Annotated in this window: 48 protein-coding genes and 3 pseudogenes (2 of these 51 running past the window's edge); 28 read left to right on the top strand and 23 right to left on the bottom strand. The window is 65.2% G+C overall.

Annotated elements, in window-relative coordinates:
- The 3 genes from mfd to NMB96_RS21400 all read right to left on the bottom strand — a co-directional run.
- On the bottom strand, nt 1-3,014 hold the 5' portion of the coding sequence (gene mfd, locus NMB96_RS21410; protein WP_255085644.1) for a transcription-repair coupling factor. 457 nt of this gene lie to the left of the window's left edge; only the first 3,014 of its 3,471 coding nucleotides appear in the window; it begins with the start codon at nt 3,012-3,014; the stop codon falls past the left edge of the window.
- Between the two features lie 743 nt (nt 3,015-3,757).
- Nucleotides 3,758-4,300, bottom strand: a complete 543-nt coding sequence (locus NMB96_RS21405; protein WP_006450344.1) for a GNAT family N-acetyltransferase — start codon at nt 4,298-4,300, stop codon at nt 3,758-3,760.
- Nucleotides 4,301-4,492: 192 nt separating this feature from the next.
- Entirely contained in the window at nt 4,493-5,401 is a 909-nt protein-coding gene (locus NMB96_RS21400) for a 23S rRNA (adenine(2030)-N(6))-methyltransferase RlmJ (protein ID WP_043889774.1), read from the bottom strand.
- 34 nt (nt 5,402-5,435) lie between these two features.
- Between NMB96_RS21400 and creB the strand changes: the two genes are divergently transcribed.
- From creB to NMB96_RS21355, 9 genes are all read left to right on the top strand, one after another.
- Nucleotides 5,436-6,140 carry a two-component system response regulator CreB gene (gene creB / locus NMB96_RS21395; protein WP_200935765.1) on the top strand — a complete coding sequence of 235 codons (705 nt, stop codon included), beginning with the start codon at nt 5,436-5,438 and terminating at the stop codon, nt 6,138-6,140.
- Between the two features lie 48 nt (nt 6,141-6,188).
- Complete coding sequence (creC, locus tag NMB96_RS21390) at nt 6,189-7,637, top strand: two-component system sensor histidine kinase CreC (RefSeq protein WP_255085641.1); 1,449 nt, start codon at nt 6,189-6,191, stop codon at nt 7,635-7,637.
- Between the two features lie 873 nt (nt 7,638-8,510).
- Entirely contained in the window at nt 8,511-9,830 is a 1,320-nt protein-coding gene (creD, locus tag NMB96_RS21385) for a cell envelope integrity protein CreD (RefSeq protein WP_255085640.1), read from the top strand.
- Nucleotides 9,831-9,837: 7 nt separating this feature from the next.
- On the top strand, nt 9,838-10,260 hold the full coding sequence (locus tag NMB96_RS21380) for a hypothetical protein (RefSeq protein ID WP_255085638.1): 423 nt from the start codon (nt 9,838-9,840) through the stop codon (nt 10,258-10,260).
- A 43-nt stretch (nt 10,261-10,303) separates the two neighbouring features.
- Nucleotides 10,304-10,906 carry a GNAT family N-acetyltransferase gene (locus NMB96_RS21375; RefSeq protein WP_255085636.1) on the top strand — a complete coding sequence of 201 codons (603 nt, stop codon included), beginning with the start codon at nt 10,304-10,306 and terminating at the stop codon, nt 10,904-10,906.
- Nucleotides 10,907-10,964: 58 nt separating this feature from the next.
- Entirely contained in the window at nt 10,965-11,849 is an 885-nt protein-coding gene (locus NMB96_RS21370) for a carbon-nitrogen hydrolase family protein (RefSeq protein ID WP_255085635.1), read from the top strand.
- A gap of 21 nt (nt 11,850-11,870) precedes the next feature.
- Nucleotides 11,871-12,962: a DUF3616 domain-containing protein gene (locus NMB96_RS21365; RefSeq protein ID WP_255085634.1), complete on the top strand. Its 1,092-nt coding sequence runs from the start codon at nt 11,871-11,873 to the stop codon at nt 12,960-12,962.
- Between the two features lie 67 nt (nt 12,963-13,029).
- A complete protein-coding gene (gene gltX, locus NMB96_RS21360; RefSeq protein ID WP_255085631.1) occupies nt 13,030-14,433 on the top strand; it encodes a glutamate--tRNA ligase in 1,404 nt (467 codons plus the stop codon).
- Between the two features lie 15 nt (nt 14,434-14,448).
- Entirely contained in the window at nt 14,449-14,943 is a 495-nt protein-coding gene (locus tag NMB96_RS21355) for a transcriptional repressor (RefSeq protein WP_023904546.1), read from the top strand.
- A gap of 524 nt (nt 14,944-15,467) precedes the next feature.
- Here the strand turns inward: NMB96_RS21355 and NMB96_RS21350 are convergent.
- Nucleotides 15,468-16,088, bottom strand: a complete 621-nt coding sequence (locus NMB96_RS21350) for a TetR/AcrR family transcriptional regulator (RefSeq protein ID WP_023904545.1) — start codon at nt 16,086-16,088, stop codon at nt 15,468-15,470.
- Nucleotides 16,089-16,220: 132 nt separating this feature from the next.
- Here NMB96_RS21350 and NMB96_RS21345 point away from each other — a divergent pair, with 132 nt between their 5' ends.
- The 6 genes and pseudogenes from NMB96_RS21345 to NMB96_RS21320 all read left to right on the top strand — a co-directional run.
- Entirely contained in the window at nt 16,221-17,444 is a 1,224-nt protein-coding gene (locus NMB96_RS21345; RefSeq protein WP_255085629.1) for an efflux RND transporter periplasmic adaptor subunit, read from the top strand.
- A gap of 16 nt (nt 17,445-17,460) precedes the next feature.
- The gene (locus tag NMB96_RS21340) at nt 17,461-20,604 is read left to right on the top strand and encodes an efflux RND transporter permease subunit (RefSeq protein ID WP_255085628.1); all 3,144 of its coding nucleotides are present in this window, start codon (nt 17,461-17,463) and stop codon (nt 20,602-20,604) included.
- Nucleotide 20,605: 1 nt separating this feature from the next.
- On the top strand, nt 20,606-22,123 hold the full coding sequence (locus NMB96_RS21335) for an efflux transporter outer membrane subunit (protein ID WP_255085627.1): 1,518 nt from the start codon (nt 20,606-20,608) through the stop codon (nt 22,121-22,123).
- Entirely contained in the window at nt 22,116-22,808 is a 693-nt protein-coding gene (locus tag NMB96_RS21330; RefSeq protein WP_255085625.1) for a TetR/AcrR family transcriptional regulator, read from the top strand. Before NMB96_RS21335 ends, NMB96_RS21330 begins: the two co-directional genes overlap by 8 nt.
- A gap of 242 nt (nt 22,809-23,050) precedes the next feature.
- Complete coding sequence (locus tag NMB96_RS21325; protein WP_183086708.1) at nt 23,051-24,034, top strand: aldo/keto reductase; 984 nt, start codon at nt 23,051-23,053, stop codon at nt 24,032-24,034.
- Between the two features lie 109 nt (nt 24,035-24,143).
- A pseudogene (locus NMB96_RS21320) lies at nt 24,144-24,343 on the top strand (hypothetical protein); the annotation flags it as partial.
- Between the two features lie 213 nt (nt 24,344-24,556).
- Here the strand turns inward: NMB96_RS21320 and NMB96_RS21315 are convergent.
- Nucleotides 24,557-25,456, bottom strand: coding sequence for a LysR family transcriptional regulator (locus tag NMB96_RS21315; protein ID WP_162498362.1), 900 nt, complete (start codon nt 25,454-25,456; stop codon nt 24,557-24,559).
- A gap of 188 nt (nt 25,457-25,644) precedes the next feature.
- On the opposite strand from NMB96_RS21315, the gene NMB96_RS21310 reads away from it, so the two are divergent.
- From NMB96_RS21310 to NMB96_RS21300, 3 genes are all read left to right on the top strand, one after another.
- Nucleotides 25,645-26,118 (top strand): (R)-mandelonitrile lyase, encoded by a 474-nt coding sequence (locus NMB96_RS21310; protein ID WP_255085623.1) that lies wholly within the window; start codon nt 25,645-25,647, stop codon nt 26,116-26,118.
- A 1-nt stretch (nt 26,119) separates the two neighbouring features.
- Nucleotides 26,120-26,494: a hypothetical protein gene (locus NMB96_RS21305; RefSeq protein ID WP_255085621.1), complete on the top strand. Its 375-nt coding sequence runs from the start codon at nt 26,120-26,122 to the stop codon at nt 26,492-26,494.
- 267 nt (nt 26,495-26,761) lie between these two features.
- Nucleotides 26,762-26,965 carry a hypothetical protein gene (locus NMB96_RS21300; protein ID WP_006450229.1) on the top strand — a complete coding sequence of 68 codons (204 nt, stop codon included), beginning with the start codon at nt 26,762-26,764 and terminating at the stop codon, nt 26,963-26,965.
- Between the two features lie 153 nt (nt 26,966-27,118).
- Here NMB96_RS21300 and NMB96_RS21295 read toward each other — a convergent pair.
- Both NMB96_RS21295 and NMB96_RS21290 read right to left on the bottom strand, forming a co-directional pair.
- Nucleotides 27,119-27,324 (bottom strand): annotated as a pseudogene (locus NMB96_RS21295) (hypothetical protein); the annotation flags it as partial.
- Nucleotides 27,325-27,749: 425 nt separating this feature from the next.
- Nucleotides 27,750-28,664: a LysR family transcriptional regulator gene (locus NMB96_RS21290; protein ID WP_043889317.1), complete on the bottom strand. Its 915-nt coding sequence runs from the start codon at nt 28,662-28,664 to the stop codon at nt 27,750-27,752.
- Nucleotides 28,665-28,764: 100 nt separating this feature from the next.
- On the opposite strand from NMB96_RS21290, the gene NMB96_RS21285 reads away from it, so the two are divergent.
- On the top strand, nt 28,765-29,976 hold the full coding sequence (locus NMB96_RS21285; protein ID WP_255085619.1) for an MFS transporter: 1,212 nt from the start codon (nt 28,765-28,767) through the stop codon (nt 29,974-29,976).
- Nucleotides 29,977-30,034: 58 nt separating this feature from the next.
- Nucleotides 30,035-31,061: pseudogene (locus NMB96_RS21280) on the top strand (aldo/keto reductase).
- A gap of 97 nt (nt 31,062-31,158) precedes the next feature.
- On the opposite strand, the gene NMB96_RS21275 reads toward NMB96_RS21280, so the two are convergent.
- From NMB96_RS21275 to NMB96_RS21240, 8 genes are all read right to left on the bottom strand, one after another.
- Nucleotides 31,159-31,752, bottom strand: coding sequence for a hypothetical protein (locus NMB96_RS21275; RefSeq protein ID WP_255085618.1), 594 nt, complete (start codon nt 31,750-31,752; stop codon nt 31,159-31,161).
- Between the two features lies 1 nt (nt 31,753).
- Nucleotides 31,754-33,574 (bottom strand): S8 family serine peptidase, encoded by a 1,821-nt coding sequence (locus tag NMB96_RS21270; protein WP_255085617.1) that lies wholly within the window; start codon nt 33,572-33,574, stop codon nt 31,754-31,756.
- A gap of 98 nt (nt 33,575-33,672) precedes the next feature.
- Complete coding sequence (locus NMB96_RS21265; RefSeq protein ID WP_023904528.1) at nt 33,673-34,287, bottom strand: hypothetical protein; 615 nt, start codon at nt 34,285-34,287, stop codon at nt 33,673-33,675.
- A gap of 1 nt (nt 34,288) precedes the next feature.
- On the bottom strand, nt 34,289-36,037 hold the full coding sequence (locus tag NMB96_RS21260) for a S8 family peptidase (RefSeq protein WP_374728745.1): 1,749 nt from the start codon (nt 36,035-36,037) through the stop codon (nt 34,289-34,291).
- Between the two features lie 921 nt (nt 36,038-36,958).
- Nucleotides 36,959-39,334: a TonB-dependent receptor gene (locus NMB96_RS21255; RefSeq protein WP_023904525.1), complete on the bottom strand. Its 2,376-nt coding sequence runs from the start codon at nt 39,332-39,334 to the stop codon at nt 36,959-36,961.
- A gap of 197 nt (nt 39,335-39,531) precedes the next feature.
- Nucleotides 39,532-40,755, bottom strand: a complete 1,224-nt coding sequence (locus NMB96_RS21250) for an MFS transporter (protein ID WP_183086709.1) — start codon at nt 40,753-40,755, stop codon at nt 39,532-39,534.
- On the bottom strand, nt 40,752-41,174 hold the full coding sequence (locus tag NMB96_RS21245; RefSeq protein WP_183086710.1) for a MarR family winged helix-turn-helix transcriptional regulator: 423 nt from the start codon (nt 41,172-41,174) through the stop codon (nt 40,752-40,754). Before NMB96_RS21245 ends, NMB96_RS21250 begins: the two co-directional genes overlap by 4 nt.
- Nucleotides 41,175-41,528: 354 nt before the next feature.
- The gene (locus NMB96_RS21240; protein WP_023904521.1) at nt 41,529-43,595 is read right to left on the bottom strand and encodes a TonB-dependent receptor; all 2,067 of its coding nucleotides are present in this window, start codon (nt 43,593-43,595) and stop codon (nt 41,529-41,531) included.
- Nucleotides 43,596-43,773: 178 nt separating this feature from the next.
- On the opposite strand from NMB96_RS21240, the gene NMB96_RS21235 reads away from it, so the two are divergent.
- Together NMB96_RS21235 and NMB96_RS21230 are read left to right on the top strand one after the other, a co-directional pair.
- On the top strand, nt 43,774-44,190 hold the full coding sequence (locus NMB96_RS21235) for a MerC domain-containing protein (RefSeq protein WP_023904520.1): 417 nt from the start codon (nt 43,774-43,776) through the stop codon (nt 44,188-44,190).
- Nucleotides 44,191-44,326: 136 nt separating this feature from the next.
- Complete coding sequence (locus NMB96_RS21230; protein WP_006450150.1) at nt 44,327-44,509, top strand: 30S ribosomal protein THX; 183 nt, start codon at nt 44,327-44,329, stop codon at nt 44,507-44,509.
- An 89-nt stretch (nt 44,510-44,598) separates the two neighbouring features.
- Here the strand turns inward: NMB96_RS21230 and NMB96_RS21225 are convergent, their stop codons facing one another.
- The 4 genes from NMB96_RS21225 to NMB96_RS21210 are packed head-to-tail and all read right to left on the bottom strand — an operon-like array spanning nt 44,599 to nt 49,326.
- Nucleotides 44,599-45,942 carry a chloride channel protein gene (locus NMB96_RS21225; RefSeq protein ID WP_023904519.1) on the bottom strand — a complete coding sequence of 448 codons (1,344 nt, stop codon included), beginning with the start codon at nt 45,940-45,942 and terminating at the stop codon, nt 44,599-44,601.
- Between the two features lie 43 nt (nt 45,943-45,985).
- Nucleotides 45,986-47,284, bottom strand: coding sequence for an alkaline phosphatase family protein (locus NMB96_RS21220; protein ID WP_255085616.1), 1,299 nt, complete (start codon nt 47,282-47,284; stop codon nt 45,986-45,988).
- A gap of 36 nt (nt 47,285-47,320) precedes the next feature.
- Complete coding sequence (locus NMB96_RS21215; RefSeq protein WP_255085615.1) at nt 47,321-47,866, bottom strand: methylated-DNA--[protein]-cysteine S-methyltransferase; 546 nt, start codon at nt 47,864-47,866, stop codon at nt 47,321-47,323.
- Entirely contained in the window at nt 47,863-49,326 is a 1,464-nt protein-coding gene (locus tag NMB96_RS21210; RefSeq protein ID WP_255085613.1) for a DNA-3-methyladenine glycosylase 2 family protein, read from the bottom strand. The genes NMB96_RS21215 and NMB96_RS21210 overlap by 4 nt, the downstream gene beginning before the upstream one ends.
- Before the next feature lie 147 nt (nt 49,327-49,473).
- On the opposite strand from NMB96_RS21210, the gene NMB96_RS21205 reads away from it, so the two are divergent.
- The 5 genes from NMB96_RS21205 to ubiM all read left to right on the top strand — a co-directional run bounded on the left by NMB96_RS21205 (nt 49,474) and on the right by ubiM (nt 53,463).
- Entirely contained in the window at nt 49,474-50,661 is a 1,188-nt protein-coding gene (locus NMB96_RS21205) for a COG3904 family protein (RefSeq protein ID WP_255085612.1), read from the top strand.
- Nucleotides 50,662-50,725: 64 nt separating this feature from the next.
- The gene (locus tag NMB96_RS21200; protein WP_023904514.1) at nt 50,726-50,974 is read left to right on the top strand and encodes a hypothetical protein; all 249 of its coding nucleotides are present in this window, start codon (nt 50,726-50,728) and stop codon (nt 50,972-50,974) included.
- Between the two features lie 167 nt (nt 50,975-51,141).
- Nucleotides 51,142-51,684, top strand: a complete 543-nt coding sequence (locus tag NMB96_RS21195) for a DUF4019 domain-containing protein (protein WP_043889315.1) — start codon at nt 51,142-51,144, stop codon at nt 51,682-51,684.
- Nucleotides 51,685-51,709: 25 nt separating this feature from the next.
- Nucleotides 51,710-52,111: an MAPEG family protein gene (locus tag NMB96_RS21190; RefSeq protein ID WP_104549685.1), complete on the top strand. Its 402-nt coding sequence runs from the start codon at nt 51,710-51,712 to the stop codon at nt 52,109-52,111.
- Nucleotides 52,112-52,284: 173 nt separating this feature from the next.
- Nucleotides 52,285-53,463 carry a 5-demethoxyubiquinol-8 5-hydroxylase UbiM gene (gene ubiM, locus NMB96_RS21185; protein ID WP_255085596.1) on the top strand — a complete coding sequence of 393 codons (1,179 nt, stop codon included), beginning with the start codon at nt 52,285-52,287 and terminating at the stop codon, nt 53,461-53,463.
- Between the two features lie 279 nt (nt 53,464-53,742).
- Here ubiM and NMB96_RS21180 read toward each other — a convergent pair whose 3' ends face one another.
- From NMB96_RS21180 to NMB96_RS21165, 4 genes are all read right to left on the bottom strand, one after another.
- Entirely contained in the window at nt 53,743-54,063 is a 321-nt protein-coding gene (locus NMB96_RS21180) for a hypothetical protein (protein ID WP_104591567.1), read from the bottom strand.
- On the bottom strand, nt 54,060-54,302 hold the full coding sequence (locus NMB96_RS21175; RefSeq protein ID WP_042598248.1) for an RNA-binding S4 domain-containing protein: 243 nt from the start codon (nt 54,300-54,302) through the stop codon (nt 54,060-54,062). The genes NMB96_RS21180 and NMB96_RS21175 overlap by 4 nt, the downstream gene beginning before the upstream one ends.
- 155 nt (nt 54,303-54,457) lie before the next feature.
- Entirely contained in the window at nt 54,458-55,105 is a 648-nt protein-coding gene (locus tag NMB96_RS21170; protein WP_255085593.1) for a hypothetical protein, read from the bottom strand.
- 28 nt (nt 55,106-55,133) lie between these two features.
- Nucleotides 55,134-55,634, bottom strand: a complete 501-nt coding sequence (locus NMB96_RS21165; RefSeq protein ID WP_183086711.1) for an RNA polymerase sigma factor — start codon at nt 55,632-55,634, stop codon at nt 55,134-55,136.
- A gap of 171 nt (nt 55,635-55,805) precedes the next feature.
- On the opposite strand from NMB96_RS21165, the gene NMB96_RS21160 reads away from it, so the two are divergent.
- On the top strand, nt 55,806-57,542 hold the 5' portion of the coding sequence (locus NMB96_RS21160; RefSeq protein WP_104549681.1) for a DEAD/DEAH box helicase. 204 nt of this gene lie beyond the right edge of the window; only the first 1,737 of its 1,941 coding nucleotides appear in the window; it begins with the start codon at nt 55,806-55,808; the stop codon falls past the right edge of the window.

Raw genomic sequence — 57,542 nt, 5'->3', positions numbered from 1 at the left:
TCCAGATCGGGCAGGTTGCCCAGGCGAATACTGCGCACCGCGCGTTCCAGCAACTCGGTGTAGAGGCTGAAGCCCACCTCGGCCATCTGCCCGCTCTGGTCCTCGCCCAGCAGCTCGCCGGCGCCGCGGATTTCCAGATCGTGCGTCGCCAGGGTGAAGCCGGCGCCGAGCTCGTCCATCGAGGCGATGGCTTCCAGGCGCTTCTCGGCATCGGCGGTGATCGAGCGACGGTCCGGCACCACCAGATACGCGTAAGCGCGGTGATGCGAACGACCGACGCGGCCACGCAACTGATGCAACTGGGCCAGGCCGAAGCGGTCGGCGCGGTTGATGATGATGGTGTTGGCGTTGGGAATGTCGATGCCCGATTCGATGATCGTGGTCGACAGCAACACATTGAAGCGCTGCTTCTGGAAATCCAGCATCACCCGCTCCAGCTCGCGCTCGGGCATCTGCCCATGCGCGATGCCGATGCGCGCCTCCGGTACCAGTTCGGACAAGTCGCGCTGCATGCGCACGATGCTTTCCACATCGTTGTGCAGGAAATACAGCTGTCCGCCGCGACTGAGCTCACGCTGGAAGGCCTCGCGCAACAACGCGTTGTCCCACGCAGTGATGAAGGTCTGCACGGCGAGCCGGTTCGGCGGCGGAGTGGCAATGATCGACAGATCGCGCAAACCGGCCATGGCCATATTGAGCGTGCGCGGAATCGGCGTGGCAGTGAGCGTGAGCAGATGCACGTTGGCGCGCATCGCCTTGAGCGCCTCTTTCTGGCGCACGCCGAAGCGCTGTTCTTCGTCGACGACAACCAGGCCCAGATCCTTGAACTTCACATCCGGCTGCAGCAAACGATGCGTGCCGATGATGACGTCGATATCGCCGCTGGCGACCTTCTCCAGCTCGGCCTTGATTTCCTTGGTGCTCTTGAAGCGCGAGAGTACTTCCACCTTCATCGGGTAATCGGCGAAGCGGTCGCGGAAATTGCGGTAATGCTGCTCGGCCAGCAACGTGGTCGGCACCAAGACGGCAACCTGCTTGCCGGCGCTGGCCGCAGCGAACGCGGCGCGCACCGCAACCTCGGTCTTGCCGAAGCCCACATCGCCGCAGACCACGCGATCCATCGGCTGGCTGCTGCCCAGATCGCGCAACGTGGCATCGATGGCGGCCAACTGATCGGGGGTTTCTTCAAAGGGAAAGCCGGCCGCGAACGGCTCGTACATCGCACGGTCCACCTGCAAGGCCAGACCGGCACGTGCACGGCGGCGGGCCTGGATTTCCAGCAACTCGGCCGCCACGTCGCGCACTTTTTCGGCGGCCTTGCGCTTGGCCTTGGTCCATTGCTCGCCGCCCAGCGAATGCAGCGGCGCGGTCTCGGCCGAGGCACCGGAATAACGGCTGATCAGATGCAGCTGCGCCACCGGCACATACAGCCGGTCGCCCTTGGCGTATTCGATTTCCAGGAACTCGCCGGGCATGCCGCCGGCATCGAGCACGATCAGCCCGCGGTAGCGGCCCACACCGTGGTCTTCGTGCACGATTGGCGCGCCTTCGGACAGCTCGCCCAGATCGCGGATGATCGCTTCCGGCTCGCGGCCCACACGTCGCGTGCGACGCGGCTGGTTGGCCCGCTCTGGAAACAGCTGGCGCTCGGTCAGCACCGCAATCTGCGGGGTGTCCAGCGCAAAGCCGTCTTCCAACGGCGCCACGGTAATACCGAAGCGCAGCTTGGGCGCGGCCAGGAAGGCGGGCAGGTCGGCCACCACCTCCGGCTTCAATTGCGCCGCCGCCAGCACTTCCATCAATGCTTCGCGGCGACCGGCCGAATCCGATGCCACCAGCACGCGGCCCGGATAGTGGCTCAGGAACGAGGCCAGCGCCTGACCGGCAGGTGCGTCTTTTGCCGCCACCGGCAGCGGCGGCAACGGTTGGTCGCCGAGTGCGGCGGCCTCGTCGATGCGCGGGTGATCGCTGGCCCAGACTTCGATGCGTGCCAGCTTGTTGAGCCGCTCGCGCAGTGCATCCGGCGATTGATACAGCTCGTCCGGTGTCAGCAGCGGGCGCTCCACATCGTGACGGCGCTGTTCGTAGCGGTCCTGCGCCTGCGCCCAGAACGTATCGGCCGCGTTGGACACGCCAGTGGCGATCAACGGCAGCGTGCGCTTGTCCAGATAATCGAACAAGGTAGCGGTCTTGCTGAAGAACATCGGCAGGTAATACTCGACCCCCGACGGCGCCAGGCCCGATTTCAGATCCTGATACAGCGCGCTGCGCCGGGTATCCACATCGAAGCGTTCGCGCAGGCAGGCCAGCACGCGTTCGATGCTGGCATCGTCCATCGGCACTTCGCGGCCGGGCAGCAATTTGACGGCATCGACCTTGTCCAGCGAGCGCTGCGATTCCGGGTCGAAGGCGCGGATGGAGTCGATATCCTCGTCCAGCAGCTCCACGCGCAACGGCGTGGCTTCGCCCATCGGAAACACGTCCAGCAAGCCACCGCGCACCGCGAAATCGCCCGGGTCCATCACCTGCGGCACGTTGCGATAACCGGCGCTTTCCAGGCGGCGTTTTTCCGCATCCAGATCCAGCCGCTGGCCGACCTTGAGATCGAAGCTGCCGCCAACGATGTAGCTTAGCGGGGCCAGCTGCTGCATCAGCGTCTGCACCGGCACGATCACCACGCCACGGGTCAGTGTGGGCAAACGGTGCAGAGCAGCCAAACGCTGGCTGATGATTTCCGGGTGCGGGCTGAACTGGTCGTAGGGCAGGGTTTCCCAATCGGGAAACGGCACCACCGGCAGCGTGGCGTGTTCGCCGAGCAGGGCATGCAGATCCGATTCGATCTGGTGTGCACTCTGGTTATCGCGTGCGATCACCAGCAGCGGGCCGGCATGCGCCTCGGCGGCGCGAGCGATCGACCAGGCCAGCGCAGTCGGCGAAGACGGGGCGCGCCAATAGGCACGAAGCTGGCCGGACTTGGGCAGCGGCGGAGAGGGGAAGTTGGTTGGCGACGGCATCAGCCCGCAATTTTACCAGAGCGCCCGCTGCGACCGGTCCATCCGGTGTGAAAGCGGGCGTTGGGCCGTTTGCTCCGAAGCGCGCTGCAGGGTCCTGCGCTACGCCGACCTTGCTGGCACCAGGCAAACCTTTGCAAACACCCCGTGGTGCAAGATGCAGTCGGCGGCTTAGGTCAAAAGCCCGGTTGGTCGAGCGCGCGGTGCCCTCACCGCTCGCGGGACACGCCGCAAGTACGTCCATGTAGGCTCGGTGGCGGCATCCATGCCGCCACACGGTCCCGCAATCGGTGAGGGCACCGCACCAGAAAGTTTGCTGGCTGCTTTGTTAAAAACCATGCGTACCGAGCATCTCGACTGGTCCTTGCCCGCTCACCGTCGCGGGACCTTACGCGGCATGGATGCCGCGTAAGAGCTTACAAGGACGTACTTGCAGCGTGTCCCGCGATGGTGAGCGGGCAAGGGCCTTGCAGCCAAGTGGAAGATCAACCGCTCTGCAACTGATCTATCCGCACTGTCCAATCACTTCCACACCAAGCTGCATTTCAAATAGCCCTGCACACCGACCATCTCCACTGGTCCTTGCCCGCCCACCCTCGCGGGACCTTACGCGGCATGGATGCCGCGTAAGAGCCTACATGGACGTACTTGCGGCGTGTCCCGCGATGGTGGGCGGGCAAGGGCCTTGCAACCAAGCGACAGATCATCAGCTCTGAACCGAATCCCGAATCCCGAATCCGGGCAAATCAGGCATCAAGCTCGAGAACCATACGCACCAGCTCCGGCGAGTCCGGATGCGGCTGCGGCTTGAAGCCCAGCGACTCGGCCAGCTGCAGCATCGGCACGTTGCTTTGCAGCACATCGCCGAACAGGCAGTCCAGGTACTTGCGCCGCGCCCACTTGACCAGCTTGCGCATCAGCTGCCGCCCCAGACCCTGGCCGGCGACAAAGCTGCTGACCAGAATGGTGTACTCGGCCTGGCGGGTGCCCGGCACCAGCGCTGCGCGCGCGACTGCCCCAACCAGCGCCTCGCCCGGCGGCAACTGCTCGGCGGCGACCAGCACGATCTCGCTCTTGGGATTGGGATGGGTCAGGCGCTGCACCATCTCCGGCGTGATTTCGGCGGAGGAGCGCACGAAGCGCTCGCGGATTTCCTCCGGTCCCAACAGGCTGAAAGCCCCCTGCAGCGGCGGACCGTCCTCGGGACGGATCGGTCGGAGCAGAAGGGTGCGGCCATTGGGCAGACTGAAGTTTTCATGCCAGGGAGGCATGCGATTGCGAATGGCCATGACCGGTGTTCCTTAAAGATCGGAAGATTCTGGCACCAGCCCAGCGCACAACCGTGAATGAATCCGGTGCGCCGCTGGGGGCCGTTTGGAGGGTGGCAGTGCTTCCCACATCACTGTACCGAGCGATACCGTGATCCAGTCGTGAGTATGCAGCTGCGGTTGCCGGCGCGTAGGGCGCCCGGCCCCGATGACTCAGGCGTCCTGGCGCAGCCATTCCAGCCGGGTCGAGGCACCGGCCTCGCCGAGGTGCTTCTTCAGCACCGGCAGCGCAGGCGCCAGCACCTGGTCGAACTGCCACGGCGCGTTGACGATCAGCAGCCCGCTGCCGGTCAGGCGCAGCGGCGAGTCGTCCGGGCGCACCTGCAGCTCGGCCACCAGTACCGACTTGGCCGGCAGCGTGGCGGCCTTGCGCATGAACGGCTGCAGGCTGCGGCGCAGTTTGATCGGGTACCACACCATGCACATCGCCTGCGGCCAGCGCGCCAGGGTTTCGCGCACGCTGTGGATGACCTGCGGGTACTCGGCCTCCTGTGACTCGTACGGCGGGTCGATCAGCACCAGCCCGCGGCCGATCTTGGTCTCGCCCGCGCGTGGCGGCACGAAGGCGCGAATCGCCTCATAGCCATCGCCGGCATGCACGCGCACGCGGCTGTCCTTGGCGAACAGGCGCTTGAGCGCCTCGGCCTCTTCCGGTTGCAACTCGCAGAACGCCATGCGGTCCTGCTCGCGCAGCGCTTGCGCGGCCAGCAATGGCGAGCCGGGGTAGTGGTTGATCTGGATGCCGGCGGTGGGCCGCGCCGGTTTCTGGCCGGGTGTGGACGGGCGGGCGACGGTCTGGTTGTCGGCCTGCACCGCGCGCAGATAGCGCTCGACCACCTCGGGCAGGGTCGACTCGGCCATCAGCCGCATCACCCCGGCATCGGCCTCGTTGGTCTTGCGGCTCTCTTCGCCACCGAGCTGGTAGCGCCCGCGCCCGGCGTGGGTATCGAGCACGAAGAACGGGGTGTCCTTGCGCTTGAGGGTGTCGATCAGCGCCAGCAAGGCGATGTGCTTGAGCACGTCGGCATGGTTGCCGGCATGGAAGGCGTGGCGATAGTTCATCGCGGCAGTGTACGGGCCGCGCCAGCATGCGGCTATGCTGCGCGCCATGTCCGAGTCCCCCGCCCGCGTGCTCGTCGTCGAAGACGAAGCCGCCATTGCCGATACCGTGCTGTACGCGCTGCGCAGCGAAGGCTATGCGCCCGAGCATTGCCTGCTGGGCCGCGACGCGTTGGCGCGCCTGCGCGCCGACCCGGCCGATGTGGTGGTGCTGGACGTGGGCCTGCCGGACATCAACGGCTTCGAAGTGTGCCGCGCGCTGCGCAGTTTCAGCGACGTGCCGGTGATCTTTTTGACCGCGCGCAACGACGAGATCGACCGCGTGCTCGGCTTCGAGCTGGGCGCCGACGACTACATGGCCAAGCCGTTCTCTCCGCGCGAGCTGGTGGCGCGGGTGCGCGCGCGGCTGCGTCGCCGCAACGTGGCCGCAGTCGCGGAGGCGGGCTGGCAGCCGCACGGCGCGTTTGCGATCGATCGCGAGGGCAGCCGCATCCGCTACGGCGAGGCGCTGCTGCCGCTGACCCGCTACGAATACGCGCTGCTGTCGGCATTGTTGCAGCGCCCCGGCGCGATCCTCAGCCGCGCGCAACTGATGGACCGCGGCTGGGATGCCAGCGCCGACAGCGCCGACCGCACCGTCGATACCCATATCAAGACGCTGCGCGGCAAGCTGCGCCAGGCCGGCGTGCCGGCCGACCCGATCCGCACCCACCGTGGCCTTGGCTACGCGCTGGAGCTGTAGCCATGGCCGAGTGCATGCGTCGCGTTCTTATCCCAACCAAGGCCTGACATGCGGCTCGGTCTCAAGCTGTTCCTGGGCTTCTTTCTGATCGTCGGGTTGGCCGCGTTCTTCGTGATGCGGGTGTTCGTCAACGAGGTCAAACCGGGCGTGCGCCAGGCGATGGAATCCACGCTGGTGGATGCGGCCAATGTGCTGGCGGAAATGGCCAGCGGCGAATTGGCCGACGGCACCATCGCCACCGGCAGCTTTGCGCGCAACGTGGCACAGGCGCAGCAGCGCGATCCCAAGGCCTGGGTATGGCGGTTCCGCAAGAACGACGTGGCGTACCGCGTCACCGTGACCGATGCACGCGGCGTGGTGGTGTTCGATTCGCTGGGTCGCGACGTGGGCCGCGACAACTCGCGCTGGAACGATGTCTATCGCACCTTGCGCGGCGAATACGGCGCGCGCTCCAGCCCCGAGGTCGATGGCGACCCGACCGCCACGGTGATGCATGTGGCTGCGCCGATCTACGCACCGAACGATGCGAACCAATTGATCGGCGTACTGACGCTGGCCCAGCCCAATCGCAGCATCGACCCGTTTATCGAGGCCAGCCAGCGCAATATTTTGCAGCGCGGGGCCTGGTTGATCGGCATTTCCGCATTGATCGGCATCTTGATGACCTGGTGGCTGATGCGCGGCATTGGCCGGCTCAATCGCTACGCGCAGGCGGTGAGTGCGGGCATTCCGGTGCCGCCGCCCAAACCGCGCGGCGATGAAATCGGCGACCTGGGCCAGGCGCTGGAAAGCATGCGTCGCAAGCTGGAAGGCAAGGCCTACGTGGAGCAGTACGTGCAGTCGCTGACGCACGAGATGAAGAGCCCGCTGGCGGCAATCCGTGGTGCGTCCGAGCTGTTGGCCGAGCCATTGCCGGAAGCCGATCGCCAGCACTTCGTCGCCAGCATCCGCGCGCAGGAGCTGCGGCTGACCGAGACCATCGACAAGCTGCTGGCACTGGCCGAGGTGGAGCAGCACGGTTGGTTGCAAAAGCGCGAGCGCATCGCGGTGGCTGGCTTGCTGCAGGCAGCAGTGGATGCCGTGCTGCCACGCGCGACAGCGGCCGGCGTGCGGGTGGAAATCGATGTCGCATCTGATGCAGCGCGCGAGTACTACGTGCTCGGCGACGGGTTTCTGCTGCGCCAGGCGCTGATCAATCTGCTGGAAAACGCCATCGCGTTTTCGCCGGAAGGCAGCACCGTGCACTTTTGCACGCAATTGCACGCTGAAAAATTGCAGGTGTCGGTGCAAGACCGCGGCAGCGGAGTGCCGGATTACGCGCTTGAGCGGGTGTTCGAACGCTTCTACTCGCTGGCCCGCCCGCAGACCGGTCAACGCAGTTCCGGGCTTGGCTTGCCGTTCGTGCGGGAAGTTGCGCGCCTGCATGGCGGCGAAGTAGCGCTGGGCAATCGCGAGGGCGGCGGCGCGGTGGCGACGTTGCGGCTGCCAGCTGGCTGATCTGCGGCCTGGCTGCAGGGCCCTTGCCCGCCCACCGTCGCGGGACACGCTGCAAGTACGTCCTTGTAAGCTCTTACGCGGCATCCATGCCGCGTAAGGTCCCGCGACGGTGGGCGGGCAAGGACCAGTGGAGATGGTCGGTGCGCATGGTTGCAAGCAAAGCATGGTGTGTTATTTGGACAACGCTGCGGCCCATCAGCTTCGCAACGCAAAACGCAACGCGATCAACAGGTAGGCTTTCATCAAACTACCGACGAACTCTCTGGCGCGGTGTCCTCACCGATTGCGGGACCGTGTGGCGGCATGGATGCCGCCACCGAGCCTACATGGACGTACTTGCGGCGTGTCCCGCGAGCGGTGAGGGCACCGCGCCCTCGATGCTGCGGGTTTGCTGCAGGGCCTTGCCCGCCCACCATCGCGGGACACGCTGCAAGTACGTCCTTGTAAGCTCTTACGCGGCATCCATGCCGCGTAAGGTCCCGCGACGGTGGGCGGGCAAGGACCAGTCGAGATGGTCGGTGGTCATGGCTTTCAACAAAGCATCCAGCAAACTGGCTGGCGCCGTGTCCTGTTCTCAATAAAGCAATCAGCAACCTGTCTGGTGCGGTGTCCTCGCCGATTGCGGGACTGTGTGGCGGCATGGATGCCGCCACCGAGCCCCCAGGGATGGGTTCACGGCGTGTCCCGCGATCGGCGAGGGCACCGCGCCCTCGACCCAGGCGAGCGCTTGCCAGTTTTTGTTAGCCCCTCTAATTGCAGCAAGGCACGACGATTCGCCAGCTGATTGCCCACTTCACATTCGCTTCAAATTCGCCTCAAACCCTCCACACCGGCACATCGCACCCTGGCCACCTCCAAGAATGAGGATGGCCGATGAAATCCCTGAAACTGTTGTTGCGGTTCGCCACCATCGGCGGGCTGATCCTGCTGCTGCTGATTCCATTGCTGTTGATCCGCGGCGCCGTGCAGGACCGCGCCCGCTACCGCGACGAGGCGGTGGAGCGGGTGGCGCAGAGCAAGGCCGGCGAGCAGCAGTTCATCGCGCCGGTGCGGGTGCTGCCGTATACCGAAGACGTGCAGGTCACCGAGCCGGACGAGCAGGGCAACCAGCGCAAGGTGTGGCGCAAGCGCGAAGGCGCGCTGCTGCAGACCCCGCGCAGCCTGAAACTCAGCGGCGAGATGGTGCCCTCGGTGCGCGAAGTGGGCCTGTATCGCGTGCAGGTGTATTCCTGGAAAGCGACCCTGCATGCCGAGTACGCACCGTTTGACTACGTCGCCGCGCCGACCCGCGTGTATGGCCAGCCGCACCTGGCGGTGGGCATTTCCGATGTGCGCGGGCTGGTGGGCACACCGCGCCTGCAGGTGGATGGACGCACGCTGGCACTGGAAAGCGGCGCAGGCGCATTGGCCGATCGCTCGGCAGGGATCCATGCCCAACTGAGCCCGCTGGCCGACCCGGTCGCCGGCCGCGTGCAGGACGGCAACGTGGTGGATATGCAGTTCGTGCTGGACGGCACGCGCCGGCTTGCCATCGCACCGATCGCCGACAACAACGAGATCGCCTTGCGCTCCAGCTGGCAATACCCGTCCTTCGGCGGCCGCTTCCTGCCGAACGCGCCGAGCATCGGGCCGAAGGGCTTCGATGCCAGCTGGTCGCTGTCGTCGCTGGCCACCGGTGCGCAGACCCAGTTGCAGTCCAGCCAATCGTCGCTGGATACGCTGGAAGTGCGCCTGGTCGACCCGGTGGACGTGTATACCCAGGCCGACCGCGCCAGCAAGTACGGCATCCTGTTCGTGGTGCTGACGTTTGTGGCGTTCGTGCTGTTCGAGTTGATCAAGCGCTTGCCGATCCATCCCTTGCAGTACCTGCTGGTGGGTCTGGCGCTGGCGATCTTCTTCCTGCTGCTGTTGAGCCTTTCCGAGCACATCGCGTTCTGGCAGGCGTATCTGGTGTCGGCCGCTGCGTGTATCGGTCTGCAGTTCTTCTATCTGTCCGGGGTATTGCGCAGCTGGGCACGCGCGGCGGGGTTCTCGGTGATGCTCACCGCGTTGTATGGCGTGCTCTACAGCCTGCTGGTCTCCGAAGACAACGCGCTGCTGATGGGATCGTTGCTGCTGTTCGGCATCCTGGCCAGCATCATGTGGGTCACCCGCAAGCTCGATTGGTACGAGCTTGGCAACAGCCTGCGCTGAGGCCGGCATGCTCGCTCACGCACAGGTACACCGGCGGGCGCAGCGTTTGCTGCCCGCCGGGATCGACACGGTGGCGCTGCTTCCCGCAGCGCCACTGCAACGTTGGGAATGTTCGCCGTTGTCGGCGTTGCCGCTCGGCCGTGAGGGGCGCGGCGGGGTGGTCGGCCTGCGCCTGCATGCAGCGACCGCACAGGCGCTGTGTACGGGCGGAGCCGTTTTTTTGCAGGCGGCGCAGCAGCACAAAGCGCCGCCTGGCACGGCGCCGACGCGCAGCTACGGGCCATGGCAGCGGCTGAACAACGGCAGCTATTGGACGCGCAGTACCGATGCACTGCTCGGGGTGCTGCTGGCCGCCGAAGAAGCGGCGGTGTGGCTGCTATGGCAGCAACCCGATGCGGCGGGTCCGGGCAACGGCCGTTGGCTGCGGTGAGGCGCGATGTGGCAGGCGGGTCAGGCTCGCTTACCATGCAGGCATGACTGGTTCCTCCCTGATCGTCGAAACGGTGCGCGGCACGGACGTGTTGCCGCATCTGGATGCGGTAGCGCAGCTGCGCATCGCGGTGTTCCGCGCATGGCCGTATCTGTACGAGGGCGATGCCGATTACGAACGCGGTTATCTGGCTGCGTATGCGGCCTCGCCAGACAGCGTGTTCGTGCTGGCACGCGATGGCGATGCGGTGATCGGTGCCTCTACCGGTTTGCCGTTGCTCGACGACAGCGAGGCCTTCCACGTGCCATTTCGCGTGGCCGGCATCGACCCGGCCAGCGTGTTCTATTTCGGCGAATCGGTGTTGCTGCCGGCGTATCGCGGGCAGGGGATCGGTCACGCATTTTTCGACCGACGTGAAGCACATGCACGCACTATGGGCCGATTCGCGCTCACTGCATTTTGCTCCGTGGAGCGCGCACTCGACGATCCGCGCAAGCCGGCCGACTACCGACCCAACGATGTGTTCTGGCGCAAGCGTGGCTATGCGCCGCAACCGCAGATGCGCGTGCAGTTGGCATGGGCGGAGTTGCAACACGGCGAGATCGACCACAGCTTGAGCGTGTGGACGCGTGCGGTGTCGTCATGATTGCCAACGAGCGCCTCGCCACGTCGCACCTTCCGATCAATCGCAACAAGGCCACCAGATGAAAATCGCCGTCGCCAAATATCCGATCGGCAAACCCGCCGATTTCGCTGCGTTCGCCGCGCGTCAATCCGCGTTGGTGAGTGAAGCCGCCGCTGCCGGCGCACGTGTGCTGGTACTGCCGGAGTATCTGGCGCTGGAGCTTGGCGCAACCTTCGGCACGCAGGTTTCTGCCGGTTTGCCGGAGTCGCTGGCGGCGATCCAGGCGCTGCGTGCGCCGTGGCTGGAGCTGTTTTCCGGATTGGCGTGCCAGCATCAGGTGCATCTGATTGCCGGCAGCTTTCTGCTGGACCTGGGCCAGGGCCGCTACCGTAATCGCAGCGACTGGTTTACGCCCGAGGGCCGGCACGGTTGGCAAGACAAACTGCAACTCACCGGCTTCGAAAAGGCCACCGGGCTGATCGATCCCGGCGATGCGCTGAAGGTGTTCGAGCTCGATGGCGTGCGCGCAGCGATTGCGATCTGCTACGACAGCGAATTTCCGCTGCCGGTGCGTGCGCAGTACGAAGCCGGTGCGCGGCTGTTGATCGTGCCCAGCTGCACCGACACCGCCGCCGGCGCGATGCGGGTGCGCATCGGCTGCCTGGCGCGCGCGCTGGAAAATCGTGTGTTCGTTGCGCAATCGGTCACCGCCGGCGAGGCGCCGTGGAGCCCGGTGCTGGACGTCAATACTGGCGAGGCGGCGGTGTTCGCGCCGATGGATGTCGGCTTCCCGGCCGATGGCGTGCTGGCGCAGACGCACGGCGATGCGGTGTGGGCCTATGCGGAGCTGGACTTCGACGCCTTCGAAGCCAGCCGCGCACACGCGCAGGTCGCCAACGACCGCGATTGGCACGGGCAGTTGGCCGCTCACGTAGCGCGTGCCAAGCTGGCCGCGTTCGACTGACCCACCACCCACCAGGTTCCCATGGCCAAGAAAACTCTGATTCCGCACAGCGTCCGGCTCGAATTCGCGCCCGGCGCGTTGGTGCACAGCAATCTGTCCGGCGCGGCCTTCACCGACGACTGGCTGTGGGTGGCCGGCGACGAAGCCTGCGCGGTGGATCGGCTGCGCAAGCTCGATCCCGTGCAGCGCGAGACGCTGCGCTTCGGCCAAGGGCAGAGCTTTGCGCTGGCCGAGTTGCTGGATCTGCCGGGCGAGGCGGCCGAGGAGGCGGATCTGGAAGGCATTGCGCTGTCGGATGGATTTCTGTGGGTGATCGGCTCGCATGGCCTCAAGCGCAAAAATGCCAAACGCAGCCGCGACGATGCCGAAAACGCCAAGCGCCTGACCAAGCTCAAACTCGATGCCAACCGTCGCCTGCTGGCCTGTCTGCCGATCGAGCGCGACGACGACGGCACGCCACGGTTGGTGCGCGAAGCCGCCGACGGCCGTCGCGCGCTGCGACTCAAGGGCGATGCCAAGCACAGCCAGCTCACCGACCTGCTGGCCGACGACCCGCATTTCGGCCCGTTTCTGAAGATCCCGGGCAAGGACAACGGCTTCGATATCGAAGGCATCGTGGTGGACGGCCAACGGCTGCTGCTGGGCCTGCGTGGGCCGGTGCTGCGCGGCTGGTCGGCAATGCTGGAAATCCGGGTCGAGGCGCATGGTGATCACCTACGCCTGGCGCCGCTGGACGAAGACGGCACGCTGTTGCGCAAGCACTTCCTGCAACTGGGCGGGCTGGGCATCCGCGACCTGCATTATTCCGGCGACGACCTGTACCTGTTGGCCGGGCCGACCATGGTGCTGAACGGCGAAATCCGCCTGTTCAAATGGCCGGACGCGCGTGCTGTGCTGGCCGCCAACCAGGCGCCGGTGCGTTTTCAGCACGACCTGCTGGAATCGGCGGTGTTGCCGCATGGCACCGACAGCGACCGTGCCGAGGCGATCTGCAACCTGCCCAAACATCTCGCCGGCGACACGCCCAGCTGGCTGGTGCTGTACGACGCGCCGGGCCCGGCGCGCAGCGGTGGCGATTGCGTGGTCTACGGCGACCTGCTGCGCAACCGCTGAGCCGCAAGCGGGCAGGTCTGCGCTGCGCAAGGTAAAATCGGCCGACACCCGTTTCGCCGAGCGCTCCATGACCTGCCGCACCCGTTTTGCCCCCAGCCCCACCGGTTACCTGCACATCGGCGGCGCCCGCACCGCCCTGTATTGCTGGCTGGAGGCACGCCACCGCGGCGGGCAGTTCGTGCTGCGCATCGAAGACACCGACCGTGAGCGCAGCACCCAGGAGGCGATCGACGCCATCCTGGAGGCGATGGAGTGGCTGGGCCTGGACTACGACGAAGGCCCGATCTACCAGACCCAGCGCGTGGCCCGCTATCAGGAGGTCGCCGAGCAGCTGCTGGCGCAGGGCAAGGCGTACTACGCCTACGAAACCCGCGCCGAGCTCGACGCCATGCGCGAAGCCGCGATGGCCAAACAGGAAAAGCCGCGCTACAACGGCGCCGCCCGCGAGCAGAACCTGCCGTACCGCGACGACCCCAACCGGGTGATCCGCTTCAAAAATCCGCAAGCCGGCACGGTGGTGTTCGACGACCTGATCAAGGGCGTCATCGAGATCGCCAACAGCGAGCTCGACGACATGGTGATCTTCCGCCCGGACGGCTTCCCCACCTACAACTTCGCGGTGGTGGTGGACGACTGGGACATGGGCATCACCGAGGTGATTCGCGGCGACGACCACATCAACAACACCCCGCGCCAGATCAACATCTACGAAGCGCTGGGCGCGCCGGTGCCCAAGTTCGCGCATATGCCGATGATCCTGGACGAGCAGGGCGCCAAGCTGTCCAAGCGCACCGGCGCGGCCGACGTGATGCAGTACAGGGATGCCGGCTATCTGCCGCATGCGTTGATCAATTATCTGGCACGTCTGGGCTGGTCGCACGGCGACCAGGAGTTGTTCACCCAGCAGGAATTGCTCGACCTGTTCGACGTCAAGGACGTCAATTCCAAGGCTGCGCGGCTGGACATGGCCAAGCTCGGCTGGGTCAATCAGCATTACCTCAAGACCGACGACCCGGCCAGCATCGCCCCGCAGCTGGAATACCAGCTGGCCAAGCTCGGCATCGATGTCGCTGCCGGCCCGGCCGCCGCCGATGTGGTGGTGGCGCTGCGCGAGCGCGTGCAGACCTTGAAGGAAATGGCCGAAAAAGCCGTGGTCTGGTACCAGCCGCTGGAAACCTATGACGAAGCCGCAGTGATCAAGCACCTGAAGCTGGGCGCCGAAGTACCGCTGGGCAAGGCACGCGAACTGCTGGCCGGCGTCAGCGAATGGAGTGTGGAAAACGTTTCGGCCGCGCTGCACGATGCGGCGGCCGCGCTGGAGCTGGGCATGGGCAAGGTCGCCCAGCCCCTGCGCGTGGCCATCACCGGCACCCAGGTCAGCCCGGATATTTCGCAGACGGTGTACCTGGCCGGCCGCGAGGGCGCCTTGAAACGCATCGATGCGGCACTCATCAAGATAGGAGCGGGCTGACCGCCGGAGCCTGTGATGAAAACCAACGAACACGCCTGCACTGCACCGCATCACCACGTCGACGACGCCAACGGCTTCGTGCGCGCGGTGGAGCGCGCCTGCACCGAGCGCGGCCTGCGGCTGACGCCGATCCGCGCCAATGTGCTGCGGCTGATCGCCGATGCCGGTAAGCCGGTCAAGGCCTATGAGCTGCTGGACTGGGTGCGCGAAGGCAAGGGCGTCGGCGCCGACGCGCCGCCCACGGTGTACCGCGCGCTGGATTTTCTGATGGCCAATGGCTTCGTGCACAAGCTCGAATCGGTCAACGCCTTCGTCGCCTGCCACCACCCCAACAGCGCCCAGCACTCGGTGCCGTTCCTGATCTGCGACCGCTGCCATAGCGCGGTGGAGCTGGAAGACCGCGACGTGGTCTCGCAACTGGAAGCCCGCGCCAAGGCACTGGGTTTTCAGCCGCAGGCGCAGACGCTGGAAGTGCATGGCTTGTGCGCCAAGTGCGCGGTGGCCGAGTAAGGATCGCCAGGCAAACGCAGGACGGTTCACTTAGAGCGGCTAACAAAAACCTGGCGAGCGAGCGCCTGTCAGTGAGTGCAGTGGTTTTGTCGGCGGTCTCTTGGTGGATGCAGTCAGAGGTCCAGATCAAACGCTGCGTGGGTCGAGTGCGCGGTGCCCTCACCGCTTGCGGGACACGCCGCAAGTACGTCCATGTGGGCTCGGTTGCGGCATCCATGCCGCCACACGGTCCCGCAAGCGGTGAGGACACCGCACCAGAAAGTTGGTCGGCTGTTTTATTGAAAGCCATGCGCACCGATCAACTCGACAGGTCCTTGCCCGCCCACCGTCGCGGGACCTTACGCGGCATGGATGCCGCGTAAGAGCCTACATGGACGTACTTGCGGCGTGTCCCGCGACGGTGGGCGGGCAAGGGCCCTGCAGCCAGGCCGCAGATCCGTCGGCCTGTGCAGTAGGCTGGCGTGAAGTAGTTTTGTTAGCCGCTCTTAGTTGCAGGCAGTGCGCAGACGCAGCACTGCCGCGCATCACGCCGCAGCGGTGTTCTTGCATCCATAGCCCGCCAGAAACAGCTCCACTGCGCGCTGCGTCGCGTCGCGTAGATACTCGGGCGAGGGATCCTTGAGCGCGCCGAACAGGCAGGGCATCAGGGTTTCGGCTTCGAGCAGGGCGGCGAACTGGTGGGCGGCCAGCAGGGTGTCGTCGCAGCGGAGCAGGCCGCAGTCCACTTGTGTCTGCAGGTATTCGGCGAAGCGCTGCATGCCTTCTTGTTGACCGGCGCTGAAAAACAGCGCGCCGACGTCTGATCTGCCGGATACCCCGATGATGGTCTGCCAACTGGTGATGTTGGGCGTTGCGCACAAGAAGGTGAGCACGTCCTCGCCGAACCGTTGCAGGGCCTCGGCAACGGGGCCGCTGCTTTGCGAAAGCGCACTCAGCAGCGGGTCGAAATAACGGTCGGACATGTCCTTGGCAAACGCCACGAACAGCTCTTCCTTGGACGGGAAGTAGCCGTACAACGTGCGCTTGGAGCCGCCCACGCGGGCGGCGATCTGCGACATCGAGGCACCTTCAAAGCCCAGCTCGAGGAAGACCTCGCTGGCCGCCTGCACGATGGCGTCGCGTTTTTCTTCGGTTCTGACCCGCATCCAATCACTCCACTTTTGAACTTTAAGTATACCGACTGGGCAGGAATGCTTGACGGCTACGGATGAGCTTATTAGGATACCAAACCGTACCGTTTAGATTTAATCCTCATGCGTCCCGTCGGAGACCTTCTCGTGCGTCCTCATGCTTCGTTTCGCCTGCCTGTGCTTGCCGCTGCCGTTGCCGCCACCGTTCTGCTGAGTGCCTGCGGCAGCCCGCCGGGAGGTCCGCCGCCGGCCGAGGGCATGCCCGAGATGGGCGTGCTGACCGTCAAACCGCAGCCGGTGACGCTCACTACCGAGCTGCCCGGACGCACCGTTCCCTACCTGATCGCCGAAGTTCGCCCGCAAGTGGGCGGAATCGTGCAGACGCGCCAGTTCACCGAGGGCGGCGACGTCAAGGCCGGGCAGACGCTGTACCAGATCGACCCGGCGACCTATCGCGCAAGTTACGCCAGCGCCCAGGCCACCCTGGCCAAGGCGCAGGCCAATCTGCGCACCGCCAGACTCAAGGCCCAGCGCTATACCGAGCTGGTGCAGATCAAGGCGGTCAGCCAGCAGGAGGGCGACGACACCGATGCTGCGCTGGGTCAGGCCGAGGCCGATGTGGCGGCCGGCAAGGCCAGCGTGGAGACCGCGCGCATCAACCTGGCGTTCGCGCGCATGGATGCACCGATCTCCGGTCGCATCGGCCGCTCCAGCGTGACCCCCGGTGCGTTGGTGACCGCCAACCAGGCCACCGCGCTGACCACCATCCAGCAGCTGGACCCGATCTATATCGACGTCACCCAGCCCAGCGCGGCGTTATTGCGGCTCAGGCAGGCGATGGCGCGCGGCGATCTGGAAAAGGCCGGCGACGACGCCGCCAAGGTGTCGCTGCTGCTGGAAGACGGCAGCACCTATCCGCTGCAGGGCCAGCTGGCGTTCTCCGATGTCACCGTCGACCAGAACACCGGCTCGATCACCTTGCGCGCGGTGTTCCCGAACCCGAATGCGGAGTTGTTGCCGGGAATGTACGTGCGCGCGGTGCTGCAGGAGGGCATCAAGGAGCAGGGCGTGCTGGTGCCGCAGCAGGCGGTCTCGCGCAACGGCGCCGGCAAGCCGACCGCGTTCGTGGTCGGTGCCGATCACAAGCTGCAATTGCGTGTACTGGACACCGACCGCGAAGTCGGCGACCAGTGGCTGGTGCGCAGCGGCCTGAAGACCGGCGAGCAGGTGGTGGTCGAAGGCGTCTCGCGCGCCCGCGACGGCATCGAGGTCAAGACCGTGCCGTGGCAGCCCAAGGGCAAGCCCGCGACTGCTGGTGGTCACGCAGCCGGCACCCCTTCCGCCCCGACCGCACCGCGTGCGGCCAACTGAGGCGGGATCACACGTCATGGCACGTTTCTTTATCGATCGTCCGATCTTCGCCTGGGTGTTGGCCATCATCGTGATGCTGGCCGGCATCCTGTCCATCGCCACACTGCCGATTGCGCAGTACCCCAGCATCGCACCGCCCGCCGTCGCCATCACCGCAAACTACCCGGGCGCTTCGGCACAGACCCTGGAAGACACCGTCACCCAGGTCATCGAGCAGAAGATGAAGGGGCTGGACCACCTCAGCTACATGGCCTCCACAAGCGAATCCAGCGGTGCGGTGACCATCACCCTGACCTTCGACAACGGCACCGATCCGGACACCGCGCAGGTGCAGGTGCAGAACAAGTTGTCGCTGGCCACCCCGTTGCTGCCGCAGGAAGTGCAGCAGCAGGGCGTGACGGTGACCAAGTCGGCCACCAACTTCCTCAACGTGCTGGCCTTCACTTCCGAAGACGGCAGCATGAGCGATTCGGACCTGTCCGATTACGTGGCGGCCAACGTGCAGGAAACCATCAGCCGCGTCGAAGGCGTGGGCGACACCACCTTGTTCGGCTCGCAGTACGCCATGCGGGTGTGGATGGACCCCAACAAGTTGAATAATTTCAGCCTGACCCCGGTGGATGTCCGCACCGCGATCCAGGCGCAGAATGCGCAGGTCTCGGCGGGCCAGCTGGGTGCGTTGCCGGCGGTGGCCAATCAGCAACTCAATGCCACCATCACTGCGCAAACCCGGCTCAAGACGGCCGAGCAGTTCGAAAACATCCTGCTGCGCACGCAGTCCGATGGCGCGCAGGTGCGGCTGCGCGATGTGGCGCGCATCGAACTGGGCAGCGAGAGTTACAACACGGTGGGCCGCTACAACGGCAAGCCGGCGGCCGGTCTGGCGATCAAGCTGGCCACCGGTGCGAACGCACTGGATACCGTGCGCGCCATCGACAAAAGCCTGGAAGAGCAGGAGAAGTTCTTCCCGCCCGGCATGAAGGTGCAAAAGCCGTACGACACCACCCCGTTCGTGCGGATCTCCATCGAGCAGGTGGTGCACACGCTGATCGAAGCGGTGGTGCTGGTGTTCCTGGTGATGTATCTGTTTCTGCAGAACTTCCGCGCGACCTTGATCCCCACCATTGCGGTGCCGGTGGTGTTGCTGGGCACGTTCGGGGTGCTGGCGGTGTTCGGTTTCACCCTCAATACGCTGACCATGTTCGCGATGGTGCTGGCGATCGGTTTGCTGGTGGACGATGCGATCGTGGTGGTGGAAAACGTCGAGCGCGTGATGGGTGAAGAACACCTGTCGCCCAAGGAAGCCACGCGTAAATCGATGGATCAGATCTCTGGTGCGCTGGTGGGCGTGGCGTTGGTGCTGGCGGCGGTGTTTGTGCCGATGGCGTTCTTCGGTGGCTCCACCGGTGTGATCTATCGGCAGTTCTCGATCACGATTGTCTCGGCCATGACCTTGTCGGTGCTAGTGGCGATGATCCTGACTCCGGCCCTGTGCGCCACCTTGCTCAAGCCGGTGGAAAAAGGCCATGGCCTGGCCACTACCGGTTTCTTCGGTTGGTTCAACCGCGTGTTCGATCGTGGCAACAACCGCTACCAGGGCGTGGTGCGGCACATGCTGGGCAAGGGCTGGGGGTACATGCTTGCCTATGCCGCGCTGCTGGCGTTGGTGGTGTTCGGCTTTATGAAGTTGCCGGTGGGCTTTTTGCCGGACGAAGACCAGGGCACGCTGTTCGTGCTGGTGCAGTTGCCGCCCGGTGCCACCGATGCGCGCACCGGTGAGGTGCTCAAGCAGGTGGAGCATCACTTTCTGGTGGACCAGAAGGATTCGGTCGCTGGCGTGTTCGCCGTCTCTGGTTTCAGTTTTGCCGGTAGCGGCCAGAATACCGGCCTGGCGTTCGTCAAGCTGCGGCCGTGGGACAAGCGCACCGGCAAGGGGCAGAGCGTCACCGATGTTGCGGCCAAGGCCGGTGCCTTTTTCGCCGGCATCCGCGATGCCAGGGTGTTCGCGTTCGCACCGCCGGCGGTGTCCGAGTTGGGCAATGCCACCGGTTTCGACCTGATGCTGCAAGACCGCGCCAATCTCGGTCATGAGGCCTTGATGCAGGCGCGCAATCAATTGTTGGGCGAGCTGTCGCAGGACAAGCGCCTGGTGGCGGTACGTCCGAACGGGCAGGAAGACACGCCCGAGTTCAAGCTGGAGATCGATTCGCACAAGGCGCAGGCCATGGGCGTGTCGATTGCCGACATCAACAACACCTTCTCCAGCGCATGGGGCAGTACCTACGTCAACGACTTCATCGACAAGGGACGCGTCAAGAAGGTGATGCTGCAGGCCGATGCGGTGTACCGCATGAATCCGCAGGACATCGACCGCTGGTTCGTGCGCAACAGCGTCGGCACCATGGTGCCGTTCAACGCCTTCGCCACCGCCAGCTGGCAATCGGGCTCGCCGCGGTTGGAGCGTTACAACAGCGTGCCATCGGTGGAAATCCTGGGCATGGCGCTGCCCGGCGCGGCATCCAGTGGCGAAGCGATGCAGATCGTGGAAGCGGCGGCGGCCAAATTGCCGCCGGGCATCGGCTTCGAGTGGACTGGTTTGTCGAGGCAGGAAAAGTCCTCGACCGGTCAGACCGGCCTGTTGTACGGCCTGTCGATCCTGATCGTGTTCCTGTGTCTGGCCGCGTTGTACGAAAGCTGGGCGATTCCGTTCTCGGTGATTCTGGTGGTGCCGTTGGGCGTGTTCGGCACGCTGCTGGGCGCGATGCTGACCTGGAAAATGAACGATGTGTACTTCCAGGTGGGGCTGCTCACCACGATTGGTCTGGCATCGAAAAACGCGATCCTGATCGTGGAGTTCGCCAAGGAGCTGCATGAAAGCGGCAAGAGTCTGATCGACTCGGCATTGGAAGCGGCGCGCATGCGCTTGCGGCCAATCTTGATGACATCGCTAGCCTTCATCCTGGGCGTGGTGCCGTTGGTGCTCGGCAGTGGTGCCGGTGCAGGCGCGCAGCATGCGTTGGGCACCGCCGTGATCGGCGGCATGTTGTCCGGCACGATCCTGGCGATCTTGTTCGTACCGTTGTTCTTCGTGTTGGTGATGGGCCTGTTCAAGCGCCGACCACAGCCCACTTCATCCGCCCCGCAACCGACAGGACACTGAGATGACCCCGATTCGCATGACATTGACCGCGATCGCGGTGGCCAGCGTGCTGTCCGGTTGCACGCTGATGCCGCGCTATGCGCGGCCCGACGCGCCAGTGCCGGAGCGTTTTGCCGGCACCGACAGCACGATTGCTTCGAACGCCACCGACGCCGCCAACACCGTCGCCAACAGCACCGGCACCCACGAGGCGACGGACATCGCCAACATCGGCTGGCGGCAGGTGTTCACCGACCCCGCGCTACAGCAGGTGATCGCGTTGGCGTTGGAGAACAATCGCGATCTGCGCGTGGCCGCGCTCAACATCGAGGTGGCACGTGCGCAGTACCGGGTGGAGCGCGCTGCGTTGCTGCCCTCGATACAAGGCACCGGCAGCTCCAACAACGCGCGCACACCGTCGGAGCTGGCCATTCCCGGCCAGCCGCAGGTGTTCCGGACCTACAGCGCCAACATCGGCGTCAGTGCGTACGAGCTGGATCTGTTCGGGCGTGTGCGCAGCCTGAAGGAACAGGCACTTCAGCAGTTTCTGTCCACCGCCGAGGCCCGCCGCAGCACGCACATCAGCCTGGTGGCCGAAGTGGCCACCGCCTATCTGACGCTGGCAGCGGATCAGCAGTTGCTGCAGTTGGCGCAGTCCACCTTGAGCAGCCAGAGCGACAGTTATCGCTTGCAGCAACGCAGCTTCGAGTTGGGCGTGGCCTCGCAGCTCACCTTGCGCCAGGCGCAGACCACGGTGGAAACCGCGCGCGTGGATGTGGAGCGTTATACCGCGCAGGTGGCGCAGGATCGTAATGCCCTGGTGCTGCTGGTGGGCACGCAGGTGCCGGTGGAGCTGTTGCCACGTGCGTTGCCCGATGGCGCCAGCGTGGACGGCAACGTGCTGGCCAGCGTGCCGGCCGGGTTGCCGTCGCAGTTGCTGCAACGTCGCCCGGACATCCTGGAAGCCGAGCGCAACTTGCGTGCGGCCAATGCCAATATCGGTGCGGCGCGCGCGGCGTTCTTTCCCAGCATCAGCCTGACCGCATCGCAGGGCTCGTCCACCAGCAGTCTGTCCAACCTGTTCGATTCCGGTACCCGCGCCTGGAGTTTTGTGCCCACGCTGACGTTGCCGATCTTCAACGCCGGGCGTAACCGCGCCAATCTGGACATGGCCAAGGCCAATCGCGCCATCGAAGTGGCGCAGTACGAAAAGGCGATCCAGAGCGCATTCCGCGAAGTGTCCGATGCGCTGGCGCAGCGCGAGACGCTGGGCCGGCAATTGCAGGCGCAACAGGCGCTGGTGGATGCCACTGCCGACAGCTACCGGCTGTCGCAGGCGCGCTTCGAACGCGGCGTGGACAGCTATCTGCAGGCGCTGGATGCGCAGCGTTCGCTGTACAGCGCGCAGCAAACCCTGATCACCACGCAGCTGTCGCGCTTCACCAATCTGGCGACGTTCTACAAGGCGATGGGCGGCGGCTGGCTGCAATCGGCCGAGCCCACTGTGGCCACCACCGCGACAGGTCAGCCCAATGGCTGAGGCGGACGTTGATGCCGCGCCTGCCCGCCCGCCCAGGCGCGCGCCACACGACAAACGTGGCGCGATTCTGGCGGCGGCGCGGCAGCTGTTTCCGCAGCTAGGTTTCGACAGGACCAGCATGGACACCATCGCCGAGCGTGCGATGGTGTCCAAGGCCACGGTGTATGCGCATTTCGCGTCCAAGGAGGTGCTGTTCCGCACTACGCTGGAAGCGCTGGCGCATGCATCGCCCAACCGATGGGACGCGTTATTGGAGATGCAGGCGCCGTTGGAGCAGCGCCTGGCGGCGGTCGCCAAGGCGCTGCTGCGGATCTCCACCAGCGGCGCGCTGGACGATGCGGCGTATGGCCTGGTGCGGCCGCCGTTGTTACCCAGCCAGATGCGCGAAGAGATGTGGACGCTGTCCTTCGAGCGCTACGACAGCATGATGCGCGCGCTGTTGGCGCGCGAGGTGGAGCGGGGCAGCTTGGTCATCGACAATCTGCCCGATGCCTCGGTGCATTTTTTCGGCTTGATGACCGGCTTGCCTGCAAATGCTGCGATGCGTGGCGATGGCGTGGATGCGGATTTTGTGCAGCAGGAGCGCTATGTGAGCGGTGCGGTTGCGCTGTTCTTGCGTGCGTATCGGCCGGATGTTGCGCGCACGGTTGGCACAACCAAGCGCGAAGTGCCGAGCGGGTTCTAGGCGCGATGGAACCGCGCTTGCGGGGTCTGTTTGCATGTGTCTGTCGCGTTTGTATGCGCCCATCACTCGCTTCATGACACGCATGCCGACCACTGCGTTGATGAAGCGCGCTCATAACCGTTATCGCCAGCCGCTGTGCAATGTGCGCGTGGCGCAGGATTATCGTGTGGCATCGGTGCTGCAGCGGTGTTGCCGCCTGCGGCCGACTCATCCAATGCGGCCGTGTGCCGCGGGAGTAAACGATGCAAACACGACAGTTGGGAAACAGCGGGCTACAGGTGTCCGCATTGGGCCTGGGTTGCATGGGCCTGAGCTACGGCTACGGGCCGGCGACCGCGCGCAAGGACGCCATTGCGCTGCTGCATGCGGCGGTGGAGCAGGGCGTGACCTTCTTCGACACTGCCGAAGCCTACGGGCCCTTCGTCAACGAGGAACTGTTGGGCGAGGCATTGGCCGCGCATCGCGACAAGGTGGTGATTGCGACCAAGTTCGGTTTCAAGAACGGACATGCCGATGCCGGTCTCGACAGCCGCCCCGAACGGATTCGTGCTGTGGCCGAGGCCAGCCTTGCACGCTTGAAGACAGACCGTATCGATCTGTTCTATCAACATCGCGTGGACCCGGCGGTGCCGATCGAAGAGGTCGCCGGGACCGTCAAGGAGTTGATCGCCGAAGGCAAGGTCAAACACTTCGGCCTCTCCGAAGCCGGTGCCGACACCATTCGTCGCGCGCACGCGGTGCAACCGGTGACCGCGTTGCAAAGCGAATACTCGCTGTGGTGGCGCGAGCCGGAGACCAGCGTGCTGCCGACGCTGGAAGAACTCGGCATCGGGTTTGTGCCGTTCAGCCCACTCGGCAAGGGATTTTTGACTGGCGCCATCAACGCCGAGACGCAATTTTCCGACGACGATTTCCGCAATCAGGTACCGCGCTTTGCGGCCGAAGCGCGGCAGGCCAATCAGGCGCTGGTCGAGCGCATCCAGGCCATCGCGGCAGACAAAGATGCAACGCCGGCACAGGTCGCATTGGCGTGGTTGCTGTCGCGCAAGCCGTGGATCGTGCCGATTCCCGGCACCACCAAGCTGCATCGACTCGAAGAAAATTTGGGCGGCGCTGCTGTGACGTTGAGCGGCGAGGATCTTGCGCGGATTCAACAGGCGTTGGATGCCGTGGCGATTGTCGGTGAGCGGTACAGCCCCGAGCGGCAGAAACTGGTTGGTAAGTAGTAGAGCGGCTGATCTGCTTCTTGGCTGCAGGGTCCTTGCCCGCCCACCATCGCGGGACACGCCGCAAGTACGTCCGTGTAGGCTCTTACGCGGCATCCATGCCGCGTAAGGTCCCGCGATGGTAGGCGGGCAAGGACCAGTCGAGATGGTCGGTGCGCATGCTTTTGAACAAGGCAACATATTAACTGTCTGGTGCGGTGTCCTCGCCGCTTGCGGGACCGTGTGGCGGCATGGATGCCGCCACCGAGCCTACATGGACGTACTTGCGGCGTGTCCCGCGAGCGGCGAGGGCACCGCGCGCTCGACTAACCAGGCTGTTGAGTATTCGGCTACATCCAAACGACGCGACGACGCGAAGTCTCGGTTGTCTTGGAATGATTGAGCAGTGCGGATAAATCAGGTGTAGAGCGGCTGATCTGCGGCGTGGCTGCAGAGTCATGCCTGCGCACCATCGCAGGACACGCAGTAAGTACGTCCTTGTCTCCAGGGCGGCATCCATAGCACCCCTCCCCAATGCCCGCGTCAACGCACCAGATCGTGCCGCAGCGCATCGATCACCACCTTGAGTGCGCTGGAGGATTGGCGGCGGCTGGGGTAATAGGCGTAATAGCCGTCGAACGGGTCGCACCAGTCGTCCAGCACGCGGCGCAGCCGGCCGGCGGCGATATGTTCCAGCACCATGGTTTCCGGCAGAAACGCCAGTCCACCGCCAGCCAATGCGGCGCGCAGGATCGCGCTGCTGCCGTTGAAGGTCCATTGCCCGTCCACCCGCACCTTGACTTCGCGTCCGTCCTTTTCGAAGTCCCAGGGCAGCAGGCCGCCGTGCGTGGGCAGGCGCAAGCCGATGCAATTGTGCTGCGCCAGCTCGGCCGGCACCGCCGGGATGGTGTGATGCACGAAGTAGCTCGGCACCGCCACCACCGCCATGCGCTGCATCGGGCTGATCGGCACCGCGATCATGTCCTTGGCCACCTGGTCGCCGAGTCGGATGCCGATGTCGTAGCGCTCGGCGACGATATCGGCTAGCCCATAATCGACCGTGACCTCGATCTTGAGATCGGGATAGTCGGGCAGCACCTTCGATAGCGCCGGCCAGATGTAGGCATCGGCGGCATGGCCGGCGGTGGTGATGCGGATGGTGCCGGCCGGTTTGTCGCGAAATTCGGTGAGCGCCGAGAGTTCGTCGTCGATTTCTTCCAGCCGCGGTGCCACGGTCTCGAATAGACGCGCGCCGGCTTCGGTCATCGACACGCTGCGTGTGGTGCGGGTTAATAGACGAATGCCAAGCCGCGTTTCCAATGCGCGCACGGTATGGCTCAACGCCGACTGCGAGACGCCCAGTTGCGCGGCGGCACGGGTGAAGCTGCCTTCGCGTGCCACGGTGACGAAGACCTGCAGATCGTTGAGATTTTCACGCGCCATCGATGCGAATGCCGACGTCAGGCATGCCATTCATGCGGCTGCATCATGCGTGATGGTACGTGATGGCTTCAAATCCGAGTGCATTGCCCGCATTGATGCGCTGTGTTTCTAGGTGCATGCGCAATCGGGTGAGTAGTCGGTGTACGCATGCGCGCTACAGTTCAGGCACTGGATCAAGGAGCACTGCAATGAATCTGTTCGCAACTGCGATGTCGCTGTCGATGATGGCCGCCGTCACGCCCGGTGGTGAAGAGCAACAAGCAATCAGGGTGAGCAAGGCCGGTGGCGTGGCCTCTGCAGTCGGCCCGGCCGAGTATTTCACCGGCAAGGTGCGTATCGATGCGCCATTCCAGACCGATGCGCCAGCGCGGGTGGGCGGTGCCACGGTGACCTTCGAGCCGGGCGCGCGTACTGCCTGGCACACCCATCCGTTGGGTCAGACGCTGATCGTCACCGCCGGTGCCGGGCGTGTGCAGGAGTGGGGAAAGCCGGCGCAGGAGATCCGCCCCGGCGACATCGTGTGGATTCCGCCGGGCGTCAAGCACTGGCACGGCGCCAACGCGACGGTGGCGATGTCGCATATCGCCATCGCCGAGGCACAGGACGGCTCGCCGGTGACCTGGCTGGAACAGGTCAGCGACGCGCAGTACGCGGCGCAGTGAGGTGACGGTCGGCGATGCCACGGCCTGGCGACAATCGCCGTTGGGCAGCTACCGCATCGAGGTCACAGCATGGGAAGCGCGGATGTCGCTGTGGGTGGAAACCCCGCAGATCGTCGATGTACGCGCTGGCACGGTGCTGCTGAGGTTCGACAATCCGTGCTGGTCGTTGGAGACGGCGCACTGGCACAGCGATGTTGCAGTCGAGCTGACGCTACGGAAGTATCCGGGTGATCACCGACCGGCGCAGGTGGTGGCGATGCTCAATTGCCGCGATCGCAGTGCGATGGTGGCGTCCAGCACGGTGTGCACCTTCGCGGAGCTGGAACACACGCTCGATTGCTTCCTTTCTATCGGTGAACCGGCGCCACATCGGTGATGGCTATCTGACCCACCAGCGCATCGGCCTGATCGGCCATCAGGTGGTACAGCAGTTCGCATTGCAAGCGACGCGAGCACGCCGCTCTTGCGTGGTCGATCGCGCAGACCTCGCGAGCCGCAACGCGGCATCCTTTCAGTTGGCGTGTCCCACACCTGCTGTCCGGCCCCGAGTGCGCGCGCCGCTGAAGGGCAGGGCCGCCGGCGCTGATAGAGCGCTCACGCACTCGCCGTATCATGAGCGCCTGTTTCCGTGATCGTGTCGCCCATGCCCGCACAACGTTCGACCATCCCCGCGCCAACGAGTCCCGCCGACTGGAAGGCGATCGAAGCTGCCGCCAGCGCTGAACTGGCCCGACGCACCGAACAGGCGCATCAGCAGATCCTGGGATTGTTGACCACCCATGGGCATCTGCTCAGCGACGCGCAGCGGCGCGGATTGCACAAGCGTCTGTTGCGTGCCGGCCGCTAAGAGCGGCTAGTCAGGCCTCTGGCACGCTGCATCGATGGCCGCGAATGCTGGGCACACTCGCCTTTGTTGACGAATGAAGTGCAGAGATGTTGACGAATGAAGTGCAGAGATCAAGTACAGAGGTTTTAAGTCGCGGCGCCGTTTTAGCTGCGATCAAAAGCTTGGTTGGTCGAGTGCGCGGTGTCCTCGCCGCTCGCGGGACACGCCGCAAGTACGTCCATGTAGGCTCGGTGGCGGCATCCATGCCGCCACACGGTCCCGCAATCGGCGAGGACACCGCACCAGACAGTTTGCTGCCGCTTGAAAACATGCACACCGACCATCTCGACTGGTCCTTGCCCGCCCACCGTCGCGGGACCTTACGCGGCATGGATGCCGCGTAAGAGCCTACATGGACGTACTTGCGGCGTGTCCCGCGATGGTGGGCGGGCAAGGGCCCTGCAGCTAGGCCACAGATCATCATGCGGCATTGATGCCGTACAAGAACGTACTTGCGGCGTGTCCCGCGATGGTAGGCGGGCAAGGGCTCTGCAGCCAGGCCACAGATCATCATGCGGCATTGATGCCGTACAAGAACGTACTTGCGGCGTGTCCCGCGATGGTGGACGGGCAAGGGCCCTGCAGCAAACCCGCAAATCAGCCGCTCTACAACCAACCAATCCACACCGTTCGATCACCTCCCAAGGCGAGTGCAAGGCTGCGATTGTTGGAATGCATTCGGCCCTGCCAGCACACATCGATCCGCACGCAGCCAGCATTGGCCAGGCGGCCGCGGCGCTCGCGTTCAACCACCTGTCTCCCACGGCGGCACCTCGCCCAGGCGCTCCAGCAGAAACTCCACGAACGCGCGCACGCGCGGCGGTTGCAGCTGGCGTGCCGGCATCACCGCGCTGATCTGCGAGGTGGGCGGTGGGTAATCCGGCATCACTGCGACCAGGCTGCCGGCGCGCAGCTCATCGGCGATATGCCAGTACGAATGCAGCGCGATGCCCTGGCCGGCGAGCACCGCATCGCGGATCAGCTCGCCGAAGTTGCTCTCGAAGCGGCTCTGCATGCGCACCCGCACCAGGCCGCCTTCGGGCGTCTGCAGCGTCCAGACGTCCTGGCGGCCGTCGCGGCCCATCAACAGCACGCCGGCATGCCCGGCGAGATCGTCCGGCGTGCGCGGGGTACCGTGGCGGCGCAGATAGTCCGGCGAGGCGGCGAGGGTGCGGCGGTTGTCGGCGATGCGCCGCGCCACCAGCCCGGAGTCGTCCAACGTCCCGATGCGGATCGCCAGATCGAAGCCTTGCTTGACCAGATCCACCAGATCGTCGCTCAGGTGCGCACTGATGCGCACCCGTGGATGGCGGGCCTGGAACTCCGGCAGCAACGGCGAGACGTATTGCCGACCGAACGAGGCCGACAGCGTCACCCGCAAGGTGCCGCCGACATCGTGCGCACTCTCGCGCAGATCGTCGGCCAGCGCATCCAGATCTTCCACCAGCACGCGGCCGCGTTCGGCCAGTTGCTGGCCTTCTGCGGTGGGGTGCAGGCGGCGCGTGGTCCGGTGCAGCAGGCGCACGCCCAGATCGCGTTCGAGCCGTTTGAGGCGCTGGCTGGCCACGGCCACGGACAGATCCAGGCTTCGCGCGCCGGCGGTGATCGAGCCGGCGTCGAGCACGCGCAGGAACAGGGCGATGTCGCCGAGACGGTCCATACGATTCTCAATGTTGCGTTGATAGTGAATCTAGATAGTAGGGGTTTTTAAGAAAGACGCAGCGGCGCAGGCTGTGCGCAGTCCTCCTTGGCCCACCCCCATGTCCGCTTCCATGCGTTCTTCCCGTTTTCCTCCGGCGCTGCTCGCGCTGACCATCGGTGCGTTCGGCATCGGCACCACCGAGTTCGTGATCATGGGCTTGCTGCAGCAGGTGGCCACCGATCTGAATGTGTCGCTGACCGCCGCCGGCCTGTTGATCAGCGGATACGCGCTGGGCGTGTTCGTCGGCGCGCCGGTGCTGACCCTGGCCAGTGCGCGGCTACCGCGCAAGGCGGTGCTGGTCGGGCTGATGGCGATCTTCACCCTGGGCAACGTGGCCTGCGCGCTGGCGCCCGATTACGCCAGTCTGATGGCCGCACGCGTGCTGACCTCGCTCGCCCACGGCACCTTCTTCGGCGTGGGCGCGGTGGTGGCGACCTCGCTGGTGCCGGCCGACCGCCGCGCCTCGGCGATTTCGCTGATGTTTGCCGGTCTCACCGTCGCCACCTTGCTGGGCGTGCCGGCTGGCGCGTGGCTGGGGCTGCAGTTGGGCTGGCGCGCGACGTTTTGGGCAGTGACGGTGATCGGCGTGTTGGCCACGGCTGCGGTGGCGCTGTGGGTGCCGGCGGCTGCGGGCGCTGCCGTGCCGGTGCCGTGGCGGCAGGAAGTGGCGGTGCTGGCACGCGGTCAGGTGCTGCTGGCATTGGCGATGACGGTGATCGGCTATGCCGGTGTGTTTGCGGTGTTTACCTATATCCAGCCACTGCTGGTGGATGTCACCGGCTTCGCGCAGGCGGCGGTGTCGCCGGTGTTGTTGGTGTTCGGCATGGGCATGATCGTCGGCAATCTGCTGGGCGGTCGCCTGGCCGATCGGCGCCCCACCGCGACCTTGCTGGGCAGCCTGGCCGCTTTGGTGGTGGTGCTCGGTGCGATGGGCTTTTTCCTGCACAGCAAGATCGCCATGGTGATGTTCGTCGGCCTGTTGGGCGTGGCCGCGTTCGCCACCGTGGCGCCGCTGCAGTTGCGTGTGCTGGAGCATGCGCGCGGCGCCGGCCAGAACCTGGCCTCCAGCCTCAATATCGCCGCGTTCAATCTGGGCAATGCACTGGGTGCGTGGCTGGGCGGGCTGGTCATCGCCACGCGCGCCGGGCTGGTGGCGACGCCGTGGGTTGCCGCATTGCTCACCGCCGTCGGCTTGGGCATCGCGTTGTGGAGCGTGCATCTGCAGCGTCGTCAGGCGAACGCGCCAGCCGCTTGCGTGCAGGCGGGTTGATTCGCTCCTTCGATAGACCGGCACTGCGCGCGTTTCTTTCGATTTCCAGGAGCATGTAATGGACACACGTTTTCTCGGCCGTTCCGGTTTCAAGGTGCCGGTGCTTGGCCTGGGTGCCGGCACTTTTGGCGGCAAGGGGCCGCTGTTTTCCGCATGGGGCGACACCGATGTGGCGCAGGCACGGCGCATGATCGATCTGTGTCTGGAGGCAGGCATTAACCTGTTCGACACCGCCGATGTGTATTCCGATGGTGCTTCTGAGGACATCCTCGGTCAGGCACTGCAGGGCCGCCGCGATCAGGTGATCATCTCCACCAAGACCGGTTTGCGGTTAGGCGATGGGCCCAACGATGCAGGCGCTTCGCGCTTCCGGTTGTTGCGTGCAGTGGATGCTTCATTGCGACGCCTGCGCACCGACTATATCGACCTGCTGCAGCTGCATGCCTTCGATGCGATGACGCCGATGGAAGAGACCCTGTCCACGCTTGATGCGCTGGTGCGCGCCGGCAAGGTGCGTTATCTGGGCGCGTCCAACTATGCCGGCTGGCAGCTGATGAAGTCGTTGGCGGTGGCCGATGCGCAGGGCTGGAACCGCTTCGTCGCCAATCAGACCTATTACTCGCTGGCCGGGCGCGATTACGAATGGGAGCTGATGCCGCTGGGCATCGACCAGGGCATCGGTGCGGTGGTGTGGAGCCCGCTGGGCTGGGGCCGGCTGACCGGCAAACTGCGCCGCGGCCAACCGCTACCGGAACACAGCCCATGCCACTGCCGCCGCTGGCCCGGCGATCAGCGACGAACGCCTGTTCGATATCGTCGATGTGCTCGACGCCATTGCCGAAGAAACCGGCCGCAGCGTGCCGCAACTTGCCATCAATTGGCTGCTGCAACGGCCGACCGTGAGCACGGTGCTGATCGGTGCGCGCGACGAGGCGCAGCTGCGCCAGAACCTGGGCGCGGTCGGTTGGTCGCTGACACAGGAGCAGCGTGCGCGCCTGGATGCGGTGAGTGCGGTGGAACCGCCGTATCCGTACTACCCCTATTGGCGCGGGCACTTTGCCGAACGCAGCCCGCTGCCGGTGTAACCCGGGCTGCGCCATTGCACCACGCTGCAACCCGATCGCTGCAGCGTGGCCTGCGTCACCACAGCCGCTTCATAACGGCCGCATCATAAATGACGCATTACAACGGCCGTGCCGCCCGCGGAATCACCTCGGGCATGATCGCTCCCACGCCCTTGCTGCCCTGCAGCTGCCTGCAGTTGTTCAGCGCGGTAGCCACCGAGTCGTAGCCGATCATCGCGCTGCCATCGATGGCCGAGGCATAGACCAGTGTGCCACCGGTACGTGTGGCCAATGCACCGGCGATAGCGGGCGTGGTATTGAACAGTTTGATTGAGGAGCCTAGCAAGATCAGTTGGCCGCTGCGGGTTTCGAGCGCTGCGGCCACGCGCGGGGCTTGCCCGGCCGGAACCGCGGCGGCCGTGCGTGCGGCCGTGCCGGCATCGAGATAGATCGCGTAGCGGTCGAAGCGTGCAACCGGGGCGTCTGTGGTGGTTTGCGACGCCGGCACCGCACGTGCGGCGGTCGTTGCAGGCGCGCCATCGGCCAGCCTGACCACTGCGCCGGGAATCAGCCGGAAGCTGGTACGTCCTGCAGCGATGGTCGGCCCGGTCGCCGCAGCGTGCAGGCGTTTGCTGTCGACCAGCTGCGCCGATGCGGGAGCGCAGACGCCGGCTGCAACGACAACGAACAGAGTGAGCAAGGATGTCTTCATGTCAGTGACCCACCACGCGCATTTCGAATTCCTCCAGTTGTTCCTTGCCCTTGTCGGCGAGCATGTCGTCGACCTCCAGGGTCCAGCGCCCGGCCGAGGGTTCGTCCAGGAAGGCGTTGCTCGATGTCAGCCAGACCACGGTTCCATCGGGGGCCTGATCGAGTGTGGAAAACGGCGTCATCACCGTGCTGCGCGTGCCGCTGGGCGACACCAGCACCACGCGCAGGTGACTGGGGTCCTTATGGGTGGCCGAGAAATACAGTTGCACGCCTTCCACCTTGAAGGATTGGGTGATGTTGAGTGACAACCTGGCCGGTGCCGCGACACCCCCGATGGTGCTGCTGTTGCCTTCATACGCTTTCCAGCTGGTGTCCTGCTGGGCGGGCAGCGAGGTGAAGTGCATTGCACGTTCTACAGCCGCAGCGGCGTCGACCAGCCCGAAGCCATACCAGTTGCTGAAACGATGGCCCGCCGCATTGGTGACCCAACCCGGGTCGATCACGGTGCCGTTGTAGACGGCCTTGGGTTGAGCCGGGTCGACCTGAGTCGCGGTGGTGGCCAGGATGTATTTGACATCGCGCAGGGTCAGTTGCGGATTGGCGCCCAACATCAACGCCGCCACGCCCGCCACGGTGGGCGATGCCGCCGAGGTGCCGCTCATGCGCGCGGTGTAATTACACGATGCATCGATCTTGGAGCGGCTGCTGTCGAGCGCGTTCTGCATCTGACGGGTACGGTCACGGTTGTTGCCCGCTGCACAGCCGCTGAGGTCGGTGGTGACGATTGCGGCCTTATAGAAGCGCCGCAGCGGCAGAAGGTTGGTGAGCCCATAAGAGGGCCGGGCCGTTTCCGGGTGCGGATCGAAGGCGCGCTGAAACCCATACTCGCCACCCAGCCCGGAGACCCACAGCGCAGAGCCTGGAGATGAGTACGACGCCCGCACGCCATCGGCGTTGACGGCACCGGCCACGATCGTGGTCATCAGGTTGTTGAACTGGTCGGTGTTGGCCAGTGCGCAGCCGACACCGAGTTTGCGGGTCTGGTCTGCGCAGCGATCCACCGGATTGCCTTGTGCATCGTTCTCGATAAGGGCAAAGAAGTCATTGCCGGCGCCTTTGACATACACCCCGCCTTTCCCGCCGCGCTGCGCCTGCATCAGTCTTTCGAGCGACTGTTGTTCGTCGACTTCGGTGTAGGGATACGCGCGCGACGCACCGGCCCAACTGTTGTTGAACACCTCCATGGCGCGCCCTTCCGGCCCGTCGCCCCAGGCGTAGCGAATGTCGACGTACTGCTTGCTGCCATCCGTCTCTGCAATTGCATTGAAGCCAGCCAGCTTGGCCTCCGGCGCAACGCCACGTCCGCCGATCCCGTTCCACCCGCGCTCGGCAATGATGCCCGCCACGGCGGTGCCATGGTCGCTATCGATCTCGCTCGCTGGTGGCGTCGGGTCGTTGGAGCCGGTCAGGAAATTGCGCGAGCCGTTGGCGACAATATTGTCGACCAGGTCCGGGTGTGCGATCTCCAGGCCGCCATCGATCACCGCAACCTTGACGCCTGCGCCGCGGATGCCCAGCGCGTGCAGGATGTCGACATCCAGATCTACGCCCGCGACCGGCCTGCCATCGCCGAACACCGGCTGGCCTTGATTGCGCAGATGCCATTGATAACGGAACAGCGGGTCGTCGCCCTGTTTCGCCTTGGGAGAGGGCGGGGTAGTGGTAGCCGGCTGCGCCACGGCGGTGGCGGTACCTGCGCAGAGACACAGCGCCAATGCCACAGCCGAGCACAGCGCGGATCGCCTGGAAGCGGGAGTCATCATGAGGTCTCATCGGAAGGGGAAGGGAGGATGCGGCGCCGACACCGCGGACAGCGCCGTCATGCAACCAGGCCGCAGGCGTTTGCCTGCGGCCGTGGCACTCACATCGGTTGCATGACAGCCTGCATCACCACCAGCGATACCTGCGCGATGCCGCTGCTGCCTTGCACGGTTGGCAGCGCGCGTTGCGCCTGTTCGATGGATGCATAGGTGATCACCGCGCTGCCATCCACCTCGGAGGCATAGGCGATGGTTCCGCCGGAGCTGCCTGCCAGCGAGGTCGCGGTGGCTGGCGTGGTGCCGGTCAATTTCAGTTGCGGCCTGACCAGCACCACGCGTCCGGTGCGCTCGTTCACTGCCGCTGCCAACGTGCGTTCGGTGCCGGAGACGCCAGCGTTGCGCGCAGCGCCAGCGGTGGTGTCCAGCACTACGGCATACGGGCCGATGCGTGCGGCAACCTTGCCTGTGGCTACTGAAGAAGTAGCACTTGTGCGCGCCTTGCCGGACAAGGGCGCTGATCGTTCCGCATCGTCAGCCGGCAGGGTCTCGGCAACCACCGAGCCTGGCAGCATGCGGAACATGTCGGCTCCGGATTTGAAACGCTCGCCGGTGGCCGCGGCGCTGAGCGTATTGGCATCCATGTATTGCGCGGCTTGCGCCAGGCCGGACACTGCAACGCAACCGAGCAACAACGAAACAACAAGTGTGTTCTTCATGTCAGTGCCCCACGATGCGAAGTTTGAACGTCTTGAGTGCAGCAGTGGTCCTGGGCTCGCTCATGTCGGTGACTTCCAGCGTCCACACGCCCTGCGAGGTTTCGTCCAGAAACGCGTTGCTGGAAGTAAGGTCGATATAGAACCCGGTCTTGGCATAGACATCGGCATCCAGCGCCGAGAACGGCGTGAGCACATAGCTGCGTGTGCCACTGGGCGATACCAGCACCACCCGCAGGTTGCTGGGCGTCAGATGCGCGGTTTCCAGCGACAGTTGCACCGATTCGACCTTCATTGCCTGCTTGATGCGAATCCGCTGCATGGCCGGCCGCGCCGGCCCACCGATCTGGCTACCTGCATTGCCGGACTTGACCCAGCGTGTGTCGCGCATCGGCGGCAATGGCGTGAAGTTGCTGGCCTTGTAAACGGCCGCCGCCGCATCGGCCAACCCGAAGCCATACCAGTTACTGAAGCGATGCCCGGCGGCATTGGTGATCCAGCCCGGATCGATCACGCTGCCCTGATAGGCCACACGTGGTTGCCACGGATCGATCTGCCGCGCGGTGGTGGCCAGGATGTACTTGACGTCGCGCGCGCTCAGGCTGGAATTGGCACTGAGGATCAACGCGGCCACACCGGAGACGGTAGGCGCCGCTGCCGAGGTGCCATTCATGATGTCGCTGTAATTGCACGATGCATCGATCTTGGAAGCTCTACCGTCCAGCGCGTTCAATACCGCCGCGGGATTGTCGACGTTGTAGCCTGCCTGGCAGCCGCTCAGATCGGTGGAGACGATCGCCGGGTCGTAAGCGAACGGCGCGGTATCCGCCGGAAAGATCTGCGCTGCGTTGGGATAGAACTTGCGTTGTCGCCCGAACTCGCCACCCAGACCGGATACCCATAACGCAGAGCCCGACGACGAATACGAGGCGCGTTGTCCCTTGGCATTGACGCTGGCAACGACAATGGTGCCCGGCAGGTTGGCCAGCGGATCGATGTTGGCCAGAGCGCAGCCGACATTCAATGTGCGCGATAGCGCACTGCAGATGTTGACGGGCGTTCCGGTCTGGTCCGGCACGCGCAGGCGCCTGAAGCTGTTGCCCGCAGACTTGACGTAGATGCCGCCAAGACCGCCGCGGGTCGATCGCATCAAGGCTTCCCAGGACTGCTGATCCTCCACCGGAAAATCGAAGTAGATCGGCGCGACCATTCCCCAGCTATTGTTGAACACATCGATGTTGCGCGCCTCGGGTCCATCGCCCCACGCATAGCGCACGCTGGCATCGGAGGTGGACGACGCCCGCCCGAACAAATCGAAGCCGGCAAGCAGTGCTTCCGGTGCGACGCCGCGCCCACCGCGGCCGTTCCAGCCGACCGCACCGATGATGCCGGCCACCAACGTGCCATGCGCTTTCTCGGGATCGATGGGAGTTGTGTCGTGCGATCCGTCTTCGAAGTTGTGCGAGCCATTCGGCAGGATATTGTCGGTCAGATCTTCGTGGCGCAGTTCCAGACCGTCATCCACCACGCCAACCCGCACGCCGCGGCCGCGAATGTCGATGGCGTGCAGGAGATCCACATCCATATCCACGCCAGGGACCGGGCGGCTGTCGCCGATCACGGCCTGTCCCTGGTTGGAGATGTGCCATTGATAACGCAGCAGCGGGTCGCCTGCGTTGGCCCGGGCAGCGGTCGCCGGCTGTGCGGCAAACGCAGCGATTGGTGGGCTGCCGATCAGCACGGCGCCGATCAGCAGTGCGAGGTGTCGCCTGTGAAAAAGGTTCATTCCGTTTGATTCCGGTCAAAGGGTAGGCACGGTCAAAGCGACAGAGTTCCCCGTCCGGTCGATCAGGCGATCGGCCAGTGCAATTGCTTCAACACATTCGGGCCGTGCCTATCGAGCCCGAATCGGCAGAATCAGTAGACGTTGAAAAGTGAATTCACGCGGCAATGGCCGCGTTGAGGAAACCCGATCAGGCAACGCCGGAGGCACGTGCCTGGCAGTACGGGCAAGTCGTCAGTACCAGGTCGAGTTGAATGCAGCGTGCAAAAGGAAGAATGCCAACAGGCAGCAACAGGGTCCATGTCCGTGTATCCCGAAAGAGCCAGTGAAACGCATCCGTCCGAAACGCTGGATGGATGCGACCAGGTCGTCCGTCGGCTCCCCTGTGCGCGTCCGCGCAACCGACGCTGGCGATGCGCGTGCACCGGCAGCGATCCGATTAAAGACTGGCCAATCCTTGTTCGCAAGCCAGCCACCAGGTGAGATGCACGTGACCCGCTGCGCAGTTTATGCAAGGCATGCCGACTCACGCGCGCAATGCGAAGTTTTCGGCACGAGATTGGCCGCTATATTTTGCGATCTATCCGGAATCTATTGATAGAAAGCATCACGATGCGCGAATCTGCTTCGCATTTGGATTGATGCGCTACGCCGATCGCGAAGGTAATGCGCCCTGGTCGCAGCATGCACGCATCAGCTGCGTCGCTGCTGTCGTGCTTTATGAAGAACGGCCGCTGTTACCTGCGCCGCCATGCATGCATCAGGCACCGTTCAGCGCTGCGCACGTGCACGCACCTCCAACGTGACAACGTCAGTTGCCAGCAGGACGAACGCAGGCGCGGATGCCGCGCGTGGCGAGGCGTCAGCGCCTGCACTTCTCGATTGCACCACCTACCAGCGATACGCCACCGACATCTGGTACTGCCGCCCGGCAATCGGCCGGCCCATGAACACGCCGCCGGTCGCCGCGCCCTGCACGCGCACATTGCCTTCGGTCAGGCCCAGCGTGTCGGTGATATTGCTGCCGCTGGCAGTCACCTCCCAATGCTCGCCCACATGCAGGTTGGCGCCGATATCCACCATGTCGTAGGAGGGCAAGCGCTGGCTATTGGCCAGGTCCGCGAAGCGCTCGCCCACGTAGGAATAGGTGGCAAACAGCTTGAGATCGCCGAACGGCAACATCCAGTAATAGCTAGGCGTGATGCGGAACTGGCGCTTGGGCTGGCGCATCACCTGGTTGCCGGTGAAGTTCTGATAATCCCGGTACTTGGCATCCAGCCAGACGCCGGTACCGGCCAGCTCGAAACCGCCGAACGGGCGGACTGCCGCTTCCACTTCCATGCCGTAGGCGCGCGAATCGCCGACTGCAGTGAAGTTGGTGCCATCGGCCAGGAACGCTTGAAACGGCGAGTTCTTGAAGGTGTTGTAGAACGCGGTCAGGTATAGATCGTAGTTGCTGGCGCCGGACTTGAGGCCGAGTTCGTACTGATCCACTTCCTGTACGCGATTCTGGCCATCGCGCAGATTGTCGAAGCCGGGAAACTTCACCCCGGAGTTGACGCGCGCGAACAGGCTGTTGTGCTGATCGAGCGTGAAGTTCAAGCCCGCAGTCCACGAAAACGCTTCGTCGTCCTGATCGATGCGGCGGGTGCTGGCCAGTGCCAGCGAGGTGGCGTTGTCGTACAACGTGGCCGGATTGCCGTCCAGATCGACGCTGGCGGTATCGTGCACGTCGCCGGTCACGCTCTGGCGTTCGTAACGGGCACCCAGGTCCAGGCGCAAGCGCTCGTTGAGTTCCCATTCGTCGGCAACGAAGGCGGCGATGTTCTCGCCGTCGTAGTTCGCTTGCAGGTTGAAGAATGCGGTGCTGGTGAAACCCTGACGCGTGGCTTGTTGCCCATTGTCCAGAGCGAGATCGATACGCCGCGCGTTGTTCTGCGCGGTGAGCAACATGGTGTTGCCCAGATACCAGGTGTCGGCCGAGGAGTACTTGGCGTAGTAGGCGCCCACGGTGAGCGTATTGCCGGCAAACAGTTCGCGGCTCAGGCGCAAGTCGTTGGTGAAGGAGTTCAGGCGCTTGTCCACCGACCACCAGCCGGCTTCGAGCACCTGCTGATTCGGGTCGACCGCACCACCGCCGTTGGTGAAACTGCCGCTGCCGGTGGTGCCGTAGCTGGCGATGAAGTCGCTCAAGCGCTGCGGTGCGTCGCCAGTGAACAGCGCATAGGTCGGCGCGCTGCCGCTCATCACGTTGAAGCGATCGGCGATGGTCCAGGCGCCAGTTTCCCAATTCAATTCGCCGCCGAACACATCGATGTTGACGCCGCGTCCGTCGGCCAGATCGCGTCGGATGGTCTGTCCATTCGGCCCGACCAGCAGATCGACATTGCGGAAGTCGCGGCCGAGCAGGGTGCCGGTCTGCGCATTCAAGCCGGGGAAGCTGGACAGGTCGTTGCCGTTGTTGCGCGATAGCAGTGGAATGGCGGTATAGAAGGCGTTGTTGTCGTCGGTATGCCGCGCGTACAACGACACTTCGCCGCTGTCCCAGCGCTTGCTCAAGGTGGCGCTGAACTGGCCGCCCTTGTCGGCGGAAAACTGCGGGTCGCGCACGCCATCGGTCTCGCGGAAAAAACCGCCCACGCTGTAATACCAACCGTTGCCCATCGGCCCGCTGTTGAATACGTCGATGCGGCGCAGGTCGTTGTTGCCGCCGGTCAGGCGCACGCTGCCTTCGGGTTCGTCCTGGCCTTTTTTCTGGATGAAATTGACTGTCAGTCCCGGCTGCCCGTTGGAGAAGATCGGGCTGGAACCACCACGCAACACTTCCATGCGCTCGACCGTGTCGTCGACGCGGAACAAGGTGGAGTTTTCCAGAAACGACAAGGTCGGTGGCGGAAACAACGGCGAGCCATCCAGTTGCATCGTCACGAACGGTGCGTCGCCTTCGGAGGGCATGCCGCGCACGAAGATGTTGGCACCGGTGCCACCGCCACTGGGCTCGGCCCACACGCCCGGCACGATCTTCAACAGGTCCGCGGTGCTCTGCGGCACCGCCTGCTGAATCTGTTCTGCGCTGGCGGTGGTGATCGAAAAGCTGGCATCGCGCTTGGCCAGGCCCTTGAAGCGCGCTGTGCCGCTGACGATCACCGCATCCAATGTGGTGGCGTCGGTGCGCGGTTCTGCTGTCGAGGTTTGCGCATGCACAGCGGGCGCAAGCAGGGCGCCAATGGCAAGGGACAAGGCATAGCGGGGCATCGATGACGACATGAAAGCTCTCCTTAGAAGCGTCGCAACTGGCAGCGATGCGTGCAGTCGCGCGCGCTCTGCCAACAAAGTGACCGGCAGCACATCACAGCGCCGGTAGCGCAACGCGGTAACACACGTTGCGTTGCTGTTCTAACGGAGTTGCCAGCAAAAGCTGTTGTGCGCCGCGTCAACCCATGCCCGCGCGCGCTTGCCGCGCTTCACGCCGCGGCGCGTACCGGTGCCGCTTCCCGAATCGGCAGATTGATCAGTGCGGCGACCACTGCCAGCGCCATGTCGGCGTACCACATCCAGCTGTAATCGCCGAAGCGCTCCAGCGCCAGCCCACCCAGCCACGCGCCGAAGAAACCGCCCACCTGATGCGACAACAAGGTCAGGCCGAACAACGTTCCCAGATAACGCGGGCCGAACAATTTGCCGATCAATCCTGCCGTCGGTGGCACCGTGCCCAGCCAGGTAAAGCCCAGTGCCGCGGCGAACAGGTAGAAGGTCAGTGGCGTTGGCGGCGCAATCAGATACAGGCCGATCAACACCGCACGGCTGGCGTACAAGGCGCACAGCAACCACTTCATGCGGATGCGTTCGCCCAGTTTGCCGGCGACCAGGCTGCCGGCCACGTTGAACAAGCCGATCAGCGCGATCGACACCGCCGACACGCTGGCAGGCAGGCCGCACAGTGCGATTTCGCCGGGCAGGTGCGTGACCAGGAATGAGATGTGTACCCCGCAGGTAAAAAAGCCCAGATGCAGGCACCAGTAACTGCGATCGCGTACTGCCAGGCGCAACTGCGCACGCAAACCGATGTCGTCGTTTGCGACCGTACTGCGCGTGCCTGGCGGCGATGATCGGCGTCGCAGCGGCCAGGCCAGCGGCAAGGTCAACAACGAGATCACTGCCAGCCCGGTCATCGCCCTGGCCCAACCGGCTGCACCGATCATCAACTGCACCAGCGGCGCAAACACGAACTGCCCGAGCGAGCCGCCGGCATTGATCAGCCCGGCCGCGAACGAACGCCGCTCCGGCGCAATACGACCGGCGGTGGCACCGATCAGCACCGAAAAACTGCCTGCGCCCGCACCGGCGGCAGCCAGGATGCCGAGCGAGACGATCAGCCCCCATTCGCTGGCCATCCACGGGCTCAGCCCCAAGCCCAGCGATAACAATACGCCGCCGAACAGCAGCACCGGCAACGGGCCGCGCTCGTCGGCAATCGCCCCGAACACCGGTTGCACCGCGCCCCAGACCAATTGCCCCACCGCCAGCGCGAAGCTGATCGACGCGATGCCGATCCCGGTCTGCCGATGGATCGGCTCCACGAACAAGCCGGTGGTCTGGCGCGCGCCCATCGTCAGCATCAGCATCGCCGAGGCGGTGAGCAGCAATCCCCAATGCGCGCTCGCACGCGCTGTCACCGGGGCGCTCATGCGGCCGTCTCCAGCAATCCATCCAGGCGTTCCAGCGTTGCATGCAACTGTGCGGTCGGTGCCGCACCGAACAGCGCCTCGAGCTGTTCCTGCGCCGCCAGCCAGTACGGTCGTGCGCGCACCAGCAACCCACGGCCGCTGCGGCTCAGGACCAGCCATTTCTGCCGGGCATCCTCGCCGCGCTGGGTCTTGATCCATCCGGCCGCCAGCAGCGGTTTGAGGTTGCGGGTGAGGGTGGTGCGGTCCATGCCCAACGTGTGTGCCAGCGCGCCCAGCGATTGCGCCGCATCCAGCCGGCGCAGGATCGAGTACTCGTTGAGGCTCAGACCCACCGGCGCCAACGCGCGGTCGTACAGCTGGGAGGTACGCCGCGCAGCACGGCGCAGATGAAAGCAGGTACAGCCGCTGAGCTTGGACATGGGATGCCTCCACAGTGACAGGCAGAATGCGTGTATATGCACCTATTGGCAAGTTTTAGTTGGAGATTCCCAGGATGCTGTCGCCATCCATGCGAACGGTGGCCGCTGTCGATAGCTTGCGATCTCCAGCCGTGTCGCTTGGTTGTGCGTGAGAGTCGCTGTGCCGCGGGCAGTGCATTCGCCTGACAGTCGAGCCTGCAAAGCGGGCCAGCCTCGGCCGCTGAGCAGGTCGCACCGGCACGATGCGCCTTCCGGTACGCGATGCAGCGCTGGCGCAGCGATCACCTGGACAACGCAAAATAAAGAGGCCGCCCGAAGGCGGCCTCGCTTATGACGGCGGGAGAGAGGGTACCGTCAGAAGAACATCCGCACGCCGAACGAAGCGCTGCGGCCAGGAAGCATCACATCGTCCTTGAGGAAGGAGGTGTGCACGCGTGCATCCTGATTGGTCAGGTTGTTGCCATCCAGAAACACTTCCCACGCATTGCTGCCACGGTCCACGTGGTAGGCCAGATGCGCATCGACGAACGTATAGCCGTCGGTCGCGGTTTCGTTCACGGCGATCTTGTCCTGCTTCATGGTGCGGGTTGCACCGAGCGAAGCGCGCCACTGGTCGGCATTCCAGCGCATCTGCGCGCCGACGCGGCCCGGGGCGATACGCGGCAGGTTGCCGCCATCGTTCAGGCGCGCGCGCACGGTGTCGCCGAACACGCGCAGATCCCAGGCGCCGGTGTCGTTGTTGGCCAGATGGAAGGTGGCCTCGCCTTCGAAACCGTGGAAGATCGCATCGGCCTGGGTCCACTGGCGGATCGGCAGGAAGTCGTTGTCTTCGGCGTTGAACCACTGGTTGCCGGTGTCGACGATGTAGACGAAGTCGTTGTAGCGGTTGTAGTACGCGGCGACCTTGGCATCCACCCATTCGTTCTGGAAGTTCAGGCCCAGCTCGGCCTGGTTGGCCTTCTCGGTCTTCAGATTCGCATCACCGATCTCGAAGGCCAGCGTTGCGATATGCGGGCCGTTGGCGAACAGCTCTTCTTCGGCGGGCGCGCGTTCGGCGTGGTCGAGGTTGGCGGTCAAACGCCATTGTTCGTTGAAGCGGAAACCGCCGCTGAGCGAGAAACTGGTCGGGGTGAAGTCGCGGTCCACGCCGATGTCGGTCTGGTACTTGACCTTGTCCACGCGTGCGCCGAGTTCAGCAGTGACGCGGTCCCAGCTGTTGCGCGCAACGCCGAACACGCCGAGCGAACGGGTGTCGGTCTTGGGCACGAAGGATTCTTCGCCCACGGCCTGGAAGGTGGTATCGCTGCCCTGCAGGCCGAACGCGGTCTGCCAGCCGCCGCTGAAGGTGAAGGAGGCTTCCATGCGGCCTTCGTTTGCCCGCTTGGTGAACACGGTGCCGACTTCTTCGCCTTCGAACTCGGTGTGCGCGTAATCGGTGTGGCCGAAGCTGTAGCGCAACGCGCTGCCTTCGCCCCACGGATCGGTCAGCCCGCCCTTGAGGTCGTAGCGGTCCTGCTGCAGCTTCAACGACACGCCGCGCTCGCCGATCGACAGATCGCCCGGCTCGCCGGGATTGCCGTAGTTGTCGCGGAAGCGCGACGCCGACAGGCCGACAAAGCCCCAATCGCCCGACAGCGACGCGCCGATCGAGCCCACCTTGGAGTCGATCCAGGAATTGGCCTGGCGACCTTGCGGGGTGTCGTAATCGTTCTGGTTGCGGTACACGCCGTCGGCATGGATCGACAGCCCGCTGCCATTGCCGGCATCGACGCGGAACATGTCGGTGTTGCCGTCCTTGTCGCCGCCGTCGAAGCGCACTTCGGCGCGGCCGCTGAAGCCGTCCACCGGGGTTTCGGCAATGCGTCCGTCGACCACGTTGACCACGCCGCCGATCGCGCCGGAGCCGTACAGCAGGGTGGAGGGACCCTTCAGCACTTCGATCTGGTTGGCCAGGAATGGCTCGATCGCCGGCGAGTGATCCTGGCTGACCGTGGACACGTCCTGAGTGGACAGGCCATCGCGCAGCACCGCCACGCGCGGGCCGTCCAGGCCACGGATGATCGGCCGGCCGACGCCGGGGCCGAAGTTGGAACTCTGCACGCCGGGCAGGCTGGACACGGTTTCGCCCAGGCTCTCGCTACGCACTTCGTCCAGACGCTCGCCGGCCAGCACTTCGACCGGGCGGCTCAATTCGCCGGCCGCATCGCGCAGCGGGCTGGCGGTGACGACCACCTTGTCCAGGTCCTTGATATGGCGGCCGCTGGAAGGGGTGGCGTCGTGGCGCGTGTCCGAACTGGGCGGGGTCTGCGGGTCGGCCGGGGCCGGCGCGTCCTCGGCCATGGCCAGGGCGGGGGTCAGCAGGCTGGTCAGGGCCAGCGTGAGCGTGGAGCGGCGAAACGAGGAAGCGAGGCGAGGATGCATGGCGGGCCGGACTCTGTGGTTGTTACTTTATATCAATGATAAGGCGCAGCTTGGCTGCTGGGCCGACGGCGAGATCTGCGGCTGCACAGTGCAGTGGCGCGGATCCGGGAGCGAGTAAGCTCTGGAACAAGCAAGATGTTATATTATTCCACGTCGCCGCGAACACCTGCTGGAAGTCATGCCTCTACCGTCCCTTCGCCATGTGCTCGACCGCTTCGGTGCGACCGGTTCGCTGCTGTGTGCCGTACATTGCGCCGTGCTGCCCTTGGTGCTGGCGCTGGCGCCGTCGTTAGGCCTGTCGTTCTGGCTGGGCGATGGCGTCGAGCTGGCGATCGTGGTGTTCGTGAGCCTGCTGGGCCTTTTCAGCCTGGTATTGGGCTATCGCCGGCACAAGGCGCTGCATGCGCTGGCGCTGCTGCTGCCGGGTTTGCTGCTGCTGTGGGCCGGCCTGCTGTACGACCCGCTGCACCATTCGGCGATCCCGCATGCAGTGGTGATGACGCTGGGCGGTGCGCTGGTCGGTATCGCCCATCTGGTCAATCTGCGTCTGAACCACGGGCACGCCCACGTCCACGACGCCAGCTGCGCGCACTAGCCCAGGCTGCGCGGGCCGGGGCCGTCGTGGTAGGCTTGCCGGCCTTGCGCGAGGGCGCCGCCGGCGTAAACCTCGCCAGACCCGTGTTCAGCGCGGGGATTTTGTATTCAGTATTCACATTCAGGAGTCGACGAACATGGGTAAGGGTGACCGCAAGACCGCCAAGGGCAAGCGCTACAATTCCAGCTACGGCAATTCGCGTTCGCACGCGGTGAGCAAGGTTGTCGTGGGTGCAGCTTCCCCGGTTGCCAAGAAGGGCGTGGTCAAGGCCCCGGCCAAGAAGGCTGTAGCCAAGAAGACCGTCGCCAAGGCCGGCTGATTCCTAGCCCGCTTCGCGATACTAGAACGCGGCGCTTGCGCCGCGTTTTTTTTATGTCCGACATCGGCGCGAACGCGTGCGCGTTGTTGCTAGCGCGTCGTTTCCGCAGCCGGCGGTTGGCTGGCCGCCGCCGGCGCCAGCAACTGTTCGGCCAGTCCGCGATAGATCGGCGTCTTGCAGACCAGCCCGGACACCGCACGCGCAATCAGCACGGTAGCCAGGATCGGCAGCAGCATCTGGCTGGTGTCGGTGAGTTCCAGCGAGATCACCGCCGAGGTCAGCGGTGCCTGGGTCACGCCGGTCAAATAGGCGCACATGCCCAGCAGCACGAAGGTGCGCGGGTCCACGCCCGGCATCAGCACCGACAGGTTGTGGCCGATGCCGGCGCCTACCGCCAGCGCCGGCGAGAACAAGCCGCCCGGGATGCCTGCCAGGTACGAGACCAGATTGGCCACCAGCTTCATCAGCCCGAATTCGTGGCCGACCACCGCATGCCCCTGCACCAGACTGCGCGCCTGCTCGTAGCCGGTGCCGAACGCGCCTTGCCCGAACACCAGCGCCAGGCCGACCAGGGCCACGCCGCACAGCGCGGCCAGCAGCACCGGATGGCGCTGGCGCAGCGTTGCCAGCCAGCGCGGCTTGCCACTGACGCTGGCCAGCACCAAGCGCGCAAACACCCCGCCGAGCAGACCGGCCACGCCGCCGCACAGCGCGATCGCCAACCACGCCTGGCCCAGCGGCAACGCCACCGCCACCTTGCCGAAATAGGTGTAGTTGCCCAACAGGCCCAGCGACACCACGCCACCGACGATCACGGCCGTGAGCAGGGTGCCGGAGAAGCGGTGCTCGAAGCGCCCGCTCAATTCTTCGATCGCAAACACCACGCCGGCCAACGGCGTGTTGAACGCCGCCGCGATACCGGCCGCGCCGCCGGCAAGCAGAAAATGCGAGAGCTCGCGCGGATCGTGAAACCCGAACCAACGCCCGAACACATGCATCAGGCTGGCACCGACATGCACGGTGGGACCTTCGCGGCCCACCGAGGCGCCACCGAACAGCGACAAGGTGGTCAAGGCGAGCTTGCCGATCGACACGCGCAACGACAGATTGGTTTCGCGAAACGCCGGATCGTTATGTTCCAGCGCGGCGATGACCTGCGGGATGCCGCTACCGCGCGTGGGTCGCATCGCGCCGGAGGTGAGCCAGGCCAGCAAGGCGAAGATGCCCGGCGTCAGCAGCAGCGCCCACCAGATCGAATGCGCGGTGATGCGCTGAAACAACTGGAAGGCCGCGTCGCTGGCCTTGGCGAACACGATCGCCACCAGCGCCACCGCAATGGCGCCACCCCACAGTGCAGCGCGGCGACGCCAGCCTTCGCTGGATAACAACGGCCGCAGCCGAAGCCGGCGCGGCGAGGGATCAGAAGCAGACATGCCGCTATTGTCGCATCGGCGCGCCGTAGCCGCGACGCGTCACTCAGCGTGCGTCGGCCGGCGGCACGCGCAAGGCCGGCAACAAGGTGGTGGGATTGCCATCGTTGGGCGCGGCGGGAATTCCCAACAGCCGCGTCATCAGGGAATACACATCGACATTATCGAAACCCGGCAAGGTCTTGCCCTGCGCCAGATCCGGGCCTTGCGCCAGGAACACCGCGCGCATCGACGGCAGCGCCGGATCGAAGCCGTGCGAGCCGCGCATCTGACCGGGCACGCGCTTGGCCAGCTTGTCCGGAAACAGTGCGTCCCAGCCTTCGTGCATCTGGCACACGATCGGCGGAATGCGCGGGTGCGTGCCGTACTGCCAGCGTGCGGGCATCGCTGCCTTGCGCCAGCAGTCGTACTGCGCATGCGCACCGAGCAGGCTGGCTTCGGCGCGCGCCTGCTGCCCGGGCGCGGGATCGAAGCTGATCACCTGGCCCTCGGTGATGGCAGTGGCGATGGTGGGCGGCGCCAGGTCTTCCACGCTGAGCGCATGCCCGGGCGGCACCTCGGCCATGCCGTGGTCGGAGACCACGATGATGTTGGTGCGGCTGCGCGTGCCGTCGCGCTGCATGCCGGCCAGCAGGCGGCCGATCGCGCCATCCACCGCGCGCACGCTGTCGGCGTACTCGCGCGACTCCGGGCCATGGTCATGACCGGCTTCGTCCACGTGTTCGAAATACAGCGTGACCAGGCGATTGGTGGCAGCGCCTGATGCGTCCAGCCAGCCCAGCACCTCGTCCACGCGCGCGTCCAGACCGGTGCCTTCTTCGTAGTGGCGCCAGCGCGTGGGGCGCACGCCTGCAATCGCCGCCTCGCTGCCGGGCCACGACCAGGTCGCTGCATGCAGACCGTTGTTTTCGGCACCCACCCAGATCGGTTCACCGCCCCACCAGCGCGCATCGCCCACGGCCTCGGGCTTGCTCAGCCAGAAGCTGCCGAGCACCGGGTCGCGCATGCTGTTGTGCACGATGCCGTGGTGGTCCGGGCGCAGGCCGGTGACCAGCGTGTAGTGATTGGGAAAGGTCAGCGATGGATACGACGGGGTCATCCAGCGCGCACGCACGCCTTCGTGCGCGAGCTGCGACAGGTTGGGCGTGATGCCGCGATCGAGCATGTCGGCACGCAGGCCGTCGATGGAAATCAGCAGCAAGGTGTGCGGCGTGTCGCTGGATGGCGCTTCTGCCGATGCCGGTTCGCTGGAGACGGCCGGTGGCGCGCTGCGCGTCAGAGTGCTGGTACAGGCCGTGAGCAGCGCAAGCGCGGTGGCGGCGAACACAAAACGTCGATCGATCATCGCGCCAGTTTACGGCGCGGCAATGACTTCGCGAAGTCAGCGCACCTTGGTTGCAGAGAGTTCGGCGAACAGATCGTCGGCAGGTGCGCGCTGGCGCGGCGACCACCCTTCCAGTTGCAACAACGCCTGCTTGGTCGGCAGGCCGCCGCCGAAGCCGGTCAACGCACCGTTGGCGCCGATCACGCGATGGCAGGGCAGCACGATCGGCAGCGGATTGCGGCCATTGGCGGCACCGACTGCGCGGCTGGCGGCCGGCCGTCCCACTGCTTGTGCAAGTTGCGCATAGCTCCAGGTCTGCCCGAACGGAATCTGCGCCAGCGTGTGCCAGACCTGCAGTTGAAATGGTGTGCCGGCTGGTGCCAATGGCAGATCGAAACTGCGCCGCCCGCCGTACAGATAGTCGAGCAATTGCTCGCGTGCCTCGCGCACCAATGGTGCATCGGGATCGTGCAACCAACGCGCGCGGCCGAGTGCGTCGTAGCGATTCTGCGCGAACAGGATGTGGTGCACGCCGGCGTGATCGGCGGCCACGCTGAGTGCGCCGATCGGCGAGGGGAAGGTGTCGTAATACAACGTGCTCATGAACGGGTGTCCTTGCGATCGACAGCGAGATGCCACAGGTGCAATACGGCGTAGGCGCGCCACGGCCGCCACGCCTGCGAGCGCGCTTCGGTGGCACGCTCGCTCAGGCGCTCGGGCGTGCCGAGCACTTGTTGCAGGATCAGGTCGCCGGCCGGAAACGCATCCGGATGCGATAGCGCGCGCATGGCGACGTACTGCGCGGTCCACGGCCCGATGCCGGGCAACGCAGTGCAGGCGGCGACGAACTCGGGCAGGCGCTGGCCGGCGCCAAAATGCAGCCGGCCTTGTGCGCATGCCGATGCCAATGCACGCAGCGTGGCGGCACGTGCACGCGGCAGGCCGAGTTGCTCCAGCGGCGCCTCGGCCAGCTGTTCCGGCGTGGGAAAGATGCGATCCAGGCCCGGCGGCATGTCGACATGATGGCCGCCATGGCGCTCGACCAGCCGCGCCGCCAGCGTCGCCGCACCGGCCACGCTGATCTGCTGGCCCAGTACCGCGCGCACCGCCACTTCAAAGCCGTCCCAGCCGCCCGGCACGCGCAGGCCGGGGCGGCGCGCGATCGCCTCGGCCAGCAACGGCTCGGACGCCAGCGTGGCGTGCACCGCCTGCAGATCCGCATCCAGATCGAACAACCGGCGCACCCGGCGCACGATCTGCGGAATCTGACGCGGGTCGGTCGCACCAATGCGCAGCAACAATTCCGTACGCTGCGGCGCCGCGCTGACGTCGATCAGCGTCGCGTTGCCCGGCGTGCCGATCACGCGTCGGTAGCCGCTGGCGTCGACCTGCTCGATGCCGGGAATCGCACGCCGCTGCAAAAACGCCAGCATCGCCGGCAGATCCAGCGGTGGCCGATAGCCGAGTCGCAAGGTCAGCTCGCCACCCGGCACCTCGGCACGCTGCTTGCGCAACGCCGATGGCGGCATGCCGCAGCCATCCAGAAACGCCGCGTTGAAGCGCCGCAGGCTGTTGAAGCCGGCTGCCAGTGCGACCTCGGTGACCGGCAATGCGGTTTCGGTCAGCAGTTGCTTGGCCAGCAGCAGCCGGCGCGTGCCATGCACCTGGATCGGCGTGGCGCCGAGCTGCTGCACGAACTGCCGCTGCAACTGGCGCGCACTCAAGCCCACCGCATCGGCCAACGTCTGCACCGGCTGCTCCTGCAGGGCGCCTTCGACAATCATTGCCAGCGCGCGCTGCACGCTTTCTTCTCCCAGATGCTGCTGCGCTTGCGGCGACAGTTCCGGCCGGCAGCGCAGGCATGGCCGGTAGCCGGCCGCACTGGCCGCTGCCGCAGTTGCGTAGTAACTGATATTGCCCGGCTTGGGCGGCGGCGCCGGACATACTGGCCGGCAGTAGATACCGGTGCTGCGCACGGCGGTGAAGAACAACCCGTCGAAGCGTGCATCGCGCGCCAAGCGGGCGCGGTCGCATTGAATTCGGTCGGGCGTGGCGGTCTGCATGGCGCCAGTCTATGCGCTCGGCTGGACCCCGGCTGGCCGTTTTCGGACAGCACTGCGCAGGGCATGCGTGTTCATGGCAGGGTCAAACGGTTGGCCCATTCAGCCATAGACTGAGGGTGATCTCCGTCGCGGTCTGTGTCCTACCTCATGCTGAAACTGCTCTGCCTTTCTCTTTGCTGCGTGCTGGCGCTGTCTGGTTGCGATCGCACCGGCACGTCGGCCGATGCTGCGGGTGCGCAGCAGAACGGCGCGGGGCAGGCCGGCGACGGCGACCATATGGTCTCGGTGGATACGCCCGAGCCGGTGGCGCCGCCGCCGCGCCCGCGCGCGCAAACTGGCGAAGCGGGGTGGCCGCAGGCGGAACTGGAAGCCGGCAAGGCCTGGATCAGCTGCGCCACCGATTACAGCAGCGCCGCCGGCGACGGCACGCTGCTGCCGGCGCTGGATCGGGTCAGTGTGGAAGCGGCGCTGGCGCCGTGTCGCGACACCGGGCTGCTGCGGGTGCGTTACGCCGGCAAGATCAACGCCGGTTTCGCTGCGCTGATGTGGCGGTTGGCGGCAGTGGCCGAGCAACTGCAGCTACCGCATCGCATCCTGGATCTGGATTCCAGCGGCGGGCAGGTGGAAGCGGCGATCCGCGCCGGCGATACGATCGGCGAATCCAACTGGACCATCTGGGTGCGCGAAGGCTCGATCTGCCACAGCGCCTGCGTGTTCGTGCTGGCTGCCGGCGACAACCGGTTGGTGGCCGGCAAGATCGGCATCCATCGCATGATGCGGATCAGTTCCAAGGCCACCTCGCGCGCGGAACTCAATCGCGAATTGCGCGAGGTCTACGGCAACGTCAAGGATTATCTGGAGCGCAACGGCGTGGCGGTGGCAGTGGCCGATCTGATGATGACCGTGCCCAACCGCAGCCTGCGGCTGCTCACGATGGACGAGCTGCGCGAGTACGGGCTGGATGGCACCAACGCGGTGCAGGACGATCTGGAGCGCATCCGCCAGATACGCAAGTGCGGCGATGCCTTCGTGCGCCGCAAGGATGCGTTTCTGGTCGCCTTCGATCAGAAGTGCAAGAGCGAGGGCGCCGATCTGGAGGCGGTCAACGCCTGCGGCCTGGCCTTGAAGCAGCGCTTCGGCTTCCCGGATGCGGCCTGCCCGGAAGAAAGCCCGCTGGCCGAAACCGATGCTGCCGCCTTGCCTGCAACTTCCGATCCAGCGGAGGCGGCGGACGCGGCTGCGGGCGACACCCAGCTCGCCACGCCGGCACCGGCACCGGCCGCTGCCGAATCGGTCTCCGAGCCGGCGCCGGCCCCTGTTCATAGCGAAGGCTGAGCTTCACGCGCACCGCACCGTCCGCTGCCTATCGTCGCAGCAGACAACGGCGCCGGGGGGCAACATGATCGGGAAAACGAAAGGGGTGATGCTGGCGTACCTGCCATCGGCCCTGCTGGTGCTGGGCGGGTTCGGGATTGCCGAGCTCCTGCAGATGATCGCCGCAGCCAAACAAGTGCAATGGCCGGCCACGCTGGCGGTCTGGCTGAGTCTGGTCGCGTTGATTGCAGCCACGGCGCGCGCGCTGTGGATCAGCTGGCGGCTATGGCGGCCGCGCAGCGTTGCGACGGTCCCGCCGAGCGGAGACGCCTGACGCTGCCGGTCATGCAGTGAAACTTGTTGCCGGCACGCCTGATGTCGATGCGCCATGGCGCTGCTCGCTCAACGTCATAGATGCCACACGCACTAGACTGCCGTTCCGGGCGCACCCAGCGTGCGACGGTTCTCTTTCCATCGATACGCACAAAGGTCATCTACTCAATGTTCCGTCCCCGTTTGCTTGCCGTGCTGGTGTTGGCTCCGTCGCTTGCCTTCGCACAACAACCTCAGACCGGCGCGCGCCCGGCCGCCGCACCGGTTGCCGGCGGAACAACCGCCGCCGGAACAACCGCAGGCACGCCTGCCGCCACTACCGCGCAGCAAGCGCAGCTGGTCAAGCAGAACACCGAGATGACCCAGGCCGCATTGCGTGTGGCGCAGATGGTCGATACCAACCAGGTCGCACCGCTATGGGATGGCGCCTCCACGGTGGCCAAGACGGCGGTCAAGCGCGATGTGTTCGTCAGCCAGATCGGTGCCGAGCGCGCGCGCCTGGGCGCAGTGGTCGGCCGCGGGCAGGGCTCGGTGACACGGGTCAAGTACGGTCCCGGCGCGCAGGTGCCGGAAGGCTTGTACATCAATGTCAGCTTCCCGACCCGGTTTGCCAAGGCGCAGCAGCCGGTGCGCGAGCTGGTGTCGTTCCGGCTGGACGAGGACAAGACCTGGCGGCTTGCCGGCTACAGCCTGCGCGCGTCGATCAAGTGATGCCGCGGCCAACTGGAGACTCTGAGTGGAACTGACGATCGAACTAAAGATGCTGGGCTGGGCGATGGTGCTCGGCCTGGTGCAATTGCTGGCCGCCTCGGCCAGCATGACCGCCCAGCGCGGCACCAAGTGGAACGCCAGCGCGCGCGATGGCGAGACCAAGCCGTTGACCGGTGTTGCGGCGCGGCTGGACCGCGCGTTCCGCAACTATCAGGAAACCTTTCCGATCTTCGCTGCTGCGGTGCTGGCGGTGAGTGTTGCCGGACGCACCAACGCTGAGACCGCGCTCGCTGTGCAGCTGTATTTATGGGCGCGCGTGGCCTATGTGCCGGTGTATGCAGCAGGCATCCCTTATCTGCGTAGTGCGATCTGGGTGGTGTCGTTCTGGGGCATCGTCAAGCTGGTGCGGGCGCTGTTGGGCTGGTGATGTGCTTGGTCTAGGTTCGCGCAGACAGTTGACGAGTGGCCGATAAAACGTAGCTAGCAATCGCTTGATTGCTACGGCGGCTTTTGGTTTGTTCCCGTTGCTGCTTGATCCTGATCAAGGCCCATCGCATCACTATCGCTAAACTAAGCGTCTCTGTAGTTGCGGAGCGCAACATGCAATCGGTAGATATCGCGGTCATTGGCGCGGGGCCGGTGGGCCTGAGTTTTGCGCGGTCGTTGGCCGGCAGTGGCCTGTCGGTAGTGTTGATCGACCAGCAACCGCGCGCGCAGCTCGCCGATCCTGCATTCGACGGGCGCGAGATCGCGTTGACGCACGCCTCGCGTGCGCTGCTGGAACAACTGGGGATCTGGCAGCAGTTTCCCGGCGACGCGATTTCGCCGCTGCGCGATGCACGCGTCATGGATGGGCATTCGCAGTTCGCATTGACCTTTGCGGCCTCCGCACGCAGCGCTGGCGATCTGGGTTGGCTGGTGCCGAATGATCTGATCCGTCGCGCCGCCTGGCAGGCCGTGCAGGCACAACCTGCGCTGCAGATCCGTTGCGATTGCACGCTGCAGGCCGTGCAGCAGTGTGGCGACCGCGTGGTGCTGCAGTTATCCGATGGGGACACGCTGTCGGCGCGCCTGTTGGTGGCAGCCGACAGTCGATTTTCCAGCACCCGGCGCCTGCTTGGTATCGGCGCGCAGCTGCGCGATTTCGGCAAGAGCATGCTGGTGTGCCGCATGCGGCATGCGCTGCCGCATGGGCAGGCAGCATGGGAGTGGTTCGGCTATGGCAAGACGCTTGCGCTGTTGCCGCTGCAGGGCAATCGCGCCGGCGCAGTGCTGACGCTGCCGCCGCGCCAGATAGAAGCCTTGCTGGCGATGAACGCGGCGGACTTCAGCGCGGCGGTGACCGAGGCATTCGAACATCGGCTTGGCCCGATGCAGCAGGACGGCAGCCGGCATGCGTATCCGTTGGTGGCGGCGTACGCGCAGCGTTTTGTGGCTGAGCGTGCCGCACTGATCGGCGATGCGGCAGTGGGCATGCACCCGGTCACTGCGCATGGGTTCAACTTCGGCTTGCATAGCCAGGCACGCCTGGCCGAGCGCGTGCGTGCCGCCGCAGGTGCCGGGCGCGATATCGGCGCTGCGTCGCTGTTGCACGGCTACGAACGTGCGCATCGGCTGGCAACGCGACCGCTGTACGAAGCGACCAATGTGCTGGCCGCGCTCTACACCGACGATCGCGCGCCGGCACGCTTGTTGCGACACGGCGCACTGCGTGCGGCGCATGCGGTGGCTCCGTTCAAACAGGCGATTGCGGCGCATTTGACGCAGCGGAGCGTTTGATGCGTTGAAGTGATCGCGGTGGAAGCAGAACCTGCCGCGCCACGTTGGTGCATCGCTGGGCGAGGTTGTTTTGCGATGCCTCTCAATGCGTGATCGGACAGTGGTGTCAGGCGATCATCAGGCTGTCGCTATGTAGGCGTCACGCATTACGCAAGGGGGGCACCGCGCTGCGAGATTGCGTTGCAAGGGTTCGCAATTCGTGAGCGGACACCATGATCGGCCGATCATTCGGGGTTGCCCGTGATGCACTCATGCTCACTGCCGCCAAACAGACTGCAATCAGGCAGCTGCGCCCACCCGCGCAAGAATCGCATCGATCGCCGTCCGCGCATCGCCACTGCGCAAGGCTTCTTCCAGCAGGGGAATCACCCAGGCGCAGCCGGCTTTGGTCACATCTGCGCGCCAGCCGCCAGGCCAGCCTTCCAGCTCGTGCAAGGCCAGCATGCTGCAACCGCCACGCTCGGCGTGGCCACCACGAATCGACTGCTCGAACCAGAACGGCGTCGCCGAATCGGCATCGATCGAAAAAATATAGACATCGTGGTCCGGATCTTCTGCCGAGGGCGCGATATTGCGCCAGCTGACCTGCACCACCTTCATTCTGCCGGCTCCGCATCGGGGTCCAACGCCAGCACGCGGATTTCCACATCGTCCAATTGCACCAGCTGGCCGGGGCGGATCTTGGCGGTCTTGCGCAGTTCCTGCACGCCATCCACGCTGACCGCACCACTGGCAACGATCGCCTTGCCCTGGCCACCGCTGTCGGCAATGCCGGCCAGCTTGAGTAGCTGGTTGAGTTCGATGTACTCGCCGTCCAGGTCGAATTCCAGGAATTGCATGGTGCGCTCGCTAACAGGAAGACGGCGATTATCCGCCTGTCGCAGGCGACAACACCACTGCGCCAAGGTGAAGGGCGGCAGCTGGATCGAGACGTCACCATGCAAGCGCTTTGGCAGCATCCAATGCGCTGCGATTCGCGTGTGGCGCCGGTGGGTTATTCGCGTCGAAAGCGCGCAATTTCGTCCAGCATGCTTTGGGCGCGGATGACGCCAGGCCCGGCATGCGCGTTGTCGATGCGCTCCAGCCAGGGATGTCGGGAACGTTGCAGTCGCCGGTAGCCGAGCCAGGTGCCGATGGCGCCGAGCACGCCCACCAGCGCATTGATCAGCAGCCAGCTGTGCGGCAGCGTCATGCCGGTGAGCGTGCGCCAGAGGCCATCGGCCACTGCGACCCAGAGTACCCAGAACACAACGCCCAGCCACGGCGCCACCCGCGTTCGCCAGCGCCGCAGTTGCGCGAGCGCCTGCTGTGTCTGCAGCAGCGGTCCGGCGAAATCCAGCTGCGACACCAATTGCAGTTGGCGTAGTGCGGAGATTGCCAGCGCCACACTCCACGCCTGCAGCAGCACGCCGCCGATGATCGCTGCAGCCTGGTCCGCGTGGGCAAGCCAACTGCGTGCGATCACGATGTTCAGCGCGGCGGCGCACAGCAACTGCGCGATCTGGCTCGCCCATAGCGGGCGCAGACTGGCGCGCGCTGCGTGGCCGCGCACCTCGCCGATCAGTTGGCCGGTAAGTGCGGTTTGCTGATCCAGGCGTTGGTGCACTGCGTGCCAGGCGCGTTGCATGTCGTCGAGTTCCATGTGCTGCTCCTCTTGCGGGTCGTGTGAGTCAGAGTTCGGCGCGGATGCGCGCTTTCAGACGGCTGAGTTTCGTGGCGACGTTGGTCTCGCTGATGCCGAGCACCTCGCCGATCTCGCGGTAGCTGTGGTCGTCCAGGTACAGCAGCATCAGTGCGCGCTCCAGCCGCGGCAGTTGCGCGATGAAGCGGTAGAGCGCGGCGATCTGCTGCTCGTGCGCCGGGTCGCGCGCCAGTGGATCGGCGATGCTGTCGGCTACTGCCTCCAGCGGCACCGGATCGTGCGCAGCCCGGCTGCGGCCGCGCAGATCGCTGATCGCCACGTTCAATGCGATGCGATACATCCAGGTGGAAAAACGCCGGTTTGGGTCATAGCCAGGAAACGCGCGCCATAACTGCACGGTGATGTCTTGCGCCAGCTCGGCGCGGTCGTCCGGGTTCCAGCAATAGCTGGCCGCGACCTTCACGACGATGCCGCGGTGATGCTGCAGCAAGGCGTTGAAGCGGGTGTGCAGGTCTGTTTCCAGGGACATGGCTCCGGCCGCGCAAGTGGATAAGAAGGTTCGAAGAGATGATTCGCCAGACAGGGCAAATCCTCACAACCTGAACGGACTGTTATGAAAATTTCGACAGCAGGGGGCCTGAAGGCGCACACTATGCTGCTTTGCGCTTGCCGGATCCGTGCGGCGCCTCCGGAGTTACCAATGACCCAAGAATCTTCCGCGCCGCTGCTGTTTGCAGACCTCGGCCTCTCGGACGCTGTGATGAAAGCCGTTGCCAACGTTGGCTACGAGTCGCCGTCGCCGATCCAGGCTGCCACCATTCCCGCGCTGCTTGCCGGCCGCGACGTCCTCGGCCAGGCGCAGACCGGTACCGGCAAGACCGCCGCGTTCGCGCTGCCGGTGCTGTCCAACGCCGATCTGAACCAGCTCAAGCCGCAGGCGCTGGTGCTGGCCCCGACCCGCGAGCTGGCCATCCAGGTCGCCGAGGCCTTCCAGAAATATGCAGAAGCCATTCCCGGCTTCCGCGTGCTGCCCGTGTACGGCGGCCAGCCCTACGCCCAGCAGCTGAGCGCGCTCAAGCGCGGCGTGCATGTGGTGGTGGGCACTCCCGGCCGCGTGATCGATCACCTGGATCGCGGCACCCTGGATCTGTCCCAGCTCAAGACGCTGGTGCTGGACGAAGCCGACGAAATGCTGCGCATGGGCTTCATCGACGACGTCGAAGCGGTGCTGAAGAAGTTGCCGGAAAAGCGCCAGGTGGCGCTGTTCTCTGCGACCATGCCGCCGGCGATCCGCCGGATCGCGCAGACCTATCTGAAGGACCCGGCCGAAGTCACCATCGCGGCCAAGACCACCACCTCGGCCAACATCCGCCAGCGCTATTGGTGGGTGAGCGGCCTGCACAAGCTGGATGCACTGACCCGCATTCTCGAGGTCGAGCCGTTCGACGGCATGATCATCTTCGCGCGCACCAAGGCCGGTACCGAAGAGCTGGCGCAGAAGCTGCAGGCACGCGGTCTGGCCGCTGCCGCCATCAACGGCGACATGCAGCAGGCGGCGCGTGAGAAGACCATTGCCCAGCTCAAGGACGGCAAGCTGGACATCCTGGTCGCCACCGACGTGGCCGCACGCGGCCTGGACGTGGAGCGCGTCAGCCACGTGCTGAACTACGACATCCCGTACGACACCGAAAGCTATGTGCACCGCATCGGCCGTACCGGCCGTGCCGGCCGCACCGGCGATGCGATCCTGTTCGTCACCCCGCGCGAGAAGGGCATGCTGCGTTCGATCGAGCGCGCGACCCGCCAGCCGATCGAAGAAATGCAGCTGCCCAGCGTGGATGCGGTCAACGATACCCGCGTGGCGCGTTTCATGACCCGCATCACCGAGACCTTGGCTGGCGGGCAGATCGAGATGTATCGCGATCTGCTGCAGCGCTACGAGAGCGAGAACAACGTGCCGGCGATCGATATCGCCGCGGCGATGGCCAAGTTGCTGCAAGGCGATTCGCCGTTCCTGCTGACCCCGCCGGTGCGTGGCGCACGCGAGGAATTCGCACCGCAGCGCAACGAGCGTGCCGATCGCGGTGATCGCGGTGATCGTGGCGAGCGTCCACGCTTCGAGCCGAAGTTCGAACGTGGCCCGCGTGCCGATGGCGAGCGCGCTGCGCGTCCGCCGCGTGCCGAGCGCCCTGCGTTTGCCGGTGACGGCGCCGGCGCCGAGCGTCCGCGTCGCGACCCGGTCGCACCGCGTGGCGAGCCGGAGGTCGGCATGGAGAGCTACCGCATCGAAGTGGGCCACACCCACGGCGTGAAGCCGGCCAACATCGTCGGCGCGATCGCCAACGAAGCGGGTCTGGAAAGCCGCTACATCGGCCGTATCGACATCCAGGATGATTATTCGATTCTGGATCTGCCGGCCGACATGCCGCGCGAATTG

The sequence above is a fragment of the Xanthomonas hortorum genome, from assembly GCF_024339125.1.
GTDB lineage: Bacteria > Pseudomonadota > Gammaproteobacteria > Xanthomonadales > Xanthomonadaceae > Xanthomonas > Xanthomonas hortorum.
Note: the sequence above shows the minus strand (reverse complement) of the source record. Positions and strands in the feature narration are given on the sequence as shown.

Bases quoted from the DNA above. Each gene is read 5' to 3' on its own strand.
- NMB96_RS21215 (WP_255085615.1), bottom strand. From the start codon at position 47,866: ATGAGCACGTTGTATTACGACACCTTCCCCTCGCCGATCGGCGCACTC.
- NMB96_RS21370 (WP_255085635.1), top strand. From the start codon at position 10,965: ATGAAAATCGCCGTCGCCAAATATCCGATCGGCAAACCCGCCGATTTC.
- NMB96_RS21170 (WP_255085593.1), bottom strand. From the start codon at position 55,105: ATGGAACTCGACGACATGCAACGCGCCTGGCACGCAGTGCACCAACGC.
- NMB96_RS21205 (WP_255085612.1), top strand. From the start codon at position 49,474: ATGCTGAAACTGCTCTGCCTTTCTCTTTGCTGCGTGCTGGCGCTGTCT.
- NMB96_RS21335 (WP_255085627.1), top strand. From the start codon at position 20,606: ATGACCCCGATTCGCATGACATTGACCGCGATCGCGGTGGCCAGCGTG.
- NMB96_RS21210 (WP_255085613.1), bottom strand. From the start codon at position 49,326: ATGCAGACCGCCACGCCCGACCGAATTCAATGCGACCGCGCCCGCTTG.
- NMB96_RS21230 (WP_006450150.1), top strand. From the start codon at position 44,327: ATGGGTAAGGGTGACCGCAAGACCGCCAAGGGCAAGCGCTACAATTCC.
- NMB96_RS21175 (WP_042598248.1), bottom strand. From the start codon at position 54,302: ATGCAATTCCTGGAATTCGACCTGGACGGCGAGTACATCGAACTCAAC.
- NMB96_RS21220 (WP_255085616.1), bottom strand. From the start codon at position 47,284: ATGATCGATCGACGTTTTGTGTTCGCCGCCACCGCGCTTGCGCTGCTC.
- NMB96_RS21270 (WP_255085617.1), bottom strand. From the start codon at position 33,574: ATGATGACTCCCGCTTCCAGGCGATCCGCGCTGTGCTCGGCTGTGGCA.
- NMB96_RS21225 (WP_023904519.1), bottom strand. From the start codon at position 45,942: ATGTCTGCTTCTGATCCCTCGCCGCGCCGGCTTCGGCTGCGGCCGTTG.
- NMB96_RS21405 (WP_006450344.1), bottom strand. From the start codon at position 4,300: ATGGCCATTCGCAATCGCATGCCTCCCTGGCATGAAAACTTCAGTCTG.
- gltX (WP_255085631.1), top strand. From the start codon at position 13,030: ATGACCTGCCGCACCCGTTTTGCCCCCAGCCCCACCGGTTACCTGCAC.
- creC (WP_255085641.1), top strand. From the start codon at position 6,189: ATGCGGCTCGGTCTCAAGCTGTTCCTGGGCTTCTTTCTGATCGTCGGG.
- NMB96_RS21375 (WP_255085636.1), top strand. From the start codon at position 10,304: ATGACTGGTTCCTCCCTGATCGTCGAAACGGTGCGCGGCACGGACGTG.
- NMB96_RS21255 (WP_023904525.1), bottom strand. From the start codon at position 39,334: ATGTCGTCATCGATGCCCCGCTATGCCTTGTCCCTTGCCATTGGCGCC.
- NMB96_RS21350 (WP_023904545.1), bottom strand. From the start codon at position 16,088: ATGCGGGTCAGAACCGAAGAAAAACGCGACGCCATCGTGCAGGCGGCC.
- NMB96_RS21240 (WP_023904521.1), bottom strand. From the start codon at position 43,595: ATGCATCCTCGCCTCGCTTCCTCGTTTCGCCGCTCCACGCTCACGCTG.
- NMB96_RS21165 (WP_183086711.1), bottom strand. From the start codon at position 55,634: ATGTCCCTGGAAACAGACCTGCACACCCGCTTCAACGCCTTGCTGCAG.
- NMB96_RS21235 (WP_023904520.1), top strand. From the start codon at position 43,774: ATGCCTCTACCGTCCCTTCGCCATGTGCTCGACCGCTTCGGTGCGACC.
- NMB96_RS21355 (WP_023904546.1), top strand. From the start codon at position 14,449: ATGAAAACCAACGAACACGCCTGCACTGCACCGCATCACCACGTCGAC.
- NMB96_RS21195 (WP_043889315.1), top strand. From the start codon at position 51,142: ATGTTCCGTCCCCGTTTGCTTGCCGTGCTGGTGTTGGCTCCGTCGCTT.
- NMB96_RS21400 (WP_043889774.1), bottom strand. From the start codon at position 5,401: ATGAACTATCGCCACGCCTTCCATGCCGGCAACCATGCCGACGTGCTC.
- NMB96_RS21330 (WP_255085625.1), top strand. From the start codon at position 22,116: ATGGCTGAGGCGGACGTTGATGCCGCGCCTGCCCGCCCGCCCAGGCGC.
- NMB96_RS21340 (WP_255085628.1), top strand. From the start codon at position 17,461: ATGGCACGTTTCTTTATCGATCGTCCGATCTTCGCCTGGGTGTTGGCC.
- NMB96_RS21200 (WP_023904514.1), top strand. From the start codon at position 50,726: ATGATCGGGAAAACGAAAGGGGTGATGCTGGCGTACCTGCCATCGGCC.
- ubiM (WP_255085596.1), top strand. From the start codon at position 52,285: ATGCAATCGGTAGATATCGCGGTCATTGGCGCGGGGCCGGTGGGCCTG.
- NMB96_RS21275 (WP_255085618.1), bottom strand. From the start codon at position 31,752: ATGAAGACATCCTTGCTCACTCTGTTCGTTGTCGTTGCAGCCGGCGTC.
- NMB96_RS21250 (WP_183086709.1), bottom strand. From the start codon at position 40,755: ATGAGCGCCCCGGTGACAGCGCGTGCGAGCGCGCATTGGGGATTGCTG.
- creB (WP_200935765.1), top strand. From the start codon at position 5,436: ATGCTGCGCGCCATGTCCGAGTCCCCCGCCCGCGTGCTCGTCGTCGAA.
- NMB96_RS21365 (WP_255085634.1), top strand. From the start codon at position 11,871: ATGGCCAAGAAAACTCTGATTCCGCACAGCGTCCGGCTCGAATTCGCG.
- NMB96_RS21180 (WP_104591567.1), bottom strand. From the start codon at position 54,063: ATGAAGGTGGTGCAGGTCAGCTGGCGCAATATCGCGCCCTCGGCAGAA.
- NMB96_RS21325 (WP_183086708.1), top strand. From the start codon at position 23,051: ATGCAAACACGACAGTTGGGAAACAGCGGGCTACAGGTGTCCGCATTG.
- NMB96_RS21380 (WP_255085638.1), top strand. From the start codon at position 9,838: ATGCTCGCTCACGCACAGGTACACCGGCGGGCGCAGCGTTTGCTGCCC.
- NMB96_RS21265 (WP_023904528.1), bottom strand. From the start codon at position 34,287: ATGAAGAACACACTTGTTGTTTCGTTGTTGCTCGGTTGCGTTGCAGTG.
- NMB96_RS21245 (WP_183086710.1), bottom strand. From the start codon at position 41,174: ATGTCCAAGCTCAGCGGCTGTACCTGCTTTCATCTGCGCCGTGCTGCG.
- NMB96_RS21315 (WP_162498362.1), bottom strand. From the start codon at position 25,456: ATGGCGCGTGAAAATCTCAACGATCTGCAGGTCTTCGTCACCGTGGCA.
- NMB96_RS21290 (WP_043889317.1), bottom strand. From the start codon at position 28,664: ATGGACCGTCTCGGCGACATCGCCCTGTTCCTGCGCGTGCTCGACGCC.
- NMB96_RS21310 (WP_255085623.1), top strand. From the start codon at position 25,645: ATGAATCTGTTCGCAACTGCGATGTCGCTGTCGATGATGGCCGCCGTC.
- NMB96_RS21285 (WP_255085619.1), top strand. From the start codon at position 28,765: ATGTCCGCTTCCATGCGTTCTTCCCGTTTTCCTCCGGCGCTGCTCGCG.
- NMB96_RS21300 (WP_006450229.1), top strand. From the start codon at position 26,762: ATGCCCGCACAACGTTCGACCATCCCCGCGCCAACGAGTCCCGCCGAC.
- creD (WP_255085640.1), top strand. From the start codon at position 8,511: ATGAAATCCCTGAAACTGTTGTTGCGGTTCGCCACCATCGGCGGGCTG.